This is a genomic window from Paracoccus beibuensis, assembly GCF_026162625.1.
In the GTDB taxonomy this organism is placed as follows: Bacteria; Pseudomonadota; Alphaproteobacteria; order Rhodobacterales; family Rhodobacteraceae; genus Paracoccus; species Paracoccus beibuensis.
Genome location: NZ_JAOTBD010000001.1, coordinates 272,808 through 314,776, shown reverse-complemented (window position 1 = coordinate 314,776; position 41,969 = coordinate 272,808). Strand labels below are relative to the sequence as shown.

Below are 41,969 nucleotides of genomic sequence, written 5' to 3'. Positions count from 1 at the left end.
ATCACAGCTCCGGAATTCGCAAGGTTTCAAGCCTCAGCATACGAAACCTTGCAATTCCACGCTACCGTCTTGGCACAATCACCCAGCAAATGCAGGTCGTTCCGACTTATTCAGGGCGAACTAAAGAAAAGGGCCGCCCGATTGGGCGGCCCTTTCTAGATCGATCTGTCTCGGATCACTGGATGATCTTGGAGACCACGCCGGCGCCGACGGTGCGGCCGCCTTCGCGGATGGCGAAGCGCAGCTTTTCTTCCATCGCGATCGGGGCGATCAGCTCGACCTCGAACTTCAGGTTGTCGCCCGGCATCACCATCTCGGTGCCTTCCGGCAGCTTCACGGTGCCCGTCACGTCCGTCGTGCGGAAGTAGAACTGCGGGCGATAGTTCGCGAAGAACGGCGTGTGGCGGCCGCCTTCTTCCTTGGTCAGGATGTAGGCCTCGGCCTCGAACTTGGTGTGCGGCTTGACCGAACCCGGCTTGCACAGCACCTGGCCGCGCTCGACGCCTTCACGGTCCACGCCGCGCAGCAGCGCGCCGATGTTGTCGCCGGCCTCGCCGCGGTCCAGCAGCTTGCGGAACATCTCGACGCCCGTGCAGGTGGTCTTGCGGGTGTCGCGGATGCCCACGATCTCCAGTTCGTCGCCGACGTTGACGGCGCCGCGCTCGACGCGACCGGTCACCACGGTGCCGCGGCCCGAGATCGAGAACACGTCCTCGATCGGCATCAGGAACGGCTGGTCCACGGCGCGCTCGGGCGTCGGGATGTATTCGTCGACGGCGGCGATCAGCGCGCGGATCGAGTCCTCGCCGATGGCGTTGTCGCGGCCTTCCATCGCGGCCAGGGCCGAGCCCTTGATGATCGGGATGTCGTCGCCCGGATAGTCGTAGGAGGACAGAAGTTCCCGCACCTCCATCTCGACCAGCTCCAGCAGTTCCTCGTCATCCACCTGGTCGACCTTGTTGAGGTAGACGACCATGTAGGGAATGCCGACCTGGCGGCCCAGCAGGATGTGCTCGCGCGTCTGCGGCATGGGGCCGTCGGCGGCGTTCACGACCAGGATCGCGCCGTCCATCTGCGCCGCACCGGTGATCATGTTCTTCACGTAGTCGGCGTGGCCCGGGCAGTCCACGTGCGCATAGTGGCGGTTCTCGGACTCGTATTCCACGTGCGCGGTCGAGATCGTGATCCCGCGGGCCTTCTCCTCGGGTGCGCCGTCGATCTGGTCATAGGCGCGGAATTCGCCGAAGTACTTCGTGATCGCCGCCGTCAGCGTCGTCTTGCCGTGGTCAACGTGACCAATGGTCCCGATGTTGACGTGCGGTTTGTTCCGTTCAAACTTTGCCTTTGCCATGGAATGGCTCCTTGTTCTTCAATGCTTGTAAAGTGGCGGGGCATGACGCCCCGCCGCAAGATCAGGCGTATTTCTTCTGGATCTCGTCCGAGATGTTCTGCGGCACGGCCTCGTAGTGGTCGAACTGCATCGAGAACACCGCACGACCAGACGACATCGAGCGCAGGTTGTTGATGTAGCCGAACATGTTGGCCAGCGGCACAAAGCAGTCGATGACGTTCGCGTTGCCGCGGCTGTCCTGACCGCGAACCATGCCGCGACGGCTGGTCAGGTCGCCGATGATCGAGCCGGTATATTCTTCCGGCGTCACAACCTCGACCTTCATGATCGGTTCCAGCAGCTTGGCGCCGGCCTTCCGCAGGCCCTCACGCATTGCCGCACGGGCTGCGATTTCGAAGGCCAGGACCGAGGAGTCGACGTCGTGGAAGGCACCGTCCGTCAGCGCGACCTTGAAGTCGATCACGGGAAAGCCTGCCAGCGGGCCAGAGTCCATGACGGACTTGATGCCCTTCTCGACGCCGGGGATGTATTCCTTCGGCACCGCACCGCCCACGATCTTGCTTTCGAACGAATAGCCTTCGCCCGGCTCGGTCGGGGTGATGGTCAGCTTCACGCGCGCGAACTGGCCGGTACCACCGGTCTGTTTCTTGTGCGTGTAGTCGATGTCGGCCTCGTTCGAGATGGTCTCGCGATAGGCCACCTGCGGCGCACCGATGTTCGCCTCGACCTTGAACTCGCGTTTCATCCGGTCGACCAGGATGTCGAGGTGGAGTTCGCCCATGCCCTTCATGATCGTCTGGCCCGATTCCAGATCGGTCTCGACACGGAAGGACGGATCCTCGGCAGCCAGGCGCTGAAGGGCGAGGCCCATCTTCTCTTGGTCGGCCTTCGACTTGGGCTCGACGGCGATCTCGATGACCGGCTCGGGGAAGGTCATCGTTTCCAGAACCACGGGGTTGGCCGGGTCGCACAGCGTGTCGCCCGTGGTGGTTTCCTTCAGACCGGCCAGCGCGATGATGTCGCCTGCAAAGGCTTCCTCGATTTCCTCACGGTTGATCGAGTGCATCATCATCATGCGGCCAACACGCTCACGCTTGCCCTTCGTGGCGTTCATCATCTGATCGCCCTTCTTCAGCACGCCCGAATAGATGCGCGTGAAGGTCAGCGAACCCACGAAAGGGTCGTTCATGATCTTGAACGCGAGGCCCGAGAAGGGCTGCGCATCATCGGCGCGACGCTCGATGTTGCGGCTTTCGCTCTCGTCACCCGGAAGGAAGCCCATGTAGGGGGGCACGTCGAGCGGGTTCGGAAGGAAATCGATGACCGAGTTCAGGAGGGGTTGCACGCCCTTGTTCTTGAACGAGGAGCCAGCCGTGACCGGGAAGAATGACAGCGACAATGTGCCCTTGCGGATCAGCGCGCGCAGGGTCGCCTCGTCAGGCTCGTTGCCTTCCAGATAGGCTTCCATTGCGGCGTCGTCCTGCTCGACGGCAAGCTCGACCAGGTTCGAACGCCATTCGTCTGCCAGGTCCTTCAGCTCGTCACGGATCGGCTGACGGGTCCAGGACGCGCCCAGATCCTCGCCGCGCCAGGTCCACTCTTCCATCTTGATCAGGTCGATGATGCCTTCCAGCTTGTCCTCGGCGCCGATCGGCAGGGCGATCGGGCACGGGGTGCCGCCGGTGCGGTCCTTGATCATCTTCACGCAGTTGAAGAAGTCGGCGCCGATCTTGTCCATCTTGTTGACGAACACGATCCGCGGGACCTTGTAGCGGTCGGCCTGGCGCCAGACGGTCTCGGTCTGCGGCTCGACGCCGGCGTTGGCGTCCAGCAGGCAGATCGCGCCGTCCAGCACGGCCAGCGAACGCTCGACCTCGATGGTGAAGTCGACGTGACCCGGGGTGTCGATGATGTTGAAGCGGTACTTGGTGTCCGAAGTCCCCTCGGTGGTGGGGTCTTCCTGACGCTGCCAGAACGTGGTGGTCGCGGCAGACGTGATCGTGATGCCGCGTTCCTGCTCTTGCTCCATCCAGTCCATGGTCGCAGCGCCGTCATGCACTTCGCCGATCTTGTGCGACTTGCCCGTGTAGAAAAGGATGCGCTCGGTCGTCGTCGTCTTGCCGGCATCGATGTGGGCCATGATGCCGAAGTTGCGATAACGCGGAAGCTGATATTCGCGTGCCATGAATTGGATCCTTTCGCCTTACCAGCGGTAGTGGCTGAACGCCTTGTTGGCGTCGGCCATCTTGTGCGTATCTTCGCGCTTCTTGACGGCGGTGCCGCGGCCGTTGACGGCATCGGACAGCTCGCCCGCAAGGCGCTCTTCCATCGTGTTCTCGTTGCGCTTGGCGGCAGCCGTGATCAGCCAGCGGATGGCCAGGGCCTCGCGGCGGATCGGGCGAACCTCGACGGGAACCTGGTAGGTGGCACCACCGACGCGGCGCGAACGCACTTCGACGGACGGCTTCACGTTGTCGAGCGCCTCGTGGAAGACTTCGATCGGCTCGCGCTTCAGGCGGGTCTGAACGCGGTCGAGCGCGTTGTAGACGATCCGCTCGGCGGTCGATTTCTTGCCGTCAACCATCAGGTTGTTCATGAATTTGGTCAGCACGCGATCGCCAAATTTGGCGTCGGGCAGAACTTCGCGCTTTTCAGCGGCGTGACGACGGGACATTGATGCCTCTCCTTACTTCGGACGCTTCGCGCCGTATTTCGAACGACGCTGGCGACGATCCTTGACGCCCTGGGTATCCAGCACACCGCGCAGGATGTGGTAACGGACACCCGGAAGGTCTTTCACGCGGCCGCCGCGGATCAGCACGACGCTGTGTTCCTGCAGGTTGTGCTTTTCGCCCGGAATGTAGGAGATGACCTCGAAGCCATTCGTCAGGCGGACCTTGGCCACCTTACGCATAGCGGAGTTCGGTTTCTTCGGCGTCGTGGTGTAGACGCGCGTGCAGACGCCGCGCTTCTGCGGGCAGCCCTGAAGGTGCTGCGACTTCGAGCGCTGCACTTTCGGCTGCCGCGGCTTGCGGATCAGCTGTTGGATCGTCGGCATTCGGTTCCCCGTCTTGCTCTGTCAATACTCGCAACCATCTGGTTGCGCCACTTCTCGACGGCACCTTGCGCGAATCGCAAAATGCCAAGCCCGTCCGGCCCATGGCGGGCTGACGGGCGTAATTCCAGAGGATCGGGGCAGAATCGGCCCGGATCGTGACCTCATAGGTTCTGGCACCCGATACGGTTTCCCGCCGGGTAGCGGGGCTATAAGGGGAATCCCCGGTGCTGTCAACAAGCCCCCCCTGCCCCACGCGGGTTCAACCGCCGCGCCAGATCCTCGAGGTCGCCCCGGCGCAAGCCGAAGCGCTCGCGCAGGATCGCGTCCAGGGCCCCGTCCCCCGGCTGCCAGGGAAGCCCCGGCCCCATGTCCCCGGAATCGCTGTCGCAGTGGATCGACCGGATGAACATCGTCCGGCGATTCACCTGCACCCGCGGCATCCACTGCGCCAGCTTCGTGTGGTTATAGTGCAGGGCCGTTTCATCGGCCTCGGGGCGCAGGAAGATCGTCAGCGCGACGCCCATGTCGTGGCAGATGCGGGGCGTGATCCGCAGCCGGCCCTCCCGCGCCTCGACCATCAGGCCGCGACCATAGTCGAGCGACAGCTTGCCCTCGGCACGCCACAGGCCCTCGACCCGGCTGAAGTCGGCCCGCGTTTGCGCGACATAGTCCAGCGCCACGGCGTCGTCGTCGTCGTGGCGGAAGTGCCCGACCACCTCCGCTTCCGGATCGACATGGGGCGCGACCGCAGCGCGGCAGGCCTGCAGGTGATAGTTCAACGGCGGCACCAGCGACAGCCGCAGCTGGGGAACGCCGTCGCAGAGCTCCTGCAGCCGGCCCAGCCACGGCTGCGGCAGGTCCGGCCCGGTCATCACCACCAGCGTGAAGTCGGGATCAGTCTGGTCCAGCCAGCCGGGCACGGCGACCGTTTCGAACCACTGCCACCGCCGCGCCAGCCGGTTGGGGTCATAGAGGTAGCCGCGCCGCGCCTCGATGCTGTCATGGTCGACCTGATAGCCGCGCATCCCCAGATAGGAAAAGCGGCAGAGGCCCAGCATCTGCACCCGCATCAGCGCTGGCGCCCCAGCTGCGCCTCGCGCCAGATCGTATAGATGCCAGCACCGACGACCAAGGCCGACCCGACCCAGGTCCAGAGGTCCGGCCAGTCGCCGAAGATCAGCAGCCCCAGGACGATCGCCATCAGCAGCGATGTATAGCGGAAGGGCGCGACGGCCGCGATTTCTCCGATGCGCATGGCGGCGACCGCCGACATGTAGGCGATGGTCAGGAAGACGCCCGATAGGACCATCAGCAGCGCCTGGCGCAGATCGGGCATCACCCAGCCCTGTCCCATGCTCAGCACCAGGCCCACCAACGTCACCGTCACCGCGGCATAAAAGGCGATGGTCGAGGATTTGACGTCGCTGGTGAAGCGCCGTGTCGACAGGTCACGCAGCGCGACCAGCAGCATCGCCCCCAGCGCAACCAGCGACCAGATGCCGAAGGTGCCACTGCCCGGACGCAGGATGATCAGCACGCCGACCATGCCGGCGCCCACGGCCAGCATGCGGCGCCAGCCCAGGCTCTCGCCGAAGAACAGGGCCGCGCCCAGCATGACCACCAGCGGCAGGGACTGCATCACGGCGGTCAGGTCGGCGATCTCCATCCGGGTCAGAGCGTTCAGGAACAGCAACGTCGAGCCGACCTCTCCGATCAGCCGCAGCGCCATCGGCCACCGCATCGGCGCCGCGATCCGCAGGCGCAGCCCACCGCCGCGCTGCGCCAGCAGCAACAGCGCCAGCATGACGACGACACCACGCAGGGTGATCGCCTGATAGAGGGGCACGTCCTGCGTGACGTACTTGATGACGGCGTCGTTGCAGCCGAAGCACATCATCGACAGCGTCATCAGACCGGCGCCCCTCAGGTTGTCGCCGGGTTTCAGGGGCGCAGGCCGGATCGAGGCGGGGCGGGTTCGCCGAAGGGGAGAGATGATCGAGGCGGGCATTGGATCGGTCCGTTTCTGGGGAATGGAAGGTCGCGGGATCAGGCGACCTTCAACCCCTGCCACGGAGGCAGCACCCAGGCGGGCCACGGCTGCCGCGATGACCCGGGCCAACACGGGCGGCGCAGGGGCAAGCGGGGCAGATGCGGGACGGGGCGGCGCATGGTCGATCCTTGGGAAAGCCGCGCCAGTATGTTCAGGGACGGGAACAAAGCAACCCGAAAGACAAGGGCCCGGCATTTTGCCGGGCCCTTGCAATGGTCAGGGTCGGGCGATCATTCCTCGCCCTGGTCCTCGCGCCGCTCGAACAGCGCGTCCGCGCTCGTGCTGGACGCCATCGACCTTTCGAGGTTCGGCTCGGGCGCCGCAAGGGCGGCCGCGGCCTCGGCCTCGGCGCGACGCGCCTCGATCACCTCGGCGTCCCGCTCGGTCGCAATTCGACGGACCCGAGAGGTCGCGCCACCGGTGCCCGCCGGGATCAGGCGGCCGACGATCACGTTCTCCTTCAGGCCGACCAGCTTGTCGCGCTTGCCTTGGACGGCAGCCTCGGTCAGCACGCGGGTCGTCTCCTGGAAGGACGCCGCCGAGATGAAGCTGCGGGTCTGCAGCGACGCCTTGGTGATGCCCAAGAGAACCGGCTCGCCCACGGCGGGACGTCCGCCGCGCGCCTCGACCTTGGAGTTCTCTTCCTCGAACTCGTCACGCTCGACATGCTCGCCCTTCAGCAGCGTGGTCTCGCCGCTGTCGAGGATCTCGATCTTCTGCAGCATCTGGCGAACGATCACCTCGATGTGCTTGTCGTTGATCTTCACGCCCTGCAGTCGATAGACGTCCTGCACCTCGTCGATGAGATAGTCGGCCAAAGCCTCGATCCCCATGATGCGCAGGATGTCATGCGGCGCCGGGTTGCCGTCCATGATGTAGTCACCCTTCTGCACGAAGTCGCCTTCCTGCACCGGGATGTGCTTGCCTTTCGGCACCATGTACTCGACGGGCGCGTGACCCTCCTCGGACGACTCGATGGAGATGCGGCGCTTGTTCTTGTAGTCCTTGCCGAAGCGCACATAGCCGTCGATTTCCGCGATGATGGCGTGATCCTTGGGACGACGGGCCTCGAACAGCTCGGCCACACGCGGCAGGCCGCCGGTGATGTCCTTGGTCCGGGCGCCTTCCCGCGGAATACGTGCCACCACGTCGCCGGCGCGGATGTCCTGCCCTTCCTCGATCGAGAGGATGGCGTCCACCGACATGGGGTAGCTGACCGGGTTGCCCTGGTCGTTGCGCACCGGCTCGCCGTTGGCGTCCATGATGATGATCTCGGGCTTGAGGTCATTGCCTTTCGGCGCCGACCGCCAGTCCGTGACGATCTTCTGGGTCATGCCGGTGGCTTCGTCGGTCTCGTCGCGGACCGAAATCCCCGACAGCAGGTCGACGAACTTCGCCACGCCGCCCTTTTCCGCGATGATCGGCAGGGTGTAGGGGTCCCACTCGAACAGCTTGGCGCCGCGCGTCACGCTCTCGCCGTCCTTCACGAACAGCTTCGAGCCGTAGAACAGCTTGTGGGTCGCACGCTCCTGCCCCTGCTCGTCCACGACGACCAGCTGCATGTTGCGCGACATCACGATCTGTTCGCCGTTGGCGTTGGTCAGCGTGCTTTCGTTGCGGAACTCCACCTTGCCCTCGTGCGAGGCCGCCTGGAACGACTGCTGGCCGCCCTGCGCGATGCCGCCGATGTGGAAGGTCCGCATCGTCAGCTGGGTGCCCGGTTCACCGATCGACTGCGCCGCGATGATGCCGACAGCCTCGCCGATGTTGACCAACGTGCCGCGGGCCAGGTCGCGGCCATAGCAGAGCGCGCAGATCCCGTCCTCGGATTCGCAGGTCAGGGCCGAGCGGATGCGCACGGACTGCACGCCCGCCGCCTCGATGGCGTCGGCCTTGCGCTCGTCGATCACCTCGTTGCCGCGGACGATGATCTCGTCGCTGCCCGGCACCAGCACGTCCTCGGCCGCGGTCCGGCCCAGCACGCGTTCGGACAGCGGGCTGATCACCTCGCCGTCGTTCACGGCAGCGGATGCCGTGATCGCCCGCTCGGTGCCGCAATCATGCTCGCGGATGATGCAGTCCTGCGCCACGTCCACCAGACGACGCGTCAGATATCCCGAGTTCGCCGTCTTCAACGCGGTGTCCGACAGACCCTTCCGGGCGCCGTGGGTCGAGTTGAAGTATTCAAGAACGGTCAGACCTTCCTTGAAGTTCGAGATGATCGGCGTCTCGATGATCTCGCCCGACGGCTTGGCCATCAGGCCCCGCATGCCGCCCAACTGCTTCATCTGGTTGACCGAACCCCGCGCACCGGAATGCGCCATCATGTAGACCGAGTTCGGCTCCATCTCGGCGCCGTTCTCGTCGCGCTTGTTGGCCGAGATGGTGGACATCATGGCCTCGGTCACGCGGTCGTTGCACTTCGACCAGGCGTCCACGACCTTGTTGTACTTCTCGCCCTGGGTGATCAGGCCGTCCAGATACTGCTGTTCGAACTCCTTCACCTGCTCCTGGACTTCCTCGACGATCGACCACTTGTTGTCGGGCACGACCATGTCGTCCTTGCCGAAGCTGATGCCGGCACGGAACGCTTCCTTGAAGCCCAGACCCATGATCTGGTCGCAGAAGATCACCGACTCCTTCTGGCCGCAGTAGCGGTAGACGGTGTCGATGACGACCTGGACGTCCTTCTTGCGCAGAAGCCGGTTGACCAGTTCGAACGGTGCCTTGGCGTTCATCGGCAAAAGCGCGCCAAGCCGCATCCGGCCCGGCGTCGTCTCGTACCGCTTGACGACCTCGTTGCCGTTCTCGTCCACCTGGCGGATGCGCGAGGTGATCTTGGCGTGCAGGTGCACCTCGCCAGCGGCCAGGGCATGCTCGACTTCCTCGATGTTCGAGAAGGTCATGCCCTCGCCCTTCATCCCGTCGCGCTGCATCGAGACGTAGTAGAGGCCCAAAATCATGTCCTGCGACGGAACGATGATCGGCGCGCCGTTGGCGGGCGACAGGACGTTGTTCGTCGACATCATCAGGACGCGCGCTTCCAGCTGCGCTTCCAGCGACAGCGGAACGTGCACGGCCATCTGGTCGCCGTCGAAGTCGGCGTTGAATGCCGAACAGACCAGCGGGTGCAGCTGGATCGCCTTGCCCTCGATCAGGATCGGCTCGAACGCCTGGATGCCAAGACGGTGCAGCGTGGGCGCGCGGTTCAGCAGGACCGGGTGCTCGCGGATGACCTCGTCCAGGATGTCCCAGACCTCGGGGCGTTCCTTCTCGACCAGCTTCTTGGCCTGCTTGACGGTGCTCGAAAGCCCCTTCGCCTCAAGCCGCGAATAGATGAACGGCTTGAACAGCTCCAGGGCCATCTTCTTGGGCAGACCGCACTGGTGCAGCTTCAGTTCGGGGCCGGTCACGATGACCGAACGACCCGAGAAGTCGACGCGCTTGCCCAGAAGGTTCTGGCGGAAGCGGCCCTGCTTGCCCTTCAGCATGTCCGACAGCGACTTCAGCGGGCGACGGTTGTTGCCCGTGATGACGCGGCCGCGACGGCCGTTGTCGAACAGCGCGTCGACCGATTCCTGCAGCATGCGCTTTTCGTTGCGCACGATGATGTCGGGCGCGCGCAGCTCGATCAGCCGCTTGAGGCGGTTGTTCCGGTTGATGACCCGGCGATAGAGATCGTTGAGGTCCGAGGTCGCGAAGCGGCCGCCGTCCAGCGGGACCAGCGGGCGCAGTTCCGGCGGAATGACCGGGATCACGGTCAGGACCATCCATTCCGGACGGTTGCCCGACTCCAGGAAGGACTCGACGATCTTCAGGCGCTTGATGATCTTCTTGGGCTTCAGCTCGCCCGTGGCGACCTTCAGGTCCTCGCGCAGCTGGTCGGCCGTGGCCGCCAGGTCAATGTTGGCCAACATGGCGCGGATCGCTTCAGCGCCGATATCGGCCTGGAACGCGTCGGCGCCATAATTGTCCTGCGCGTCGAGGTACTCCTCTTCGCTCAGCAGCTGCCCGTAGGTCAGGTCGGTCAGGCCCGGCTCGATGACGACGTAGTTCTCGAAATAGAGAATCCGCTCCAGATCGCGCAGCGTCATGTCCAGCATCAGGCCGATGCGCGACGGCAGCGACTTGAGGAACCAGATATGCGCCACGGGGGCGGCCAGTTCGATATGGCCCATGCGCTCGCGCCGGACCTTCTGAAGGGTGACCTCCACGCCGCATTTCTCGCAGACGAGGCCGCGATACTTCATGCGCTTGTACTTGCCGCAGAGGCACTCGTAGTCCTTGATCGGACCGAAGATGCGCGCGCAGAACAGGCCGTCACGCTCGGGCTTGAACGTGCGGTAGTTGATGGTCTCGGGCTTCTTCACCTCGCCGAAGGACCAGGCGAGAATTTCCTCGGGCGAGGCCAGCGAGATCTTGATTTCGTCGAACTGCCGCGGCGGGGCCAGCGGGTTCAGGAGGTTGGTGGCGAGTTCCTGGTTCATTTCCAATTCCTAATGAAGGGCACGGGCGGGCGAAGTGAGGGCAGAAGCCCTCACTCCTCTTCCTCCGCATCCAGGAGTTCCATGTTGAGGCCCAGACCCCGGACCTCCTTGACCAGCACGTTGAACGATTCCGGCACGCCGGCCTCGAAGTTGTCCTCGCCCTTGACGATGGACTCGTAGACCTTGGTGCGGCCGGCGACGTCATCCGACTTGACGGTCAGCATCTCCTGCAGGGTGTAGGCGGCGCCATAGGCCTCCAGGGCCCAGACCTCCATCTCACCCAGGCGCTGGCCACCGAACTGGGCCTTACCGCCCAGGGGCTGCTGCGTGACAAGGCTGTACGGACCCGTGGAACGGGCGTGCATCTTGTCATCCACAAGGTGGTGCAGCTTCAGGACGTACTTCATCCCGACGGTGACCTTGCGGGCGAACTGTTCGCCCGTGCGGCCGTCGAACACCACCGACTGCCCCGAGGTGTCGAACCCGGCACGCGTCAGCGCGTCGTTCACGTCAGCCTCTTTCGCGCCGTCGAAGACCGGCGTGGCGATCGGCACGCCCGCGCGCACCGTTCCGGCGTGCTCGCGCAGCGTCTCGTCGTCCATGTCCTCGAAGGTTTCCGAGTACAGATCGTCGCCATAGCCGATGCGCATCGCTTCGCGGACAGGGGTCATGTCGCCGTTGCGCCGGTATTCCTCCAGCGCCTCGTCGATCTTCAGGCCCAGACCGCGGCTCGCCCAACCCATGTGGGTTTCCAGGATCTGGCCCACGTTCATGCGCGACGGCACGCCCAGAGGGTTCAGAACCAGGTCGACAGGAGTGCCGTCCGCCAGGAACGGCATGTCCTCCATCGGGACGACCTTGGACACGACGCCCTTGTTGCCGTGACGACCGGCCATCTTGTCACCCGCCTGAAGCTTGCGCTTCACGGCGACGAAGACCTTGACCATCTTCATCACGCCCGGCGGCAGGTCGTCGCCCTGGCGGACCTTCTCGACCTTGTCCTCGAAGCGCGCTTCCAGCAGCTTCTTCTGGGTGTCGTACTGGCCGTTCAGCGCCTCGACTTCCTTGGCGGTATCCTCCTCGGACACGGCAAGCTGCCACCACTGACCGCGCGACAGCGTGCCCAGCAGGTCCTCGGTGATCTCGCTGTTGGCCTTGATGCCCTTCGGGCCCTTCAGCGCAACCTTGCCCAGGATCAGCGACTTCAAACGCGCGTAGATATTGCGGTCCAGGATCGCCTGTTCGTCGTCGCGGTCGCGCGCCAGACGCTCGACTTCCTCGCGTTCAATCTGCAGTGCGCGTTCGTCCTTGTCCACACCGTGGCGGTTGAAGACACGCACCTCGACGATCGTGCCATAGGCCCCCGGCGGCAGACGCAGGGACGTGTCGCGCACGTCGCTGGCCTTTTCACCGAAGATGGCGCGCAGCAGCTTTTCTTCCGGCGTCATCGGGCTTTCGCCCTTGGGGGTGATCTTGCCCACCAGGATGTCGCCCGGCCCGACCTCGGCACCGATATAGACGATGCCGGCTTCATCCAGGTTCCGCAGGGCTTCTTCGCCCACGTTCGGGATGTCGCGCGTGATCTCCTCGGGCCCAAGTTTGGTGTCGCGGGCCGCCACTTCGTATTCGTCAATATGGATCGAGGTGAACACGTCGTCCCGGTGGATCCGCTCACTGATCAGGATCGAGTCCTCGTAGTTGTAGCCGTTCCACGGCATGAACGCGACGACCACGTTCCGGCCGATGGCCAGTTCGCCCTGGTCCGTCGACGGACCGTCCGCGATCACCTGGTTGGCCGAGACCTTCTCGCCGACCTTCACCAGCGGACGCTGGTTGATGGTCGAGGACTGGTTCGACCGCTTGAACTTGCGCAGACGATAGATGTCAACGCCCGCATCGCCGGCTTCCAGGTTCTCGGTCGCGCGGACAACGATCCGCTGCGCATCGACCTGGTCGATGACGCCGCCACGACGTGCGGTGATGGCCGCACCCGAATCGCGGGCCACGACGGCTTCCATGCCGGTGCCGACGAACGGCGCCTCGGCCCGCAGAAGCGGCACGGCCTGACGCTGCATGTTCGAGCCCATCAGCGCACGGTTGGCGTCGTCGTTTTCCAGGAACGGGATCAGCGCCGCGGCCACGGACACCAGCTGCTTGGGCGACACGTCGATCAGGTCGATCGCGTCCACCGGGTTAAGCATGAAGTCGCCCGACTGACGGGTGCTGATCAGTTCGTCGACGAAGTTGCCCTCGGCGTCCAGCGTCGCGTTGGCCTGCGCCACGGTGTGACGCATTTCCTCGGTCGCGGACATGTAGACCACGTCGTCCGTCACCTTGCCCTCGATCACCTTGCGGTAGGGGGTCTCGATGAAGCCGTACTTGTTCACCCGCGCGAAGGTCGCGAGACTGTTGATCAGACCGATGTTCTGACCTTCCGGCGTCTCGATCGGGCACATCCGGCCATAGTGGGTCGGGTGAACGTCGCGAACCTCGAAGCCAGCACGCTCGCGCGTCAGACCGCCCGGCCCAAGGGCCGATAGACGACGCTTGTGCGTGACTTCGGACAGCGGATTCGTCTGGTCCATGAACTGCGACAGCTGCGAGGAGCCGAAGAATTCCCGCACCGCAGCCGCCGCCGGCTTCGCGTTGATCAGGTCCTGCGGCATGACGGTGTCGATCTCGACCCCCGACATGCGCTCGCGGATGGCACGTTCCATGCGCAGCAGGCCGACGCGGTACTGGTTCTCCATCAGTTCGCCGACCGAGCGAACCCGGCGGTTGCCCAGGTGGTCGATGTCGTCGATCTCGCCCTTGCCGTCGCGCAGCTCCACCAGGCCGCGGATGCAGGCCACGATGTCGTCATGGCGCAGCGTGCGCTGCGTGTCCGGCGCGTCCAGGTCCAGGCGCATGTTCATCTTGACCCGGCCCACGGCGGAGAGGTCGTAACGCTCGGCGTCGAAGAACAGGCTGTTGAACAGGGTCTGCGCGGCCTCGACCGTGGGCGGCTCGCCCGGCCGCATGACGCGATAGATGTCCATCAGGGCACCTTCGCGGTTCATGTTCTTGTCGGCCGCCATCGTGTTGCGGATGTAGGGGCCCACGTTGACATGGTCGATGTCCAGCACCGGAACATCGGTGATGTCGTTGTCCAGCAGGACCTTCAGCAGGCCGCCGGACAGGTCGCCCTGCTTGTCGTATTCGGCCGTGATCTCGTCGCCGGCCTCGGCATAGATGAAGCCGGTCTCGTCGTTGACGATGTCCTTGGCGACGAAACGGCCCACGATGCGCTCGAACGGGACATAAAGGTTCAGCGGGCCGTCCGCCTCCAGCAGCTTCTTGACCAGCCGCGGAGTGACCTTCTCGCCGGCCTTGGTGATGACTTCACCCGTGTCGGCGTTCACCAGGTCATAGGCGGGACGCGTGCCGCGGACGCGCTCGGGGAAGAATCGCGTGACCCAGCCCTGCTCGCGCCCCTCGCGGCGCAGGGTATAGTTCACGGTCTGGTAGAAGGCATCCATGATGCCCTCCTGGTCCATGCCGAGCGCATAGAGCAGCGTCGTCACCGGCAGCTTGCGGCGGCGGTCGATGCGCGCGAAGACAAGATCCTTGGCGTCGAATTCGAAGTCCAGCCACGACCCGCGATAGGGAATGATCCGGCAGGCGAACAGCAGCTTGCCCGACGAATGGGTCTTGCCGCGGTCATGGTCGAAGAACACGCCGGGCGACCGGTGCATCTGCGACACGACCACGCGCTCGGTTCCGTTCACGATGAACGTGCCATTCGTCGTCATCAGGGGCATGTCGCCCATGAAGACGTCCTGTTCCTTGATGTCCTTGACGGACTTGGCGCCGGTGTTCTCATCGACATCGAACACGATCAGGCGCAGGGTGACCTTCAGCGGCGCGGCATAGGTCATGTCGCGCTGCTGGCACTCGTCCACGTCGTACTTCGGACGCTCGAGTTCATATTTCACAAATTCCAGCGTGGCGGTCTCGTTGAAGTCCTTGATCGGGAACACCGACTGAAACACGCCCTGGATGCCGTCGCCGTCATTGTGGCCGGTTCCCTCGCCCGAGTTCAGGAACAGGTCATAGGACGACTTCTGAACCTCGATGAGGTTCGGCATCTGCAGGACTTCACGGATGTTGCCATAATAGCGCCGGATACGCTTCTGGCCGACATAAGCTTGCGCCATGGGGTCTTGTCACCTTTCGTCTTCGCGCGTGTCCGGGTCGGGGCCCCCGGGACACGCCTACGAAATCAGGGGTGAGGTTCCATTCGTGCCACGCGTCCCACCGCGCGGCTCCCGAACCTCGAACATGCCCTGAAGGAGTGTCTGGTTCCAGACCGCCCTTCAAGACAGGTTCGGCAGGGACCGGGAAACCCCGGACCCTGCCCTGTTCACATCGATCTTTCGACCGATTACTTCAGCTCGACCTTGGCGCCAGCGCCTTCGAGCTTTTTCTTGATCTCTTCGGCGTCGGCCTTGGAAGCGCCTTCCTTGACCTTGCCACCGGCTTCGACCAGGTCCTTGGCTTCTTTCAGGCCCAGACCGGTGATGCCGCGCACTTCCTTGATCACGTTGATCTTGTTGGCGCCGGCGTCGGTCAGGACGACGTCGAATTCGGTCTTCTCTTCTTCGGCTTCGGCAGCAGCGGCCGGGCCGGCCATCATGACGGCGCCACCGGCGGCCGGCTCGATGCCGTATTCGTCTTTGAGGATGGTCTTCAGTTCCTGGGCTTCCAGCAGGGTCAGGCCCACGATTTCTTCGGCGAGTTTCTTCAGGTCAGCCATTTTTCCGTTCTTTCCAGTTAGTGTTCCAACGTCGGGTCTTCAACCACACGATGGGATGGGGTTGCTTACGCAGCCTCACGTTCCTCAAGGGTCGTAAGGATGCTCGCGATGTTCGAAGCAGGCGCGCCAATGGCACCGGCGATGTTCGAGGCGGGCGCACCGAGGCACGACACGATCTGAGCGATGAGCTCTTCACGCGACGGCATCGAGGCGACGGCTTTCACACCGGCCGGATCCAGAGCCGAGTCACCCATGGCACCGCCCAGGATCACGAAACGTTCGTTGTCCTTGGCGTACTTGTCGGCGATCCGCGCAGCAGCGGTCGGATCCTCCGAATAGGTGAGCACGGTCATGCCCGTCAGGTAGTCGGCGATGCTTGCGCAAGGCTTACCTTCCAGGGCGATCTTGGCGAGCTTGTTCTTGGCAACGCGAACGGAACCGCCGGCTTCGCGCATGCGCGCCCGCAGGTCCTGCATATGTGCAACCGTCATTCCCTCGTAGTGGGCAACCACCACGACGCCAGAGCTTTCAAAGATCTGGCCGAGTTCGTCGACCACCTGTTCTTTTTGTGCTCTATCCACGGTTTCACTCCAAGTTGGGGGTTTCCCCCCGGCTCTCACTTTTCCCGGCCTGGGGCCGGGTCGGGTCCGCTAGGGCAAGATCACCCGAAGGATGAACCTCCGGAAAAATGCTTCCCCATCTCAGGAAGGACATTAAGCAGGCTTCCCCGCACCCTCCGTCTCGGACAGGACGGGGCCGATGGCCCCGCCATTCCCGGACACCCGTTCGGGCGGCCGGAAAATTCTTCGGTCTCAGGCCTGGCCGGCCGAAACCACGTCGACCGACACGCCCGGACCCATGGTCGAGCTGATCGAGACCTTCTTCATGTAGGTCCCTTTCGCGCCCGACGGCTTGGCACGGGTCACCGCGTCCACGAAGGCACGCAGGTTCTGGGCCAGCTTGTCCTCGTCGAACGAGACCTTGCCGATGCCGGCATGGACGACGCCCGCCTTCTCGGCCTTGAATTGGACTTCACCGCCCTTGGCCGCGTTGACGGCAGCGGTCACGTCCATGGTCACGGTACCGACCTTGGGGTTCGGCATCAGGTTGCGCGGACCCAGGATCTTGCCCAGGCGGCCGACCAGCGGCATCATGTCCGGCGTCGCGATGCAACGGTCGAACTCGATCTTGCCGGACTGGATGGTCTCCATCAGGTCCTCGGCGCCAACGATGTCCGCACCGGCGGCCTTGGCTTCGTCAGCCTTGGGGCCACGGGCGAAGACGGCGACGCGGACGTCCTTGCCGGTGCCTGCGGGCAGCGTCACGACGCCGCGGACCATCTGGTCGGCATGGCGCGGGTCGACGCCCAGGTTCAGCGCGATCTCGACGGTTTCGTCGAACTTCGCCGAAGCTGCCGACTTGACCAGCTTGACCGCGTCCTCGACCGACAGGTTCGCCTTGCCGTCGAAGGCGGCGCGGGCGGCGACTTTCTTCTTGGAAATCTTTGCCATGACTTAGCCCTTCACCTCGATGCCGATCGAACGGGCCGAGCCGACGATGATCTTCATCGCGGCCTCGATATCGGTCGCGGACAGATCCTTCATCTTGGTCTCGGCGATCTCGCGGACCTGCTTGACGGTCACGGAACCGGCGCTGGCGCGGCCCGGCTTTTCCGAACCCTTGGCGCGGTTGCGCTTGCCGACCGGCTTCAGGCCTGCGGCCTTCTTCAGCAGGAAGGACGCCGGGGGCGTTTTCGTCTCGAAGCTGAACGACTTGTCGGCATAATAGGTGATGACGACAGGCACGGGCGCGCCCTGTTCCATCTCCTGGGTCTTGGCGTTGAACTCTTTGCAGAACGCCATGATGTTGATGCCGCGCTGACCCAGCGCCGGGCCGACGGGGGGCGACGGGTTTGCTTGCCCCGCCTTGATCTGCAGCTTGAGGCTGCCAACTATTTTCTTGGCCATCTGGCCTTCTCCTTCATCATCAAGCCCCGAAGGACCGATTTAGCGGTGCGGCCCGCGCCCCGTCAGGGACCGTAACCTCCCGCGGTCAATCACGCGGACTTCGAGACCTGCGTGAATTCCAGCTCGACCGGCGTGGGCCGGCCGAAGATCGACACCGTCACCTTGATCCGAGACGAGACCTCGTCGACCTCCTCGACCATGCCCGAGAAGCCCTCGAACGGACCGTCGGTCACGTTCACCTTCTCGCCCACGTCGAAGCGGATCAGGTTGCGCGGCGCGGCGGGTTCGCCGTCGCCGGTGCGGTGCAGCATCGTGTTCACCTCGTCGTCGCGCATCGGCATCGGCTTGCCCTGCGCGCCCAGGAACCCGGTGACGCGGTTGATCGAGTTGACCAGGTGGTACGTCCGGTCCGACATGTCCATGTGGACCAGGACATACCCCGGCATGAAGCGCCGCTCCGACGTGACCTTCTTGCCGCGGCGGATCTCGATCACTTCCTCGGTCGGGACCAGCACCTCGTCGATCTGCTCTTCCAGACCCTTCTCGGCGACGGCCTGGCGAATCGCCTCGGCGACCTTCTTTTCGAAGTTCGACAGGACGCTGACCGAATACCAACGCTTTGCCATGTCTCGATCGACCCCTGCTCATCTTGGGGAATCACGCCAGAGCGACGACAACCCCTTGTATTTCTGTGCGTCCGAAAACTGATATAGGCGCGCATGCGGTTTTCCGATGCACGCCGTCTTGCCGGATAGTCGGGGGCAGATACCGCCCCTGCCCGGCAAATGCAAGCCCTGATCAGCCGCTGATCAGCCTCAGGCCTTCCGTCAGGCCCGTGCGGATAACCAGATCCACAAGGAAGAAGAACAGGCTGGTGATCGCGGCGAAGATCAGGACCATGATCGTGGTCGTGACGACCTCTCGACGGGTTGGCCACGTGATCTTGGCCGCCTCGGCGCGGACCTGGTTGATGAACTGGACGGGATTGGCCAAGACAGGCTCCTTCGCAAGTGCAGGCGCTGATGTATCGCAGCCCGCCCGCCGCTTCAAGCCGTCTGGCATCCGTGATCTGGCGGAAAGGACCTGGCAGGGGCAGGGGGACTCGAACCCACGACCCTCGGTTTTGGAGACCGATGCTCTACCAACTGAGCTATACCCCTGAGGTCGGCCCCACTTAGAAGCTGCCCGCGCGGTCGTCAAGCAGATATCCGGCTCCTGCCCCCCCGGGCTAGAGATATCTCGGAAATTCGATCTTCGGGCAGCGGTCTTGGATCACGGTGATGCCGGCCCGGCGCGCCTTGTCAGCCGCGGCATCGTCGCGGATGCCCAATTGCGTCCATATGACCTGCAGATTAGGCAGTGCCAGGGCCTCGTCGACGATGCCGGCCACGGCCTCCGAGCGACGGAAGACGTCCACCATCTCGACCCGGGCATCCACCGGGATCTCCGACAGGGTCGCATACACCGTCTCGCCCAGAATTTCCTTGCCGGCGTGGCCCGGATTGACCGGGATGATCCGCAGCCCCTGCGCCTGCAGAAAGCGTGCGACGCCCCAGCTGGGCCGGGCCTCGTTCGGCGACAGCCCGACGACCGCAACGACGCGGGTCCTACCGGCGATGCGCGCGATCTCTTCGTCTTCGCTCATGTCCGTGTTCATGGATCCTCCCTTCACCCTCTGCGTGCAAGCTTGCATAGAAAAGGCGCCCGGTCCACCAAGTGGCCGGGCGCAAGTCACGGAACGAGGGACAGTGATCCGAACATGACCGTTCCGGGGTCATGTCCAGTGATGTAAATGGGCACCGGAGCGGAAAGTTCCAGCGCCCTCGCGATTTCGTGATTTTCGAGGGTGGGGCGCTATCAGTTCCGGTCGCGCCACGCCGCGCGAGCTCGGCCGAGGATCTCGCGCGGGTTCAGGCGCACCTCGCGCTCGACCTCAGCCGACCTGAACAGGTAGAGACCACCTTCGTGGACGAGAAAGCGGCGTGGATCGCCCGGCTGCGGGTGCCCGTCGATGATCGACAGCGGGCACATGCCGCCAAGCCGGGGCGCATAGGCCCGCGGATCTGCCTCGAAGCGGGCGCGGTTGTCCTCGGACGCGAAGTGCCACAGCTTGCCGCGCCACATCGTGGCGATGTCGCTGCGGCCCGGCATGGCCCGCCCTGCCGTGACATAGGCTACGGGGTCGAAACCGCCAAGCGCCCAGTCCTGGGCGGCCGCAGGCAGCACGGGCAGGATCGACAGAAGCAGGGCGAGGGCAAATCGGCGCATGGCGACTCGTGTGTGGGACCCAGCGTCTTTCGCACCCGCCGACCACAATCTCAACGCGCGCGGCGGGAACGTCGCAAGGATGTGATCTTCAGCCACGTCCCGCCGCATAGAGCGCCACCGCAGCCGCGTTCGAGACGTTGAGCGAACCGAAGTCGGCGGCGAAGGGAATCCGGGCGACATGGTCGCAGGTCTTCAGCGTCAGCTCGCGCATCCCTGGGCCCTCCGAACCCAGAACAAGGCAGATCGCGCGCCCGGAAAGAGTCCCCAGCAGGTCCGGCAGCGATTCGGTGCCCGTGCCATCCAGTCCGATCAGGATGAAGCCCATGTTCTTCAGCTGCGTCAGCGCCTCGGCCAGGTTCGGAACCCGCAGATAGGGCTGCCGCTCCAGCGCGCCGGAGGCGGTCTTGGCCAAGGCCCCTGTCTCGGGGGCGGAATGGCGGTGCGGCGCGATGACGGCGCGGGCGCCGAACACCTCGGCCGACCGCAGGATGGCGCCGATGTTGTGCGGGTCCGTCACCCGGTCCAGCGCCACCAGCAGCGGCCGCTGCTCGCCCGGCGCCTCGCGCAGCGCAATCTCGCTGAGGCTGCCCCATTTCAGCGGCTTCACCTCGAGCGCGGCCCCCTGGTGGACGCTTTCGGCGGAGAGGGGCACCGCCTTGTCGAAGACCCGCGGGTCGGTGATCTCGGGTTCCATGCCGTGCAGGTCGCCCAGCCTGGTCACCGCGTTCTGCGTCACGACCAGGCGCAGCTTCTCGCGCGCGGGGTTGGCAAGGGCGTCGCGAACGGCGTGCAGGCCGAACAGCCAGACGGTCTCGGCAGCGGCGGCACGGCGGGCGCGCTCCTTGTCGATGACCCATGTGGGCTTCTTCGCTTTTTCGGTACGCTCGGCCATCGCGGGCTCCTTTCTCGTCTCCTCTCTCTGCGCGTCGCGGCGTCGTCACGCAAGCCCCGGAAATCTGCTTGACGCCCCCCGGCAGGGCCGTTAATCACCGCCGCACGCCGAAAGCGATCGGCGGGCGACGTGCTGCAAGGTGCGGCAGCGGACTGTAACTCCGCCGGGGAGACCCACGCCTGGTTCGATTCCAGGGTCGCCCACCATTTCCCCCGATCTCAAGTGCTTGACGGCTGCCTTCCTGCTAGTGCGCCACATTAGTGAGCCACAGGATGCGCCTTGCCGCCTATTTGAGCTGTTCCCGACACGGGGTCTTTTACTTCCGCTGGCCGATCCCGCCGCGTCTACATCCCGACCGGAAGCGCAGCCATGTGCGGCTATCGCTACGAACCCGCTGCCCGGCCACGGCGCGGCGGCTGTCTCATGCGCTGGTGTTGGCTGGACAATCCACGATTGAAGCGGCATCTGCCCAGGGCATGAGATACGATGAGATCAGGGGGCAGGTGGCCCAGCACTTCCAGGAACAGCTTGCCCGGTTCAAGGCTGGCGTGATGGAGAATGGACCGCCTGACGAAGATCGCCAAATGCGGATGCGGAACATTCGCGCCATGCTGGGCCGGAACTGGGCCGCTCATGCAGATCAGCGCGGGGCGGATCAGGCTGCGCAGCAGGTGCGGGCGTTCTGTGAGCATCGCGGGGTTGATCCCGACAGCCTTGCCCCCAATGTGCGGCAAGGGCTGAATGAGGCGCTGGTGCATGGCGCCGGTGCGTTCTGGCAGGAGGCTGCCGGGTTTCTGGACAGCTTGGAACGGTTCGATTTGAACCCCGCACTCTCGGCTGGTGCTGCCGTTGCGGCTGTTCTTGGCAATGCCCCCGCCGCCCATGTCAGCTATCAGGATGTGCTAGCGGAGTATCTGACGGAGTTGCAGCGAACAGGGCAAGTCAGGGGAAAGACAGCAGACAGCAAGCGCGAGGCGCTAGTTTTGTTGGGCGAGATCACGGACAGCAAGCCTATTGCCGCCATGACCAAGGCCGACGCCAGACGGGTGAAGGACGTACTGCTGCGCTATCCCAAGAACCGGAACAAGATGGCCGCTACCAAAGGCAAACGGCTTTCTGACGTGCTGGACCTGCCCGGCGTGGAAACTATCGCCACACGTACCGTTAACGCGTATATCAGCGCCTTGCAGACTTTCTTTGGCTGGGCCGTATCGCACGGTCACGCTTCCGAAACATCTTTGACGGCACAAGAATGAAGCTGTCGAAGCGCGCCAAGGAGGAGGGCAGGCAGGCGTTCACCGACGAACAGTTAAACCTGCTGTTCGAGCATCTAACCGAGAACCCCGATAGATTGGTGCGGAACCCAGACCACAAGTGGATCAGCCTTATCGGCATATTCACCGGGATGCGGTTGAACGAGATAGCCCAGCTTGATCTTGCTGACATGCAGCAGGGCGAGGATGGGTTGTGGTTCGTCCGCGTTACCGATGAGGGAAGCCCGAACAAGCGCCTCAAGAACAGCGCGTCCCGCCGCCTTATCCCGCTGCATGACCGCTTGGTTGCCGCCGGACTGCCCGCGTTCGTGGAGGATCGCCGCAAGAGAGGCAGCGCGCGCCTGTTCCCTGACCTATCGTATTGCTCAAAGAACGGCTATGGGCGCAATCCGGGTAACCGGGTGCGTTAACCCATTCTGTGGCTAACCCAACTATTTTTGCATATCCGATCTGGAAAGCCTGGGGCATGGCATGGGAAGCCTGCCGCAGCGCGCACTGGGTGTGGAGGCAGGGTCAGGGGCAAGGCGGATGGCTGGGCAGATGGGCAGCAACTTTCACCCCCTCATGCCCCCCCATATACCATACCGGGGACGTTAAGGGATCGGGGCCGTGTCAGCGCAGTCATTGCGGCCAAAGACGACAGATCAGCGCGGGGAAAGATGATAGATTGCTCCGGCCAAGGATGTGCCATCAGCCCGCCGCATTGCGTCTCTGACAGGTGCTTGCAGCGTTCAGGTAGTTGGTGCTATCCGTGCGCGACTTGCCAGCCCAGCGCCCGTTCTGCGGTCCTGTCAGGCTAGCAAATCCTATGATCCAGCAAGGGTAGCCATCAGGCCAACCCCTTAACGTCCCCGGTATGGTAATAGGTGGGGTGGGCGCGGTGGTTCTTACTCAATTCGGACAGGCGGGGTCTTGCCGTATCTATGCTTGAACACATCCTGCATGACATCGAGCAGTTCGTCCCGCCGATCCTCTTGGATTATTCCGCTGTCATGGACGGGCAAGGCCGGAATGCCCTGGTCAGCGAAGTGCAGCAGGATTGCTTCCATGAGGTCGCTGTCGATGCGCTGGAGCCTTCGCCCTGCTCCCGAGCCGAATGCGTCTTGCAGTTCAGGGAAGGCAGCCCGGATCATCTGCTGAAACTCGGGCTTGCTGATCCCATAGGGTGACAGGTCAAAGTCGCGCGGTTCTTGCGTCCTCCGGTCTGCATTCAGCAGGGCATTGAACGTCCGCTTCACTGCCTTCCGCCAGTCCCGGTCTTTCCCATTGGATAGATCAGTGACGGCTGAATAAGGATCAAGCGGAATGTCCAATCCTCTTTCAGCGAACAAGATTGCCGGATGCAGGCCGGAGTAATCCGCCTCAATTGTTCGGTGTCCATTGATTAGAATGCCGGGCCGAATGTGTTTGCGGACATACTGCCACCATCCGCCATAAAAGCGCCCGCCTAAATCAAATGAACCGTGGTTGAATACCCGATAAAGAGTTTTCCCGTATTCAATCTGGCTGTAATCTCCAGGGCGGGTGTCGTCATAGTCGCCCGCAGAGATGTTGCAGCCGGGGATGAGAGCAGCGCCCGCCAGCACGGGATTGATGCGTGAGAGGTTGTCTCGCATCTGCTGTGTCACTTCCGTGTCGTCATAACGGCACAACCTTGGCAGCCTGCGGCCTTTGCCCTTGCTCACACCCTTGTCCTTGAGCCGGATCGTCTCTCTAGCAGGGGATGTTGTGAAGTCCTGCAGGAAACCGGCCTTCTTCTCTATAGGATGTCCGGTTAACTCTAACATGGCAGCGTCTGTAAGCCGGTATCGCGTGACTTGTCCGCCTCGGCTGTAGTGAAATGGTGCCGCAGTCCGTGCAATGATGCCCGCATTCTCCAAGGCTTCCATTGCGTCGATGAATGCCCGTTCGGCCATGAACTCGGGCCTATATCGCTTGGCACTATTCAGCGCCTCATGCCCTGTGCCGATACCAACTAACAGCCGGGTGTCGTGCTTTGCTGCACGGATCAGGTTCAACAGGATAACTTGCAGGCAACTCGCTACGTTACTTTGCACTTTCTTGTGCCTCCGCTGCCTGCTGTCGGTCCAAAGCTGCATGGCGGGTGCTGCCAGTTTCTCCACAACAGCGCGAATGCTGGGGTTATCCGTTTCCAGCCACGGATCAAACGCCCAGGAATAGTCCCCCAGAGGTTCCAAGGTGGCAGGGTCAATGCCAAACTGGCGGAGAATGTCGTCAGGCATCATGCCCCCAGCCGATCAAGGACGCGCTTCACCTGTGAGGGCTGCCATGATCCACCCCGTGCAGTCGGAACCCCGGCACTGTTCAGATGGTCCGCTATCTCTTGCAGCGGCTTTCCTGCCTCTCGTAGTGGTATCACGATGCCCGCAACCTTCTGCGCCCTAGCTGCGGCGTTCGCTTGTATGGCCGCGTTGCGCTGCATGGTCTTGTCCCGCAGTCCGCCCAGCTTAACGCCCCGTGCTTTCGCCTCGGCCAGTGCTGCCGTGGTCCGCAAGCTGATGAACTCGCGTTCCTGTTCAGCAAGTGCCGCGTATATGTGAAGCTGGAACTTGTCGGCGTGGGGCATGGAAGCGACCCGCAGCCGCACTTTCGGATCATCCATCAGCGTGGCGATGAACGACACCTTGCGGGACAGGCGGTCCAGCTTGGCGACAAGCAGTTCTGCTCCGGTGCTGCGGACCAACGCCAGCGCCTCTTGTAGCTGCGGGCGGTCTGCGGTCTTGCCGGACAGCACGTCAACGCACTCCGCTATTACTTCGTAGGGCGTGTCGCTGTAGGTATCGAGGAACAGGCGAATGTCCCGGTCCTGTGCATCCAGCCCTAGCCCGCTTTCACCCTGGCTGACTGTGCTGACGCGCTTGTAGATCACATACCGCTTCATGCTGCTGTCCCTGCTAGCGGGCACAATCGGCCCGTGCGGCAGCCTTAGCACAGGCTCATTTCGAATGTCAACGTAGGTTGTGAATGTTATATGCGCGCTATTGCATGGTTAGGGTAGGCTGTCCGCCTGACGTAGCGTCCTGCAACGGGTCGGGCTAGGGCAGGGTAGTTTGCATCCGGCGCTGCCCTGCTGGTGCCGATCCTGGCAAGTGGGGGCCATGGGGGAAGTGCTGTGTCGCAGAGGGGATAGATGCCCCTGCGCAAAAATTTGTCGGATTTTTGCAATCGGCTATCCAATGAAGCCATGCTTGCGCGCGGCAGCGATGACCGGCAACTGCTTCCCACCCGCTTTAGTGTAGCCGGTAGCGTCGTTTATGAGATCAAGGTCGATGTCAGGATCAGAATAGCGAGATAGAAACCGCAGTGCGAAGCCGTTTGCCTCGGCAGGTGACATTCCATCGTCTAGCAGCTTCAAGTATGCGTATGCGCGGACGAACCGCTTTCCGCGCGACGTAGTATGCCAAGTGAATGCGGCATAGCCCAGCACAGCTAGGACGATGAGTTCAAGCACGGCGCGCCTCATAAGCCTTTGACATCAATGACACCAGCCTAGCTTAGATGGAGTTCTTCCGTCTAGCAGCCACCGTTGCGCAGGTGATTAGAATTGGAGGCACTTGCGCAGCACTACCACAGGTGCGACAATCCGGGGTCACACAACGCAACCCGCGCACATCAGAGTGCCAGCAAAATCAGGTTCTTGCGGGATTGGTGGCCGTTCCAAGGTCGCCCACCATTTCCCCTTTTGACATCGTGACGGTGACGACCGCCTGTGGGTCGTCGGCCCGCGGCATTTCGATCACGGGTTTTGCTGCAGGCGCGAGACACCTATCATCGCCGCAGGTCAATCCTTGGGAGGACAGGTGTCGAAGCACGGAAACACGCAGCCGAACCTTCTGATCGTGGCTCAGGCCGGGCGGCTCGAGTACGAGGCCCTGATCTTCTTGACCAGCCTGCGGGCCGCCGCCCCCGACTGGACCGCGCCCGTCATCGTCGCCGAACCCCTGCCCGAGGGGGCCTGGGCCGGGCACGACACCCGGATCAGCCAGCCCTGCCGCGATCTGCTGACCGACCTCGGCGCCCAGATCCGCCCCTTTGTCGCCGAACATTTCGGCGCCGCCTACCCGCAAGGCAACAAGATCGAGGCGCTTGCCCTGCTGCCCCCGGCAGAGCCGTTCGTCTTCTTTGACACCGACACGCTGGTGACCGGCCCGCTGGACCGAGTTCCGTTCGATTTCGGCCGCCCCTCGGCCTCGATGCGCCGCGAGGGGACCTGGCCGAAGCCACCGCTCTATGGTCCGGGCTTCGGCGCGATCTGGAAGTCGATCTACGACCGCTTCGGGCTGGATTTCGCCTCCACGCTTGACCTGTCGCAGCCAGACGAACATTGGGAACGTTACCTCTACTTCAACGCCGGCTGGTTCTTCGGCGCCGATTCGGCCGAGTTCGGCCGTCGCTTCCTGAATTGGGCGCTGGCGCTTCGCGACGACCCGCATAATGAACTGGCCTGCCAGGTGATGGTCCCCTGGCTGGACCAGGTCGTCCTGCCGCCGGTCGTCCACAGCCTTGGCGGCGGGCGTCCCGGCCCCGAACTGGACGGGCTGGATGGTGACATCACCTGTCACTATCGCAAGCTGCCGCTGCTCTATGCCCTGCAGGACGATACCGTGATAGAGCGGCTGGAGACCGCCGTCGCCGACAGGTCCGTCAAGCGCGTCCTTCGCGAGTGGGAGCCGGCGCGAAAGCTGATCTATCAGGAAAAGGGCCGCCAGAAGGTGCGCCCGATTTTTGCAGACCGCGCCCGGGGCACCCCGGAAAAGCAGATCCGCAACCAGCTGAAGTCGCGAGGCTGGTGGTTGGTCTGATCTAGGGTCGCCCCAGCCGGATGGGACCTCGCGGGTCCGGTCCGGCATCTGTCCCGTTTTGCAGCACGCAGATGCGCCCCTCTGCGGCCAGGGACAGCGCCGCGGCACGCAACGGCCCCATCAGCGGCCGCCAGTCCGCGGCAATGTTCCGCGCGATCCGGCTGGGACAGCAGGTCGTGCCGGGACGCAGCGCGTCGACCTGCGCAAGGATCGTCCCGCGCAGGTCGGCTTCACTCATCCCAGCACGCTGTCGCAGCGGGCGCAGACGCCCGGATGAGCATGCGTGCCGACGTCGGGAAGGATCTTCCAGCAACGCTGGCACTTCTCTCCCTCCGCCGTCTCGAACACCACGCCGATGCCCGGCGCCTCGGCCATGCGATAAGCCTCGTTCGGGGCCGGGTCGCGGGTCAGCGACAGATCCGAGGTGATGCAGATATCGGCAAAGGCCACCGATTTCAGCGCCTCCAGCATGTCGGCATCGTCGACATGGACGACCGGCGCGGCCTCCAGGCTGGCGCCGATGGTCTTGTCCGTCCGCTTCAGTTCCAGCGCGGCGGTGACCACGCGGCGGGCGCGGCGGACATGGTCCCATTTCGCCGCCAGCGGCTCGTTCAGCCAGTCGGCCGGCGTTTCGGGGAAGTCGCGCAGGTGCACGCTGTCGCTGTCGGACGGGAAGCGCGACAGCCACACATCCTCGGTGGTGAAGGGCAGGATCGGCGCAAGCCACGTCACCAGCCGGTGATAGAGGATGTCCAGCACCGTCCGCGCCGCCCGCCGGCGCGGGCTGTCGGCTGCATCGCAGTAAAGCGCGTCCTTGCGGATGTCGAAATAGAAGGCCGACAGGTCCACGGTGCAGAACTGGAACAGCGTCTGAAAGACGCCCTGGAAATCGAACTGGTCGTATCCGCGCCGGACCTGATGATCCAGCTGCGCCAGCCGGTGCAGCACCCATTGCTCCAGCTCGGGCATCTGGGCGGCGGGCAGGCGCTCGGCCTCGTCCCACTCGGCCAGCGCGCCCAGCAGGAAGCGCAGCGTGTTGCGCAGACGGCGATAGCTGTCGGCGGTGCCCTTCAGAATCTCGGGCCCGATGCGCTGATCGGTGGTATAATCCGCCTGCGCCACCCACAGGCGCAGGATGTCGGCGCCGTATTGCTCGATTACCTTGGCGGGCACGATGGTGTTGCCAAGCGATTTGGACATCTTCATGCCCTTTTCGTCCAGCGTGAACCCGTGCGTCACCACGTTGCGATAAGGCGCACGGCCCCGGGTCGCGCTGGCCTGCAGCAGCGAGGACTGGAACCAGCCGCGATGCTGGTCCGTGCCCTCCAGATAGACATCCGCAATGCCATCGGGCGCGCCATCCTCGCGGTCGCGCAGCACGAAGGCATGGGTCGAGCCGCTGTCGAACCACACGTCCAGCACGTCGGTGACCTGCTCATAGGCTTCGGGGGCGACGATGTCCTCCAGCACCTGCGCCTTGAAGCCGTCGCGATACCAGACATCGGCGCCCTCGGCCTCGAAGGCGGCGATGATGCGGTCGTTGACGGTCGCGTCGCGCAGCAGGAAGTCGGGATCGGTCGGCCTGGCACCCTTCTTCACGAAACAGGTCAGCGGCACCCCCCAGGCCCGCTGGCGCGACAGCACCCAGTCGGGGCGGTTCTCGACCATCGAATGGATGCGGTTGCGCCCGGTCTGGGGCCACCACTTGACCAGCTTGTCGATGGAGGTCAGCGCCCGCGTGCGGATCGTGTCGCCATGCTGACCCAAACCATCGTCCAGCGGCTTGTCGATGGCGGCGAACCACTGCGGCGTGTTGCGATAGATCAGCGGCGCCTTGGACCGCCAGCTATGCGGGTAGGAGTGCTTGATCTTGCCCTTGGCCAGCAGCGCGCCCGCCCAGGCCAGCTGCTTGATCACGCTGACATTGGCGGGGCCGTCCTTGCCGTCGGGCGCCACGATGGCCTCTCCGCCGAACAGCGGCAGGTCCTTGCGGTAGCTGCCGTCAGGCTCGACGTTGTAGGTCATCGGCAGCTTGAAGCGCAGGCCCAGCTGATAGTCGTCGTCGCCGTGGCTGGGTGCGGTATGCACGAAACCCGTGCCCGCATCGTCGGTGACATGGTCGCCCGGCAGCATCGGCACGTCGTAATCCCACTCGGCCGCGCCGCCCTCGACCCCGCGCAGGGGATGGGCCAGCACCAGCGCGGCCAGTTCATCGGCACCGACCGTGCGCAGGCGGCTGTGACCCGTGACCTTCGCCGCGCCCATCACCGATTCGGCCAGCGCGTCGGCCAGCACGATGTGCTCACCGACCCTGGCGGTGGCATTCTCTGCCGCTTCGGTGACCTCGTAGAGGCCATAGGCGATGGCCGGATTGAAGGCGACCGCCCGGTTCTGCGGGATCGTCCAAGGCGTCGTGGTCCAGATCACCACCGATGCCTGGAGCAGGTCGGTGCGCATGCAACCGTCCAGCGGCGCGAAGTCCGACTGGGACGCCACCGGGAACCGAACCCAGATCGTGTGACTGGTGTGGTCGTGGTATTCGACCTCGGCCTCGGCCAAGGCCGTCTTCTCGACCGGCGACCACATCACCGGCTTCGATCCCTGATAGAGCGAGCCGTTCATCAACAGCTTCATGAACTCGGCCGCGATCACCGCCTCGGCATGGAAATCCATCGTCAGGTAGGGCCGGTCCCAAGCCCCGGTGATCCCCAGGCGCTGGAACTCGTCGCGCTGGATACCCACCCATTCGTCGGCGAAGCGGCGGCATTCCTGGCGGAACTCGACCACGTCGACCGCGTCCTTGTCGCGACCTTCCTTGCGGTACTTTTCCTCGATCTTCCATTCGATGGGCAGGCCGTGGCAGTCCCAGCCGGGCACATAGCGCGCATCGCGACCCATCATCTGGTGGCTGCGCACGATGATGTCCTTGATGGTCTTGTTCAGCGCATGGCCGATATGGAGGTGCCCGTTGGCATAGGGCGGGCCGTCATGCAGCACGAAGGGCGCCCGGTCGCCCGCCTTTTCCCGCAGCCGATCATAGATGCCGATGCGCGCCCACCGCTCCAGCCACTCCGGCTCGCGCTGGGGCAGGCCGGCGCGCATGGGAAAGTCGGTCTGGGGCAGGAAGACGGTGTCGCGATAGTCGGGGGCGTCGGTCTTCGTTTCGGGCGTCGGGGCGTCGGCCATCGGGCGTTCCTTCGAAAGATGTTCGGACAAGGCAGACCCGGCGGCGTGAGACCTCACGCCGCCGGGCTGCTAATTCGGGATCCGAACGCCGGGAATTTCATGCGCCTTCTATAGAAAGCGCGGACATTGCCTGCAAGCGCCGAACCTAGCGCCGCCGAGGCGCCCGGGTTAGGCTGCCGAGAGCCATGGGGACCCTGATGCAGCCTGCCACGCTTCGCACGAAAACGACGCGCCGGGACGCCGCCCTGCGCCGCTTTGCCGCCCGCCGGTATGGCCCGCGGGGCACGCTGGCGCTGCATCGCCACGCCCTGGGCAGAGACCTGCTGCGCGCACCGCTGAACGTGATGCTGGCCCCCTTCGCGCTGCTGATGCAGCTTCTGGGCTGGGTGCTGGCGCGGCTGGGGGCCGGGCGCGCGGGACGCTGGCTGCGGTCGCGCCGGGTGTTTCTCCGCTCCGACGTGTCGGCCCGGATCGAGGACGACCTGACGGCGCTGATCGCCGATCTTCAGTCGCAGGGCCTTGGCCCCGACGCGCCACCAGACCGCATCGCCGACGCCATCCGCCGCCATGCCGAAACGCGCAACGCCGTAGCCGAGATCACCACCTCGCTGATCGTGCTGGGTCTGGGCTTCGTGCTGTTCCACCGCCCGACACCCGGAATGATCTCGCTTGCCGGGCCGATGGCGCAGATGCGGGCGCATGGCGCGGCGGTGCGCGACTTCGCGCTTGGCGACACGCTGGGTCGCGCCTGGTACTGGGCTTTCCCGGTCGAACTGTCGCCGCTGGCGGTCATCGCCACCGGCGTCGCACTGACCGTCGCCGGGTCGCTTGTCACAACCTTCGCGGGGCTGATCGCCGACCCGGTGCAGCTGTGGACGGGCATCCACCGCCGCCGCTTGTCGCGCCTGATGGCGCAGTTGGACACGGGTGCCGACGCCGTCGCGCCCGAGCATCTTCTGGCGCGGGCGGGCGATCTGGTCGACACGCTGTCGGTCCTGTGGCGATCCCTGCGTTAGCCGCGCCCGCGATAGCTCGGCACGCCCTGGTCCGGCAGCCAAAGCCCGTCCGGCGCGGGGCCTGTCTGCCAGAACACGTCGATCGGCATGCCGCCGCGCGGATACCAGTAGCCGCCGATCCGCAACCACTGCGGCGCCAGCAGGTCGGCGATGCGACGGCCTATGCCGACGGTGCAGTCCTCGTGGAACGCGCCGTGGTTGCGAAAGCTGCCAAGGAACAGCTTCAGCGACTTCGATTCGACCAGCCAGTCGCCGGGGACATAGTCAATCACCAGATGCGCAAAGTCGGGCTGGCCCGTCAGGGGACAGAGGCTGGTGAACTCGGGCTGGGTGAAGCGCACGGCATAGGTCTGGCCAGGCTGCGGGTTCGGCACGCGCTCCAACACGGCGTCGTCAGGGTGCTGCGGCAGCGGGGCGTCGGCACCAAGCTGGGTCAGCGCGTCGGTGTAATGGCTCATCTCGGGCTCCTGTTTTGACCGGGTGGGCTGCGACCGGAGGCCTGCCATAGCGCCATCGCAAACCCCTTGCAACCGCGCCCGCCCTGCCCCAGATGCGGCACATGGACAGCCTGCCCCCCCGTTTCGACATCACCGAGGCCGAGATCGCCCGCGTCGTCGCCATCTTCTATGCCGCCGTGCGTCGGCACGAGGTGCTGGCGCCGGTCTTTGCCGAACATGTGGGCGACTGGTCCGCGCACGAGGATCGGATCACCGCCTTCTGGAAGGGCGCGATCATGCACAAGGCGGGCTACAACGGCAGCCCGATGCGCGCGCACCTGCAGGCCGGCAATGTCCGCCCCGAACATTTCGAGATCTGGCTGGCGCTGTTCGACGAATCGCTGCGCCGCACCCTGCCGCCCTGGAGCGCGCGGGCCTGGTCGCAGCTGGCCCACCGCATCGGCCAAGGACTGCGGGCGGGAGTGCAGAACGTCGACGCCGGCCGCAGCGGCCCGCCGGTGCTGCGCTAGCGGTTTCGCGGCGGGCGCGGGCGATAGACCGGCAGCCGCCAGCCGCGCCCAAGGCCCCCTGCCCGCAGCACGAAGGTCACCAGCCCGCAGGCAACCAGCGTCGGGGCCTGCCCCGCCCCCAGCCAGACAAGCGCCACCGCCACCAGCGCGCCACCGAAGGCGGCGGTCAGGTAGATCTCTCCCTGCTTCAGGACCAGCGGCACCTCGTTGCCGACGACGTCGCGCATCAACCCGCCGAAGGTGCCGGTCACGACACCCATGATGACCACGATGATCGGGCTGAACCCGCCCTCCAGCGCCACCCCGACGCCCGCGGGCACGGCCACCGACAGGGCGAAGACGTCCAGCCACAGAAGCAGGCGATAGCGGCTTTCGAAGAGGTGCGCGGTCCAGAAGACAACCATCGCGGCCACCGCCGCCACGACGATGAGCGACGGGCGCGCCACCCAGAAGACCTGCGGCTGCCCCAGGATCAGGTCACGCAGGGTCCCGCCACCCACGGCCGTCATCGCCGCCATGAAGATGAAGCCCACCGGGTCCAGCTGTGCCCGGCTGGCGACCAGCGCCCCGGTCAGCGCGAAGATCAGGACCGAACCGTAATCCAGCGCGGCGACCAGCGGGTCCAGCGTCATTTGAACGGGGCCATTCCTTCACGAGCAAGTTCGTCGGCGCGCTCGTTCTCGGGGTGGCCGGCATGGCCCTTGATCCAGCGCCATTCGACCTTGTGCGTCGCCTGCGCGGCATCCAGCCGCTGCCACAGCTCGACGTTCTTCACGGGCTTGCGGTCGGCGGTCTTCCAGCCGTTGCGCTTCCAGCCGTGGATCCACTGCGTGACGCCGTTCTTCACATAGGCGCTGTCGGTGACGATCACGATCTGGCTGGGCCGCGTCAGCGCCTCGAGCGCGCTGATCGCGGCCGTCAGCTCCATCCGGTTGTTGGTGGTCGCGGCCTCGCCCCCGGCCATCTCGCGTTCCTTCAGGACGGTCCCGCCCTCAAGCGCGCGCATCAGGACGCCCCAGCCACCGGGGCCGGGATTGCCGCTGCAGGCGCCGTCGGTCCACGCGAACAACTCAGCCATTGATCGCCACATGTCCCGGCAGTGCCGCGACCCGCGCCAGCCAGGCGCGCAGCTTCGGCATCCCCGACAGGTCGAACCCGCCCCGCGTCTCGGCGCTGTGGGTATAGGCGTAAAGACAGATGTCGGCCAGGCTCGGCTGACCCGTCAGCCAGTCCTGCCCGCCAACCGCCCGGTTCATGACCGCCAGCAGCGCCTGCCCGCGCGCCAGAAGATCGGCCATCCGCTCGGGCGTGGCATCGGCGGCGCGGTCGGGATAGCACAGCAGCGACTGGCGCACGGCGATGACCGGCTCGTGGTTGTACTGCTCCCAGAACATCCAGCCCAGCATCTGGGCGCGCAGGACCGGATCCTCGGGCCAGAACCGCGTTTCCTCGCCCAGAAAGCACAGGATCGCGTTCGATTCGCCCAGCACGGTGCCGCCGTCCAGCGCCAGGGCGGGCAGCTTGCCGAAGGGCAGCACCCCAGCCGCCTTTGCCTCGGCCAGCGCGGCCGATCCCGCCCCGCAGTCGACGCGCTCCAGCGCTTGGCCAGTCAGCGCCGCCAGCAGCCGCACCTTGTAGCTGTTGCCCGACGAGGGCATCGAATAAAGCCGCACCGCCGCTCCTTACTTCTTGTAATGTTCCGGGCCGGCGCTCAGGCCGTCTCGCGCAGCACGCGCGGGACCTTGAACTCGACCCGCTCGATCGCCGTCTCGACGATCTCGACCGTTACGTCGAAACGCGCGCGGAACGCGCCCACCACCTCGTCCACCAGCACCTCGGGCGCGCTGGCGCCTGCCGTGACGCCGACGGCGTGCACGCCCTCCATGGCCCGCCAGTCGATCTGGTCGGCCCGCATCACCAACTGCGAATAGGCGCAACCCGCGGCCCGCCCCACCTCGACCAGCCGCTTCGAGTTGCTGGAATTCGGCGCCCCGATCACGAGCAATGCGTCGATCTTGGGCGCCACTTCCTTCACCGCCGCCTGCCGGTTGGTGGTGGCATAGCAGATGTCCTCCTTGGCCGGCCCCACGATCGCCGGAAACCGCGCCTTCAGCGCAGTGACGATCCCCGCCGTGTCATCCACCGACAGCGTCGTCTGGGTGATGAAGGCCAGCGCCTGCGGATCGCGGGGCGCAACCCTTGCCACGTCATCGACCGTCTCGACCAGGATCACCTCGCCCTCGGGCAGCTGGCCCATGGTGCCCAGAACCTCTGGGTGGCCCTCGTGGCCGATCATCACCATCTGCAAGCCGTTCGCGTGGTGACGCTCGGCCTCGATATGGACCTTGCTGACCAGCGGACAGGTCGCGTCGACATAGACCATCTGCCGCCGCTGCGCCTCGGCCGGGACCGCCTTGGGGACGCCGTGGGCCGAGAAGATCACCGGGCGATCGTCGGGGCAGTCGTCCAGCTCCTCGACAAAGACGGCGCCCTTGTCGCGCAGGCTGTCCACGACGAACTTGTTGTGCACGATCTCGTGGCGGACATAGACGGGGGCGCCCCATTTCTGCAGCGCCATCTCGACGATCTTGATCGCGCGGTCCACACCGGCGCAGAAACCGCGCGGGGCGGCCAGGTACAGGGTCAGGGGCGGCTTTGCATGTTCCATGGCCTTGAGGTAGCGCGAAGCCCCGCCCTCGTCCAGCACCAGCGGGTCACATCCACCTCAGCGCGCGACCGCCAGCAGCCCGGCCACGTCCAGATGCGCCTCCAGGTGATCGGCCAGGTCGTCCAGCGCGGCATCGACACCGGCCTCGAAGCCGGGCTGCGACGCTGCGCCAAGCCGCGCCAGATAGGCCGCCCGGAACCCATCGTCCGAAAACAGCCCGTGCAGATAGCTGCCCATGACCCGCCCGTCCGCGCTGACGGCCCCATCTGCATCCGGCACATGGGCAAAGGGACGCGCGCAGTCGGGCCCGGAGGTGCGGCCCATGTGGATTTCGTATCCCGTTACCGGCTGGCCCGTCGCGGTGCCCGTCACACGAACCACGCGCTTCTCGGGCGACATCACGGTGGTGACGTCCAGAAGCCCCAGCCCCGGCACCTGCCCCGCCACGCCATCCGCACCGGAGGGATCACCGATGACATGTCCCAGCATCTGATAGCCGCCGCAGATGCCCAGGACATGCCCGCCCCGCCGCCGATGCGCGGCCAAATCCACGTCCCAGCCCTGCGCGCGCAGGAAGGCCAGATCGCCCATCGTGGACTTGGTGCCGGGCAGGATCACCAGGTCGGCATCGCCGGGAATCGCCTGCCCCGCCCCCAGCATCGTCAGCCGCACCGCGGGTTCGGCCGCCAGGGGATCGAGGTCGTCGAAATTGGCGATCCGCGACAGGGTGAGGCAGACGACGTGCAGCCCGTTCCCGCGCCCCGCGCGCAGGTCCACGGCATCCTCTGCCGGAAGCCGGTGGGCGCCGGCGAACCACGGCACGACCCCAAAGCCGCGCCAACCGGTGCGCTCCTCGATCAGCCGATAGCCGTCGTCGAAGAGCCGCGGGTCGCCACGGAACTTGTTGATCAGGAAACCCCGGACCATCGCGGCGTCGCCCGCATCGATCACCGCCTGCGTGCCGACGATCTGCGCGATCACTCCGCCCCGGTCGACATCGCCCGCCAGCACGACCGGGACGCCCGCCGCACGGGCAAATCCCATGTTGGCGATGTCGCGCGGGCGCAGGTTCACCTCGGCCGGGCTGCCGGCGCCCTCGACGATGACCAGGTCGTGCCCGCGCCGCAACCGCGCGAAGCTCTCCAGCACACCCTCCAGCAGGCGCGACTTCAGGGCGGCATAGTCGCGGGCCTGTGCCCGCCCGATGGCGCGGCCCTGCAGGATCACCTGCGATCCCGTGTCTGTTTCAGGCTTCAGCAGCACCGGGTTCATGTCGGTATGCGGCTCCAGCCCGCAGGCTCGCGCCTGCAGCGCCTGCGCCCGGCCGATCTCTCCGCCGTCGGCCGTCACGGCGGCGTTGTTCGACATGTTCTGCGGCTTGAAGGGCGCGACCGACAGCCCCCTGTGGCGCGCCGCGCGGCACAGTCCCGCGACCAGCAGCGACTTTCCGACATTCGAGCCGGTGCCCTGAATCATCACCGCCGTCATGGGACACTCTTGCTTGCCATCACCTGTCGGGGTGACTAGATAGGCGCGTCCGCAAATGAAAGGCCGAAAGCCGTGGAAAACGTCATTCTGACCGTCCATCTGATCCTGGCAGTGCTGCTGACCGGGGTCGTGCTGCTGCAACGTTCCGAAGGGGGCGGGCTGGGCATGGGCGGCGGCGGTGGCGCAGGCGGCGTCATGTCCGGCCGTCAGGCGGCCAGCGCCATGACCCGGCTGACCTGGATCTTCGGCATCGCGATCTTCTGCACCTCGCTGGCGCTGACGGTGCTTGCGGCGCGCCAGGCGACGACAGGGTCGGTCCTGGACCAGATCGGCGCCCCCGAAACCAGCCAGCCCGACGCGCCGTCGCTGCCGGGCCTTCCCGCCTATGCGCCGCCGCCCGCGACCGGGGGCAACCCGCTGACCCCGCCGGCCCCAGAAGCGGCGCCCGAACCGGCAGCCGAACCGCAAGCGGCGCCGGCGCCGACCGAACCCGCCGCCGAAGCCCCTGCCGCCGACGCACCCGCGGCAGAGGCCCCGGCAGCCGCGGCCCCGGCGGACGAAGCCCCGGCGGACGCCATCACGCCTCCGCCGGCCGAGCCGCAGGCCCCGCCCGCCAACTGAGCGACACACCATCGATTGGGGCGGCGCCTTTCCGCCCCACCTGAACTTGCGGTCCGTTGCGGCCACGGGGCTATTCGGTTATTCTCCGACTCCCGTGATGCTGGTCGTCCAGACGGCCCGCAGACTGACAGAATTTGCACATCACGGGGGCCTCATGGCGCGTTACATCTTCATCACCGGCGGCGTCGTCTCGTCCCTTGGCAAGGGGCTGGCCTCGGCGGCGTTGGGATCGCTGCTGCAGGCCCGCGGCTTTACCGTCAGGCTGCGCAAGCTGGACCCCTACCTGAACGTCGACCCCGGCACGATGAGCCCGTTCGAGCATGGCGAGGTCTTCGTGACCGACGACGGCGCCGAGACTGACCTCGACCTTGGCCATTACGAGCGCTTCACCGGCGTCGCGGCGCGCCGCACCGACAGCATCAGCAGCGGCCGCGTCTATTCGAACGTCCTGGAAAAGGAACGCCGCGGCGAATATTTGGGCAAGACCATCCAGGTGATCCCGCACGTCACCAATGAGATCAAGGACTTCCTGTCGATTGGCGCCGACGAGGTCGACTTCATGCTGTGCGAGATCGGCGGCACGGTGGGCGATATCGAGGGCCTGCCCTTCTTCGAGGCGATCCGCCAGTTCATCCACGAGCGTCCGCGCGGCGAATGCATCCTGATGCACCTGACCCTGCTGCCCTATCTGGCAGCCAGCGGAGAGCTGAAGACCAAGCCCACCCAGCACAGCGTCAAGGAGTTGCAGTCCATCGGCCTGGCCCCCGACGTGCTGGTTTGCCGATCCGAGCATCCGATCCCGGAAAAGGAACGCGCCAAGATCGCGCTGTTCTGCAACGTGCGCCCCGACAGCGTGATCCCTGCCTATGACCTCAAGACCATCTACGAGGCGCCCCTGGCCTATCACCGCGCCGGGCTGGACCGGGCCGTCCTGGACGCTTTTGCGATCAGCCCCGCCCCGCGTCCCGACCTGTCGAAATGGGAAGACGTGATGGACCGGCTGGAGCATGCCGAGGGCCAGGTCAACATCGCCGTCGTCGGTAAGTACACGCAGCTTGAAGACGCCTACAAGTCCATCGCCGAGGCTCTGACTCATGGCGGCATGGCCAACCGCGTTCGCGTCAAGGCCGACTGGGTCGACAGCGAAAAGCTGGAGGGCGACGGCGCGCATCTGCTGGACGGCTATCACGGCATCATCGTGCCGGGCGGCTTCGGAGAGCGCGGGACCGAGGGCATGGTCGCCGCCGCCCGCTACGCCCGCGAGAAGAAGGTGCCCTACCTGGGCATCTGCCTGGGCATGCAGATGGCCGTGATCGAGGCCGCGCGCAATTTGGCCGACATGCCCGACGCAGGGTCCGAGGAATTCGACCACGAGGCCGGAGAGACCCGCTTCACCCCCGTCGTCTATCACCTCAAGGAATGGGTGCAGGGCAATTATACCGTCCAGCGCAAGATCGGTGACAACAAGGGCGGCACGATGCGGCTTGGCGCCTATACCGCAGTCCTGGCCGAGGGTTCGCGCATCTCGGAAATCTATGGCGGCGTGACCGAGATCGAGGACCGCCATCGCCACCGCTACGAGGTCGATGCCACCTACCGCGCCCAGCTGGAGGATGCGGGGCTCTGCTTCTCGGGCATGTCGCCCGACGGCAAGCTGCCCGAGGTCATCGAATATGCCGACCACCCGTGGTTCATCGGCGTCCAGTCCCACCCCGAGCTGAAGTCGAAACCCTTCGAGCCCGCCCCGCTTTTCGCAGGCTTCGTCCGCGCCGCGATGGAGGAAGGCAGACTGGTCTAAGGACCTTCACAGCTTGCATTGGCTTCGGCTGCGACGACCGGCCAGCCGGTGATCCGGTGATCCGGTGATCCGGTGATCCGGTGCGACCTCTGCGCGCCGCCGAACCTTTGCAATTGGTCGCGAACAGTGAAGCACGTGTCATATCGGTATCTCTGCCTTGGCTATCCGCAGCCGGGATGCGTCACCCGATGGACGACGGAGCCTCTCTCGCACGCCAATTCAGGCATGCATCAGGCGAGGACGGAATCCACTGTGGGGCGACAGATATACAGCGACACCCAAAGTCTCTGGCACCTTGGCAGATCCGCCTCGGCGGGCGGCCTTAGCGCCTAGCGCCTAGCGCCTAGCGCCTGAAGCTTCAGCTAGCCAATCTCGTCCTTGCAAGGTCCGTTTGCCGCACCTGCCAACGTTCTTGGGCAGGATTCAAAGAAGCGTAAGCATGCGCCGAGGGCCGTCTTGGATCAGGCGTTTTTCTCGTGTGCCATGATGGTTTTGATGACGTCTGGGTCACACTGTTCGTCGATGAGGAACTGGCGGATACCGCCTTCCCAGGTGCGCAAGTCCGCCAGAAGCTCCTGAAGGGACTCGATGCCTCGTTCGGTGAAGGTGACGAGGCTTTCGTCGGTGCCATCGTAGACACGGATCATCTCGCCGTAGTCGATGTTATCGTCGTTCCAACTGACGATTTCGATCAGCTCAAGGCTTTCCCCGATCCGCCTTGCGACCTCATCGATGCTGTAGACCTGCGTGACCCGCGCCATCATGCAGCTTCCGTCAATAGCCGGACAGGTCGGGACCATTCCCACGGCAGCAACTCGTGCAGGCGCGAGACCGGCATGTCGGAGATGCGGGCGATGACGTCGGCAAGCCAAGCCTGCGGGTCGATGTCGTTCAGCTTTGCGGTGCCGATCAGGGAATACATGAAGGCGGCGCGATGCCCGCCGCGCTCGGACCCCGCGAAGAGCCAGGACTTCCTGCCGAGGGCCACGCCGCGGAGCGATCTTTCTGCCGCGTTGTTGGTCAGGCAGACGCGGCCATCGTCGAGGAACCGAGTGAAGCCCGGCCAATGGTTCGGCGCCAGCAGGTAGTCGATCGCCTTGGCTACCTTGGCGTGCTTGGACAGGAGTGCGCGTTCGCCGCGCAGCCAACGCTCCAGATCCTCGACCAACGGGGCCGATAGGCGCTGCCGGGCCTCCAGTCGATCCGCCGGATCAGCCCCGTTGATCTCGCGCTCGATGTCGAACAGGGCGTCGATACGCCGGACGACATCGAATGCGATAGGCGAGATCTCCTTGGCGTCCTTGCCCTTGCGGATATTCCCTTCCACGTCAGCCAGCTCGAAGAACTTGCGGCGGGCGTGTGACCAACACAGGGCCGATGCAACAGGCCCTGGCAATCGCTTCGGGTCGTAAAGCTGGTTGTATCCGGCATAGGCGTCAGCTTGCAGGATGCCCTGCCAGCCCGCGAGATGCCGGGTCGGATGTTCACCGCTGCGGTCGCGGGAGAAGCGGAAGGCCACTGCCGGCGGGGCGGTGCCGCCAAAAGGTCGATCATCACGGACATAGGTCCAGAGCCGGGCCGTCTTCGTGCCGCCCCGGGCCAGCAGCGGGACCGTCGTATCATCGCCATGTAACCGCTCCGCGGCCATGACATGGGCTTCGATCAGTGTATACAGCGGCTCCAGCAACTCGGTCACCGCGCCAACCTGGTCGGCGAGCGTGGAGAGGCTGAGTTCCACGCCCTCGCGGGCATAGCGTTCGGCTTGGCGGTTCAGCGGTTGGTGCTGTCCGAACTTCTCGAACACGATCATGGCCAGGAGGCTTGGCCCCGCCCATCCCCGCGGAACCGGGTGGAATGGAGCGGGCGGCTGCGAGATCTTCTCGCAATCCCGGCAGGTGAACTTCTCGCGGACGGTCTGGATCACCTTCCACTGCCGCGGCACCACCTCCAGCGTCTCGGTGATATCCTCGCCCATTTTCCTGATCCGGTCCGACCCGCAGCAGGCGCAGGCCGTCGGCGCCTCGACCACCACCCGTTCGCGCGGCAGATGCTCGGGGAACGCCTTGCGGACGGGCTTGCGCCGGTCGAACGCACGGACCTTTGTCGCCTTTTCTGCGGCCTGCTCGGCGCGAATGGCATCCTCGGCCGCGGCGGCTTCCAGCTCCTCGAGCTGCAACTCAAGCTGATCGAGCAGCCGGGCGGTGCGCTCGGCGCTGCGGCCATACTTCTCGCGCTTGAGCATCGCGATCTCGAACTTCAGTCCCGCGATCAGCGCCTCTGATGCCGACACCACGGCATTCGAGCGGGCCAGTTCGGCCCTCGTGGCCGCCAGCTCAGCGCGCAGCATCTCAAGTTCGGAGGCGGCATCTGACATGGCTGAGATCTACCATGCAGGATTGGGTAAGCCCATGTAAAACAGGGTTCTGAAGGAGATTCACCCTGCTTTTGCAGGGCGCTGCGTCCACCGCGGATTACGCCAGTCGATCCCTTCCAGAAGATAGCCGATCTGGGCCGCAGAAATCTGGACCGTCTCGCCTGAGCCGCTGACCGGCCAGATGAACTTGCCCGCCTCCAGGCGCTTCATATAGAGCGACACACCGACGCCATCATGCCAAAGCAGCTTCACAAGATCCCCACGGCGTCCCCGGAAGCAAAATATCTCCCCGGCATAGGGATCACGCCCGAGGCCTTGCTGCACCTGCAAGGCCAGCGTGTTCATGCCCTTCCGCATGTCCGTCACGCCGCCTGCGATCCAAACCTTTGCGCCGGCCGGAAATGCGATCATGCCCGTTCCACCACCTGGATGAGCCGCGCAAAGGTCGACGTTTCGGTCGATGCGGCGGTCACGAGGCGACGTCCGTTCGGCAAAATGATCTCCACCCCGCCATGGCCCATCCCATCCGCTCGACACTGCGCATCGGTGGCTGCTGGCTCGGCGGCGACTTCCGGCGTCACGGCAACCGCTGCGAAATGCGCCCGGTCTGCGCTGCCGATCAGAAGGCCCTCCCGGGCCAGGCGACGCCACCGTGTGAGAAGCGAACGAGAGATCTCGTGGCGTCGTGCCGTTGCCGCGGCCATCCGCGGCGCCGCGTAGCTCTCCTCCACGATCCGAACCTTCTCGGCGTCGGTCCACCGCCGCCGCCGGCCAGTATCCGTGACGCAAAGAACCTCTACTTGGGATATGAAGCTATGGTCTGTCATAGCTTCATGCTCTTACAGGCAGCCGGCCAGGTCGGTCAGACGGCCCTCGGCGGATGCAT

39 protein-coding genes and 2 tRNA genes are annotated in these 41,969 nt (G+C 65.0%); 8 read left to right on the top strand and 33 right to left on the bottom strand.

From position 1 onward, the window contains the following. Positions 1-175: 175 nt before the first annotated feature. From tuf to rlmB, 18 genes are all read right to left on the bottom strand, one after another. Positions 176-1,351: an elongation factor Tu gene (tuf, locus tag OC159_RS01705; protein WP_265499280.1), complete on the bottom strand. Its 1,176-nt coding sequence runs from the start codon at positions 1,349-1,351 to the stop codon at positions 176-178. A 61-nt stretch (positions 1,352-1,412) separates the two neighbouring features. Further along, positions 1,413-3,536, bottom strand: a complete 2,124-nt coding sequence (gene fusA, locus OC159_RS01700) for an elongation factor G (RefSeq protein ID WP_265499410.1) — start codon at positions 3,534-3,536, stop codon at positions 1,413-1,415. An 18-nt stretch (positions 3,537-3,554) separates the two neighbouring features. After that, complete coding sequence (gene rpsG / locus OC159_RS01695; protein WP_265499409.1) at positions 3,555-4,025, bottom strand: 30S ribosomal protein S7; 471 nt, start codon at positions 4,023-4,025, stop codon at positions 3,555-3,557. Positions 4,026-4,037: 12 nt separating this feature from the next. Next, positions 4,038-4,409, bottom strand: a complete 372-nt coding sequence (gene rpsL / locus OC159_RS01690) for a 30S ribosomal protein S12 (RefSeq protein ID WP_022705687.1) — start codon at positions 4,407-4,409, stop codon at positions 4,038-4,040. A 230-nt stretch (positions 4,410-4,639) separates the two neighbouring features. Beyond that, entirely contained in the window at positions 4,640-5,479 is an 840-nt protein-coding gene (locus tag OC159_RS01685; protein WP_265499408.1) for a glycosyltransferase, read from the bottom strand. After that, complete coding sequence (locus tag OC159_RS01680; RefSeq protein WP_265499407.1) at positions 5,479-6,417, bottom strand: DMT family transporter; 939 nt, start codon at positions 6,415-6,417, stop codon at positions 5,479-5,481. The genes OC159_RS01685 and OC159_RS01680 overlap by 1 nt, the downstream gene beginning before the upstream one ends. A gap of 272 nt (positions 6,418-6,689) precedes the next feature. Beyond that, positions 6,690-10,946 carry a DNA-directed RNA polymerase subunit beta' gene (gene rpoC / locus OC159_RS01675; RefSeq protein ID WP_265499406.1) on the bottom strand — a complete coding sequence of 1,419 codons (4,257 nt, stop codon included), beginning with the start codon at positions 10,944-10,946 and terminating at the stop codon, positions 6,690-6,692. A gap of 50 nt (positions 10,947-10,996) precedes the next feature. Beyond that, a complete protein-coding gene (gene rpoB, locus OC159_RS01670; RefSeq protein ID WP_265499405.1) occupies positions 10,997-15,142 on the bottom strand; it encodes a DNA-directed RNA polymerase subunit beta in 4,146 nt (1,381 codons plus the stop codon). A gap of 227 nt (positions 15,143-15,369) precedes the next feature. Further along, positions 15,370-15,741 carry a 50S ribosomal protein L7/L12 gene (gene rplL, locus OC159_RS01665; protein WP_265499404.1) on the bottom strand — a complete coding sequence of 124 codons (372 nt, stop codon included), beginning with the start codon at positions 15,739-15,741 and terminating at the stop codon, positions 15,370-15,372. A 65-nt stretch (positions 15,742-15,806) separates the two neighbouring features. Beyond that, the gene (gene rplJ / locus OC159_RS01660) at positions 15,807-16,322 is read right to left on the bottom strand and encodes a 50S ribosomal protein L10 (protein WP_265499403.1); all 516 of its coding nucleotides are present in this window, start codon (positions 16,320-16,322) and stop codon (positions 15,807-15,809) included. A gap of 231 nt (positions 16,323-16,553) precedes the next feature. Beyond that, positions 16,554-17,252, bottom strand: a complete 699-nt coding sequence (gene rplA, locus OC159_RS01655; protein WP_265499402.1) for a 50S ribosomal protein L1 — start codon at positions 17,250-17,252, stop codon at positions 16,554-16,556. 3 nt (positions 17,253-17,255) lie between these two features. Continuing rightward, entirely contained in the window at positions 17,256-17,708 is a 453-nt protein-coding gene (gene rplK / locus OC159_RS01650; protein WP_265499401.1) for a 50S ribosomal protein L11, read from the bottom strand. An 89-nt stretch (positions 17,709-17,797) separates the two neighbouring features. Then, entirely contained in the window at positions 17,798-18,334 is a 537-nt protein-coding gene (gene nusG / locus OC159_RS01645; RefSeq protein WP_265499400.1) for a transcription termination/antitermination protein NusG, read from the bottom strand. Between the two features lie 172 nt (positions 18,335-18,506). Continuing rightward, positions 18,507-18,701: a preprotein translocase subunit SecE gene (gene secE / locus OC159_RS01640; RefSeq protein WP_265499399.1), complete on the bottom strand. Its 195-nt coding sequence runs from the start codon at positions 18,699-18,701 to the stop codon at positions 18,507-18,509. 91 nt (positions 18,702-18,792) lie between these two features. Further along, positions 18,793-18,868, bottom strand: a tRNA-Trp gene (locus tag OC159_RS01635). A gap of 68 nt (positions 18,869-18,936) precedes the next feature. Then, positions 18,937-19,365 (bottom strand): CoA-binding protein, encoded by a 429-nt coding sequence (locus tag OC159_RS01630; RefSeq protein ID WP_265499398.1) that lies wholly within the window; start codon positions 19,363-19,365, stop codon positions 18,937-18,939. A 200-nt stretch (positions 19,366-19,565) separates the two neighbouring features. After that, positions 19,566-19,976, bottom strand: a complete 411-nt coding sequence (locus OC159_RS01625) for a YHS domain-containing (seleno)protein (protein WP_265499397.1) — start codon at positions 19,974-19,976, stop codon at positions 19,566-19,568. Positions 19,977-20,064: 88 nt separating this feature from the next. Next, a complete protein-coding gene (rlmB, locus tag OC159_RS01620) occupies positions 20,065-20,868 on the bottom strand; it encodes a 23S rRNA (guanosine(2251)-2'-O)-methyltransferase RlmB (RefSeq protein WP_265499396.1) in 804 nt (267 codons plus the stop codon). 122 nt (positions 20,869-20,990) lie between these two features. Here rlmB and OC159_RS01615 point away from each other — a divergent pair. From OC159_RS01615 to OC159_RS01605, 3 genes are all read left to right on the top strand, one after another. Then, positions 20,991-21,074: transfer RNA gene (locus tag OC159_RS01615), tRNA-Tyr, on the top strand. Between the two features lie 66 nt (positions 21,075-21,140). Further along, positions 21,141-22,124 (top strand): DUF6538 domain-containing protein, encoded by a 984-nt coding sequence (locus OC159_RS01610; protein WP_265499395.1) that lies wholly within the window; start codon positions 21,141-21,143, stop codon positions 22,122-22,124. Further along, the gene (locus OC159_RS01605; RefSeq protein ID WP_265499394.1) at positions 22,121-22,552 is read left to right on the top strand and encodes a site-specific integrase; all 432 of its coding nucleotides are present in this window, start codon (positions 22,121-22,123) and stop codon (positions 22,550-22,552) included. The genes OC159_RS01610 and OC159_RS01605 overlap by 4 nt, the downstream gene beginning before the upstream one ends. Positions 22,553-23,029: 477 nt before the next feature. Here the strand turns inward: OC159_RS01605 and OC159_RS01600 are convergent, their stop codons facing one another. The 3 genes from OC159_RS01600 to OC159_RS01590 form a co-directional block, all read right to left on the bottom strand. After that, on the bottom strand, positions 23,030-24,388 hold the full coding sequence (locus OC159_RS01600; RefSeq protein ID WP_265499393.1) for a hypothetical protein: 1,359 nt from the start codon (positions 24,386-24,388) through the stop codon (positions 23,030-23,032). Further along, complete coding sequence (locus tag OC159_RS01595) at positions 24,385-25,032, bottom strand: recombinase family protein (RefSeq protein ID WP_322626698.1); 648 nt, start codon at positions 25,030-25,032, stop codon at positions 24,385-24,387. The genes OC159_RS01600 and OC159_RS01595 overlap by 4 nt, the downstream gene beginning before the upstream one ends. Positions 25,033-25,332: 300 nt before the next feature. Then, positions 25,333-25,497, bottom strand: a complete 165-nt coding sequence (locus OC159_RS01590; RefSeq protein WP_265499391.1) for a hypothetical protein — start codon at positions 25,495-25,497, stop codon at positions 25,333-25,335. A 466-nt stretch (positions 25,498-25,963) separates the two neighbouring features. On the opposite strand from OC159_RS01590, the gene OC159_RS01585 reads away from it, so the two are divergent. After that, positions 25,964-26,965, top strand: coding sequence for a hypothetical protein (locus OC159_RS01585; protein ID WP_265499390.1), 1,002 nt, complete (start codon positions 25,964-25,966; stop codon positions 26,963-26,965). A 1-nt stretch (position 26,966) separates the two neighbouring features. Here the strand turns inward: OC159_RS01585 and OC159_RS01580 are convergent, their stop codons facing one another. Together OC159_RS01580 and ileS are read right to left on the bottom strand one after the other, a co-directional pair. Further along, positions 26,967-27,203 (bottom strand): DUF3253 domain-containing protein, encoded by a 237-nt coding sequence (locus OC159_RS01580; RefSeq protein ID WP_265499389.1) that lies wholly within the window; start codon positions 27,201-27,203, stop codon positions 26,967-26,969. Next, entirely contained in the window at positions 27,200-30,151 is a 2,952-nt protein-coding gene (gene ileS, locus OC159_RS01575; protein WP_265499388.1) for an isoleucine--tRNA ligase, read from the bottom strand. The genes OC159_RS01580 and ileS overlap by 4 nt, the downstream gene beginning before the upstream one ends. A gap of 197 nt (positions 30,152-30,348) precedes the next feature. Here ileS and OC159_RS01570 point away from each other — a divergent pair, with 197 nt between their 5' ends. Then, on the top strand, positions 30,349-31,167 hold the full coding sequence (locus tag OC159_RS01570) for a DUF6635 family protein (RefSeq protein WP_265499387.1): 819 nt from the start codon (positions 30,349-30,351) through the stop codon (positions 31,165-31,167). Here the strand turns inward: OC159_RS01570 and queF are convergent. Then, positions 31,164-31,625, bottom strand: coding sequence for a preQ(1) synthase (queF, locus tag OC159_RS01565; protein WP_265499386.1), 462 nt, complete (start codon positions 31,623-31,625; stop codon positions 31,164-31,166). The genes OC159_RS01570 and queF overlap by 4 nt on opposite strands. 101 nt (positions 31,626-31,726) lie before the next feature. On the opposite strand from queF, the gene OC159_RS01560 reads away from it, so the two are divergent. Next, positions 31,727-32,134, top strand: a complete 408-nt coding sequence (locus OC159_RS01560) for a group III truncated hemoglobin (RefSeq protein ID WP_322626697.1) — start codon at positions 31,727-31,729, stop codon at positions 32,132-32,134. Here the strand turns inward: OC159_RS01560 and OC159_RS01555 are convergent. The 5 genes from OC159_RS01555 to OC159_RS01535 are packed head-to-tail and all read right to left on the bottom strand — an operon-like array spanning position 32,131 to position 36,290. Next, the gene (locus OC159_RS01555; protein ID WP_265499384.1) at positions 32,131-32,766 is read right to left on the bottom strand and encodes a trimeric intracellular cation channel family protein; all 636 of its coding nucleotides are present in this window, start codon (positions 32,764-32,766) and stop codon (positions 32,131-32,133) included. The two genes, OC159_RS01560 and OC159_RS01555, sit on opposite strands and share 4 nt — an antisense overlap. Further along, positions 32,763-33,212 carry a ribonuclease HI gene (rnhA, locus tag OC159_RS01550; RefSeq protein WP_265499383.1) on the bottom strand — a complete coding sequence of 150 codons (450 nt, stop codon included), beginning with the start codon at positions 33,210-33,212 and terminating at the stop codon, positions 32,763-32,765. The genes OC159_RS01555 and rnhA overlap by 4 nt, the downstream gene beginning before the upstream one ends. Next, positions 33,205-33,807: a glutathione S-transferase family protein gene (locus OC159_RS01545; protein ID WP_265499382.1), complete on the bottom strand. Its 603-nt coding sequence runs from the start codon at positions 33,805-33,807 to the stop codon at positions 33,205-33,207. Before OC159_RS01545 ends, rnhA begins: the two co-directional genes overlap by 8 nt. A 38-nt stretch (positions 33,808-33,845) precedes the next feature. Beyond that, on the bottom strand, positions 33,846-34,802 hold the full coding sequence (ispH, locus tag OC159_RS01540; RefSeq protein WP_265499381.1) for a 4-hydroxy-3-methylbut-2-enyl diphosphate reductase: 957 nt from the start codon (positions 34,800-34,802) through the stop codon (positions 33,846-33,848). 57 nt (positions 34,803-34,859) lie between these two features. Further along, positions 34,860-36,290, bottom strand: coding sequence for a cobyric acid synthase (locus OC159_RS01535; protein ID WP_265499380.1), 1,431 nt, complete (start codon positions 36,288-36,290; stop codon positions 34,860-34,862). Positions 36,291-36,362: 72 nt separating this feature from the next. Here OC159_RS01535 and secG point away from each other — a divergent pair, with 72 nt between their 5' ends. Further along, positions 36,363-36,911, top strand: a complete 549-nt coding sequence (gene secG, locus OC159_RS01530) for a preprotein translocase subunit SecG (protein WP_265499379.1) — start codon at positions 36,363-36,365, stop codon at positions 36,909-36,911. A gap of 154 nt (positions 36,912-37,065) precedes the next feature. Further along, positions 37,066-38,709 (top strand): CTP synthase, encoded by a 1,644-nt coding sequence (locus OC159_RS01525; RefSeq protein WP_265499378.1) that lies wholly within the window; start codon positions 37,066-37,068, stop codon positions 38,707-38,709. 461 nt (positions 38,710-39,170) lie between these two features. On the opposite strand, the gene OC159_RS01520 is transcribed toward OC159_RS01525, so the two are convergent. Genes OC159_RS01520 through tnpA form a run of 4 tightly spaced genes read right to left on the bottom strand, consistent with a single transcriptional unit; the run spans position 39,171 to position 41,910 of the window. Continuing rightward, positions 39,171-39,473, bottom strand: a complete 303-nt coding sequence (locus tag OC159_RS01520) for a hypothetical protein (protein ID WP_265499377.1) — start codon at positions 39,471-39,473, stop codon at positions 39,171-39,173. Then, complete coding sequence (gene tnpC, locus OC159_RS01515; RefSeq protein ID WP_265499376.1) at positions 39,470-41,083, bottom strand: IS66 family transposase; 1,614 nt, start codon at positions 41,081-41,083, stop codon at positions 39,470-39,472. Before tnpC ends, OC159_RS01520 begins: the two co-directional genes overlap by 4 nt. 60 nt (positions 41,084-41,143) lie before the next feature. Then, positions 41,144-41,494, bottom strand: a complete 351-nt coding sequence (gene tnpB / locus OC159_RS01510) for an IS66 family insertion sequence element accessory protein TnpB (RefSeq protein ID WP_265499375.1) — start codon at positions 41,492-41,494, stop codon at positions 41,144-41,146. Then, positions 41,491-41,910 (bottom strand): IS66-like element accessory protein TnpA, encoded by a 420-nt coding sequence (gene tnpA / locus OC159_RS01505; RefSeq protein ID WP_265499374.1) that lies wholly within the window; start codon positions 41,908-41,910, stop codon positions 41,491-41,493. The genes tnpB and tnpA overlap by 4 nt, the downstream gene beginning before the upstream one ends. Positions 41,911-41,969: the final 59 nt, after the last annotated feature.

Bases quoted from the DNA above. Each gene is read 5' to 3' on its own strand.
- OC159_RS01625 (WP_265499397.1), bottom strand. From the start codon at position 19,976: ATGCGCCGATTTGCCCTCGCCCTGCTTCTGTCGATCCTGCCCGTGCTG.
- OC159_RS01600 (WP_265499393.1), bottom strand. From the start codon at position 24,388: ATGATGCCTGACGACATTCTCCGCCAGTTTGGCATTGACCCTGCCACC.
- OC159_RS01680 (WP_265499407.1), bottom strand. From the start codon at position 6,417: ATGCCCGCCTCGATCATCTCTCCCCTTCGGCGAACCCGCCCCGCCTCG.
- OC159_RS01605 (WP_265499394.1), top strand. From the start codon at position 22,121: ATGAAGCTGTCGAAGCGCGCCAAGGAGGAGGGCAGGCAGGCGTTCACC.
- OC159_RS01570 (WP_265499387.1), top strand. From the start codon at position 30,349: ATGCAGCCTGCCACGCTTCGCACGAAAACGACGCGCCGGGACGCCGCC.
- rpsG (WP_265499409.1), bottom strand. From the start codon at position 4,025: ATGTCCCGTCGTCACGCCGCTGAAAAGCGCGAAGTTCTGCCCGACGCC.
- OC159_RS01525 (WP_265499378.1), top strand. From the start codon at position 37,066: ATGGCGCGTTACATCTTCATCACCGGCGGCGTCGTCTCGTCCCTTGGC.
- tnpC (WP_265499376.1), bottom strand. From the start codon at position 41,083: ATGTCAGATGCCGCCTCCGAACTTGAGATGCTGCGCGCTGAGCTGGCG.
- rnhA (WP_265499383.1), bottom strand. From the start codon at position 33,212: ATGGCTGAGTTGTTCGCGTGGACCGACGGCGCCTGCAGCGGCAATCCC.
- tnpB (WP_265499375.1), bottom strand. From the start codon at position 41,494: ATGATCGCATTTCCGGCCGGCGCAAAGGTTTGGATCGCAGGCGGCGTG.
- rplA (WP_265499402.1), bottom strand. From the start codon at position 17,252: ATGGCAAAGATTTCCAAGAAGAAAGTCGCCGCCCGCGCCGCCTTCGAC.
- ileS (WP_265499388.1), bottom strand. From the start codon at position 30,151: ATGGCCGACGCCCCGACGCCCGAAACGAAGACCGACGCCCCCGACTAT.
- OC159_RS01580 (WP_265499389.1), bottom strand. From the start codon at position 27,203: ATGAGTGAAGCCGACCTGCGCGGGACGATCCTTGCGCAGGTCGACGCG.
- OC159_RS01590 (WP_265499391.1), bottom strand. From the start codon at position 25,497: ATGTCACCTGCCGAGGCAAACGGCTTCGCACTGCGGTTTCTATCTCGC.
- fusA (WP_265499410.1), bottom strand. From the start codon at position 3,536: ATGGCACGCGAATATCAGCTTCCGCGTTATCGCAACTTCGGCATCATG.
- nusG (WP_265499400.1), bottom strand. From the start codon at position 18,334: ATGGCAAAGCGTTGGTATTCGGTCAGCGTCCTGTCGAACTTCGAAAAG.
- rplL (WP_265499404.1), bottom strand. From the start codon at position 15,741: ATGGCTGACCTGAAGAAACTCGCCGAAGAAATCGTGGGCCTGACCCTG.
- OC159_RS01535 (WP_265499380.1), bottom strand. From the start codon at position 36,290: ATGACGGCGGTGATGATTCAGGGCACCGGCTCGAATGTCGGAAAGTCG.
- OC159_RS01685 (WP_265499408.1), bottom strand. From the start codon at position 5,479: ATGCGGGTGCAGATGCTGGGCCTCTGCCGCTTTTCCTATCTGGGGATG.
- OC159_RS01630 (WP_265499398.1), bottom strand. From the start codon at position 19,365: ATGAACACGGACATGAGCGAAGACGAAGAGATCGCGCGCATCGCCGGT.
- tuf (WP_265499280.1), bottom strand. From the start codon at position 1,351: ATGGCAAAGGCAAAGTTTGAACGGAACAAACCGCACGTCAACATCGGG.
- rplK (WP_265499401.1), bottom strand. From the start codon at position 17,708: ATGGCCAAGAAAATAGTTGGCAGCCTCAAGCTGCAGATCAAGGCGGGG.
- rpoC (WP_265499406.1), bottom strand. From the start codon at position 10,946: ATGAACCAGGAACTCGCCACCAACCTCCTGAACCCGCTGGCCCCGCCG.
- rlmB (WP_265499396.1), bottom strand. From the start codon at position 20,868: ATGGCCGAGCGTACCGAAAAAGCGAAGAAGCCCACATGGGTCATCGAC.
- OC159_RS01520 (WP_265499377.1), bottom strand. From the start codon at position 39,473: ATGATGGCGCGGGTCACGCAGGTCTACAGCATCGATGAGGTCGCAAGG.
- rpoB (WP_265499405.1), bottom strand. From the start codon at position 15,142: ATGGCGCAAGCTTATGTCGGCCAGAAGCGTATCCGGCGCTATTATGGC.
- OC159_RS01610 (WP_265499395.1), top strand. From the start codon at position 21,141: ATGCGCCTTGCCGCCTATTTGAGCTGTTCCCGACACGGGGTCTTTTAC.
- rpsL (WP_022705687.1), bottom strand. From the start codon at position 4,409: ATGCCGACGATCCAACAGCTGATCCGCAAGCCGCGGCAGCCGAAAGTG.
- queF (WP_265499386.1), bottom strand. From the start codon at position 31,625: ATGAGCCATTACACCGACGCGCTGACCCAGCTTGGTGCCGACGCCCCG.
- OC159_RS01555 (WP_265499384.1), bottom strand. From the start codon at position 32,766: ATGACGCTGGACCCGCTGGTCGCCGCGCTGGATTACGGTTCGGTCCTG.
- tnpA (WP_265499374.1), bottom strand. From the start codon at position 41,910: ATGACAGACCATAGCTTCATATCCCAAGTAGAGGTTCTTTGCGTCACG.
- OC159_RS01560 (WP_322626697.1), top strand. From the start codon at position 31,727: ATGGACAGCCTGCCCCCCCGTTTCGACATCACCGAGGCCGAGATCGCC.
- ispH (WP_265499381.1), bottom strand. From the start codon at position 34,802: ATGGAACATGCAAAGCCGCCCCTGACCCTGTACCTGGCCGCCCCGCGC.